General features: G+C 62.7%; 47 protein-coding genes. 29 read left to right on the top strand and 18 right to left on the bottom strand.

Translation table 11 applies throughout. The annotated features are described in order from the left end of the window. The first annotated feature begins 461 nt into the window (after positions 1-461). Positions 462-1,526 carry a histidinol-phosphate transaminase gene (hisC, locus tag G520_RS0111860; RefSeq protein WP_028535859.1) on the top strand — a complete coding sequence of 355 codons (1,065 nt, stop codon included), beginning with the start codon at positions 462-464 and terminating at the stop codon, positions 1,524-1,526. A 12-nt stretch (positions 1,527-1,538) separates the two neighbouring features. Here hisC and pssA read toward each other — a convergent pair whose 3' ends face one another. Then, complete coding sequence (gene pssA, locus G520_RS0111855) at positions 1,539-2,882, bottom strand: CDP-diacylglycerol--serine O-phosphatidyltransferase (protein WP_028535858.1); 1,344 nt, start codon at positions 2,880-2,882, stop codon at positions 1,539-1,541. A gap of 176 nt (positions 2,883-3,058) precedes the next feature. On the opposite strand from pssA, the gene G520_RS0111850 reads away from it, so the two are divergent. The 9 genes from G520_RS0111850 (at position 3,059) to G520_RS0111810 (ending at position 13,155) form a co-directional block, all read left to right on the top strand. After that, positions 3,059-3,589, top strand: coding sequence for an RNA pyrophosphohydrolase (locus tag G520_RS0111850; protein ID WP_028535857.1), 531 nt, complete (start codon positions 3,059-3,061; stop codon positions 3,587-3,589). 78 nt (positions 3,590-3,667) lie between these two features. Further along, positions 3,668-5,632, top strand: coding sequence for a DNA topoisomerase IV subunit B (gene parE / locus G520_RS0111845; RefSeq protein WP_028535856.1), 1,965 nt, complete (start codon positions 3,668-3,670; stop codon positions 5,630-5,632). Positions 5,633-5,743: 111 nt separating this feature from the next. Next, complete coding sequence (hemE, locus tag G520_RS0111840) at positions 5,744-6,805, top strand: uroporphyrinogen decarboxylase (RefSeq protein ID WP_028535855.1); 1,062 nt, start codon at positions 5,744-5,746, stop codon at positions 6,803-6,805. Between the two features lie 418 nt (positions 6,806-7,223). Beyond that, on the top strand, positions 7,224-9,404 hold the full coding sequence (locus G520_RS0111835; RefSeq protein ID WP_028535854.1) for a primosomal protein N': 2,181 nt from the start codon (positions 7,224-7,226) through the stop codon (positions 9,402-9,404). 24 nt (positions 9,405-9,428) lie between these two features. Then, positions 9,429-10,814: a D-alanyl-D-alanine carboxypeptidase/D-alanyl-D-alanine endopeptidase gene (dacB, locus tag G520_RS0111830; protein WP_028535853.1), complete on the top strand. Its 1,386-nt coding sequence runs from the start codon at positions 9,429-9,431 to the stop codon at positions 10,812-10,814. Between the two features lie 56 nt (positions 10,815-10,870). Next, on the top strand, positions 10,871-11,128 hold the full coding sequence (gene grxC / locus G520_RS0111825; protein WP_028535852.1) for a glutaredoxin 3: 258 nt from the start codon (positions 10,871-10,873) through the stop codon (positions 11,126-11,128). A 114-nt stretch (positions 11,129-11,242) separates the two neighbouring features. After that, positions 11,243-11,695, top strand: coding sequence for a protein-export chaperone SecB (gene secB / locus G520_RS0111820; RefSeq protein ID WP_028535851.1), 453 nt, complete (start codon positions 11,243-11,245; stop codon positions 11,693-11,695). Continuing rightward, positions 11,695-12,138 (top strand): SH3 domain-containing protein, encoded by a 444-nt coding sequence (locus tag G520_RS0111815; protein WP_028535850.1) that lies wholly within the window; start codon positions 11,695-11,697, stop codon positions 12,136-12,138. Before secB ends, G520_RS0111815 begins: the two co-directional genes overlap by 1 nt. Before the next feature lie 12 nt (positions 12,139-12,150). Continuing rightward, the gene (locus G520_RS0111810; protein ID WP_028535849.1) at positions 12,151-13,155 is read left to right on the top strand and encodes an NAD(P)H-dependent glycerol-3-phosphate dehydrogenase; all 1,005 of its coding nucleotides are present in this window, start codon (positions 12,151-12,153) and stop codon (positions 13,153-13,155) included. 31 nt (positions 13,156-13,186) lie between these two features. Here G520_RS0111810 and G520_RS22565 read toward each other — a convergent pair whose 3' ends face one another. From G520_RS22565 to aroQ, 6 genes are all read right to left on the bottom strand, one after another. Further along, positions 13,187-13,765 (bottom strand): redoxin family protein, encoded by a 579-nt coding sequence (locus G520_RS22565; protein ID WP_211222819.1) that lies wholly within the window; start codon positions 13,763-13,765, stop codon positions 13,187-13,189. Between the two features lie 115 nt (positions 13,766-13,880). Beyond that, entirely contained in the window at positions 13,881-15,050 is a 1,170-nt protein-coding gene (locus tag G520_RS0111800; protein ID WP_028535848.1) for a DUF3426 domain-containing protein, read from the bottom strand. Next, on the bottom strand, positions 15,047-15,943 hold the full coding sequence (prmA, locus tag G520_RS0111795; protein WP_028535847.1) for a 50S ribosomal protein L11 methyltransferase: 897 nt from the start codon (positions 15,941-15,943) through the stop codon (positions 15,047-15,049). The genes G520_RS0111800 and prmA overlap by 4 nt, the downstream gene beginning before the upstream one ends. Then, entirely contained in the window at positions 15,943-17,301 is a 1,359-nt protein-coding gene (accC, locus tag G520_RS0111790; protein ID WP_028535846.1) for an acetyl-CoA carboxylase biotin carboxylase subunit, read from the bottom strand. The genes prmA and accC overlap by 1 nt, the downstream gene beginning before the upstream one ends. Positions 17,302-17,431: 130 nt before the next feature. Beyond that, the gene (gene accB / locus G520_RS0111785; protein ID WP_028535845.1) at positions 17,432-17,899 is read right to left on the bottom strand and encodes an acetyl-CoA carboxylase biotin carboxyl carrier protein; all 468 of its coding nucleotides are present in this window, start codon (positions 17,897-17,899) and stop codon (positions 17,432-17,434) included. Between the two features lie 32 nt (positions 17,900-17,931). After that, complete coding sequence (gene aroQ / locus G520_RS0111780) at positions 17,932-18,381, bottom strand: type II 3-dehydroquinate dehydratase (protein WP_028535844.1); 450 nt, start codon at positions 18,379-18,381, stop codon at positions 17,932-17,934. Positions 18,382-18,658: 277 nt separating this feature from the next. Between aroQ and queA the strand changes: the two genes are divergently transcribed. Genes queA through G520_RS0111750 form a run of 6 tightly spaced genes read left to right on the top strand, consistent with a single transcriptional unit; the run spans position 18,659 to position 23,410 of the window. Next, complete coding sequence (gene queA, locus G520_RS0111775; RefSeq protein WP_028535843.1) at positions 18,659-19,690, top strand: tRNA preQ1(34) S-adenosylmethionine ribosyltransferase-isomerase QueA; 1,032 nt, start codon at positions 18,659-18,661, stop codon at positions 19,688-19,690. Positions 19,691-19,708: 18 nt separating this feature from the next. After that, entirely contained in the window at positions 19,709-20,074 is a 366-nt protein-coding gene (locus tag G520_RS0111770; RefSeq protein WP_028535842.1) for a gamma-butyrobetaine hydroxylase family protein, read from the top strand. Positions 20,075-20,111: 37 nt separating this feature from the next. After that, positions 20,112-20,846: a bifunctional demethylmenaquinone methyltransferase/2-methoxy-6-polyprenyl-1,4-benzoquinol methylase UbiE gene (ubiE, locus tag G520_RS0111765; protein WP_425516753.1), complete on the top strand. Its 735-nt coding sequence runs from the start codon at positions 20,112-20,114 to the stop codon at positions 20,844-20,846. A 39-nt stretch (positions 20,847-20,885) separates the two neighbouring features. After that, a complete protein-coding gene (locus G520_RS0111760; protein ID WP_028535840.1) occupies positions 20,886-21,476 on the top strand; it encodes a ubiquinone biosynthesis accessory factor UbiJ in 591 nt (196 codons plus the stop codon). Then, positions 21,476-23,005: a ubiquinone biosynthesis regulatory protein kinase UbiB gene (ubiB, locus tag G520_RS0111755; protein ID WP_028535839.1), complete on the top strand. Its 1,530-nt coding sequence runs from the start codon at positions 21,476-21,478 to the stop codon at positions 23,003-23,005. The genes G520_RS0111760 and ubiB overlap by 1 nt, the downstream gene beginning before the upstream one ends. Before the next feature lie 51 nt (positions 23,006-23,056). Then, the gene (locus G520_RS0111750; protein ID WP_028535838.1) at positions 23,057-23,410 is read left to right on the top strand and encodes a carboxymuconolactone decarboxylase family protein; all 354 of its coding nucleotides are present in this window, start codon (positions 23,057-23,059) and stop codon (positions 23,408-23,410) included. Between the two features lie 11 nt (positions 23,411-23,421). On the opposite strand, the gene G520_RS0111745 is transcribed toward G520_RS0111750, so the two are convergent. Beyond that, positions 23,422-23,787, bottom strand: a complete 366-nt coding sequence (locus G520_RS0111745) for an Mth938-like domain-containing protein (protein WP_028535837.1) — start codon at positions 23,785-23,787, stop codon at positions 23,422-23,424. Positions 23,788-23,977: 190 nt separating this feature from the next. Here G520_RS0111745 and G520_RS0111735 point away from each other — a divergent pair, with 190 nt between their 5' ends. From G520_RS0111735 to G520_RS0111695, 9 genes are all read left to right on the top strand, one after another. Then, entirely contained in the window at positions 23,978-25,207 is a 1,230-nt protein-coding gene (locus tag G520_RS0111735) for a pyridoxal phosphate-dependent aminotransferase (protein ID WP_028535836.1), read from the top strand. A gap of 69 nt (positions 25,208-25,276) precedes the next feature. Beyond that, a complete protein-coding gene (locus tag G520_RS0111730; RefSeq protein ID WP_028535835.1) occupies positions 25,277-26,587 on the top strand; it encodes a homoserine dehydrogenase in 1,311 nt (436 codons plus the stop codon). Between the two features lie 13 nt (positions 26,588-26,600). After that, positions 26,601-28,010, top strand: coding sequence for a threonine synthase (gene thrC, locus G520_RS0111725; protein WP_028535834.1), 1,410 nt, complete (start codon positions 26,601-26,603; stop codon positions 28,008-28,010). After that, complete coding sequence (gene flgA / locus G520_RS0111720; RefSeq protein WP_036666155.1) at positions 27,997-28,692, top strand: flagellar basal body P-ring formation chaperone FlgA; 696 nt, start codon at positions 27,997-27,999, stop codon at positions 28,690-28,692. Before thrC ends, flgA begins: the two co-directional genes overlap by 14 nt. A gap of 164 nt (positions 28,693-28,856) precedes the next feature. Beyond that, on the top strand, positions 28,857-29,234 hold the full coding sequence (gene flgM / locus G520_RS0111715; RefSeq protein ID WP_028535832.1) for a flagellar biosynthesis anti-sigma factor FlgM: 378 nt from the start codon (positions 28,857-28,859) through the stop codon (positions 29,232-29,234). A 7-nt stretch (positions 29,235-29,241) separates the two neighbouring features. After that, on the top strand, positions 29,242-29,706 hold the full coding sequence (locus tag G520_RS0111710; protein WP_028535831.1) for a flagella synthesis protein FlgN: 465 nt from the start codon (positions 29,242-29,244) through the stop codon (positions 29,704-29,706). Between the two features lie 69 nt (positions 29,707-29,775). Beyond that, entirely contained in the window at positions 29,776-30,696 is a 921-nt protein-coding gene (locus G520_RS0111705) for a CobD/CbiB family protein (RefSeq protein WP_028535830.1), read from the top strand. Positions 30,697-30,760: 64 nt separating this feature from the next. Further along, positions 30,761-32,230 carry a DEAD/DEAH box helicase gene (locus G520_RS0111700; protein ID WP_028535829.1) on the top strand — a complete coding sequence of 490 codons (1,470 nt, stop codon included), beginning with the start codon at positions 30,761-30,763 and terminating at the stop codon, positions 32,228-32,230. Further along, positions 32,227-33,216, top strand: a complete 990-nt coding sequence (locus G520_RS0111695; RefSeq protein WP_028535828.1) for a serine/threonine protein kinase — start codon at positions 32,227-32,229, stop codon at positions 33,214-33,216. Before G520_RS0111700 ends, G520_RS0111695 begins: the two co-directional genes overlap by 4 nt. Positions 33,217-33,326: 110 nt before the next feature. On the opposite strand, the gene G520_RS0111690 is transcribed toward G520_RS0111695, so the two are convergent. Further along, positions 33,327-35,342: a M13 family metallopeptidase gene (locus tag G520_RS0111690; RefSeq protein ID WP_028535827.1), complete on the bottom strand. Its 2,016-nt coding sequence runs from the start codon at positions 35,340-35,342 to the stop codon at positions 33,327-33,329. Positions 35,343-35,619: 277 nt separating this feature from the next. Here G520_RS0111690 and G520_RS0111685 point away from each other — a divergent pair, with 277 nt between their 5' ends. Next, positions 35,620-35,811 (top strand): hypothetical protein, encoded by a 192-nt coding sequence (locus G520_RS0111685; RefSeq protein WP_028535826.1) that lies wholly within the window; start codon positions 35,620-35,622, stop codon positions 35,809-35,811. A 102-nt stretch (positions 35,812-35,913) separates the two neighbouring features. Here G520_RS0111685 and G520_RS0111680 read toward each other — a convergent pair whose 3' ends face one another. Both G520_RS0111680 and G520_RS0111675 read right to left on the bottom strand, forming a co-directional pair. Continuing rightward, positions 35,914-37,209, bottom strand: coding sequence for an MFS transporter (locus G520_RS0111680; protein WP_051229350.1), 1,296 nt, complete (start codon positions 37,207-37,209; stop codon positions 35,914-35,916). 37 nt (positions 37,210-37,246) lie between these two features. Next, the gene (locus G520_RS0111675; RefSeq protein ID WP_028535824.1) at positions 37,247-37,753 is read right to left on the bottom strand and encodes a gluconokinase; all 507 of its coding nucleotides are present in this window, start codon (positions 37,751-37,753) and stop codon (positions 37,247-37,249) included. 177 nt (positions 37,754-37,930) lie between these two features. Between G520_RS0111675 and gntR the strand changes: the two genes are divergently transcribed. Further along, positions 37,931-38,953, top strand: coding sequence for an HTH-type transcriptional regulator GntR (gene gntR, locus G520_RS0111670; RefSeq protein ID WP_028535823.1), 1,023 nt, complete (start codon positions 37,931-37,933; stop codon positions 38,951-38,953). On the opposite strand, the gene G520_RS22560 is transcribed toward gntR, so the two are convergent. Beyond that, entirely contained in the window at positions 38,925-39,812 is an 888-nt protein-coding gene (locus G520_RS22560) for an EamA family transporter (protein ID WP_051229349.1), read from the bottom strand. The genes gntR and G520_RS22560 overlap by 29 nt on opposite strands. Positions 39,813-40,040: 228 nt before the next feature. Between G520_RS22560 and G520_RS0111660 the strand changes: the two genes are divergently transcribed. Then, the gene (locus G520_RS0111660) at positions 40,041-41,660 is read left to right on the top strand and encodes a methyl-accepting chemotaxis protein (RefSeq protein ID WP_028535822.1); all 1,620 of its coding nucleotides are present in this window, start codon (positions 40,041-40,043) and stop codon (positions 41,658-41,660) included. Here the strand turns inward: G520_RS0111660 and G520_RS0111655 are convergent. From G520_RS0111655 to G520_RS0111630, 6 genes are all read right to left on the bottom strand, one after another. Beyond that, positions 41,645-42,460, bottom strand: a complete 816-nt coding sequence (locus tag G520_RS0111655) for a metal ABC transporter permease (RefSeq protein WP_028535821.1) — start codon at positions 42,458-42,460, stop codon at positions 41,645-41,647. The genes G520_RS0111660 and G520_RS0111655 overlap by 16 nt on opposite strands. Beyond that, a complete protein-coding gene (locus G520_RS22555) occupies positions 42,453-43,238 on the bottom strand; it encodes a metal ABC transporter ATP-binding protein (RefSeq protein ID WP_051229347.1) in 786 nt (261 codons plus the stop codon). The genes G520_RS0111655 and G520_RS22555 overlap by 8 nt, the downstream gene beginning before the upstream one ends. After that, complete coding sequence (locus tag G520_RS0111645) at positions 43,235-44,107, bottom strand: metal ABC transporter solute-binding protein, Zn/Mn family (RefSeq protein ID WP_028535820.1); 873 nt, start codon at positions 44,105-44,107, stop codon at positions 43,235-43,237. The genes G520_RS22555 and G520_RS0111645 overlap by 4 nt, the downstream gene beginning before the upstream one ends. A gap of 105 nt (positions 44,108-44,212) precedes the next feature. Next, positions 44,213-44,959: a DeoR/GlpR family DNA-binding transcription regulator gene (locus G520_RS0111640; protein WP_028535819.1), complete on the bottom strand. Its 747-nt coding sequence runs from the start codon at positions 44,957-44,959 to the stop codon at positions 44,213-44,215. Positions 44,960-45,133: 174 nt separating this feature from the next. Further along, positions 45,134-46,363 (bottom strand): alanine transaminase, encoded by a 1,230-nt coding sequence (alaC, locus tag G520_RS0111635; RefSeq protein WP_028535818.1) that lies wholly within the window; start codon positions 46,361-46,363, stop codon positions 45,134-45,136. A 184-nt stretch (positions 46,364-46,547) separates the two neighbouring features. Beyond that, positions 46,548-48,278, bottom strand: a complete 1,731-nt coding sequence (locus G520_RS0111630; protein WP_051229346.1) for an NAD-dependent malic enzyme — start codon at positions 48,276-48,278, stop codon at positions 46,548-46,550. A gap of 515 nt (positions 48,279-48,793) precedes the next feature. On the opposite strand from G520_RS0111630, the gene G520_RS22550 reads away from it, so the two are divergent. Then, the coding region (locus tag G520_RS22550) for a lyase family protein (RefSeq protein ID WP_036666152.1) at positions 48,794-49,214 on the top strand (421 nt) is incomplete at its 3' end.

Raw genomic sequence — 49,214 nt, 5'->3', positions numbered from 1 at the left:
CCCTGAACCTCCACGAACGAGACGCCCCAACCGCCCACGGGGACACTAGACTCCCGCGAACCCTACTCTCCGGGAGTGCTTGCCGCTGCGCGTCTCAATACCACCAGCACAGACGCTGGAAGCAGCCGATGCGAGACCCCGGCGGGGGTTTGACCGCCGTACTGCTGACGGCAGGGGCAGGCCCTTCGGCCGGAGCCGCCGCAGCCGCCAGCGGGAATGTGCCCAGGAAAACGAGTATAAACAGACTGTTCAAGCTGCATTTCATGTCATCACCTCGCTGAGAAAAGGCTCGGAAAGAGAGCCGCCCAGCTTCGAGGCCAGGAAAATACTTACGTTCAGTAAATTTTTCTGTGAAATAAGCCGCCGCTGACGCCCGGTCGTTTCATGCCGCCGTGCCGGTTTTAGGCCTGCAACTCTCCATGCTACTATGGTTCAGCCGATCAACTTTCCGCAAGAATGCAATGAGCAAATTCTGGAGTCCCGTCGTCCATTCTCTGACCCCGTATGTGCCGGGCGAACAGCCGAAAATATCGGGTCTGATCAAGCTGAATACCAACGAAAACCCCTATGGTCCGTCTCCGCGTGCCGTCGAGGCGATGCAGCGTGCCCTGGGCGATTCGCTGCGGCTCTATCCAGATCCTGGGTCCGATGCGCTGCGTTCGACGCTTGCCGCCTATCATGGTATCGGCACGGAGCAGGTTTTCGTCGGCAACGGCTCCGACGAAGTGCTGGCGGTGGTGTTTCAGGCCCTGCTTGACCACGAGCAGGCGCTCTTGTTCCCGGATATTAGCTACAGCTTCTACCCTGTCTACTGCGGCTTGTACGGTATCGCGTACCGCCAGGTTCCGCTAAACGACAAAATGGAAATCGACGTAGACGATTATAGGGGGCCCTGCGGCGCCATCATTTTTCCGAACCCCAATGCGCCGACCGGCATTGCCTTGCCGCTCGCGGCCATCGAGCGTCTGCTGCAAGCGCAACCGGAGCGGGTGGTGGTTATCGATGAAGCCTATGTCGACTTCGGTGTGGAGAGTGCGGTCAGCCTGATCGGGCGCTATCCCAATCTGCTCGTGGTGCAGACCTTGTCCAAGTCGCGCTCGCTGGCCGGCTTGCGTGTCGGCACCGCCTATGGCTCAACCGAACTGATCGCCGGGCTGGAGCGGGTCAAAAACAGCTTCAATTCGTACCCGCTCGATCGCGTGGCACAGGCGGGGGCGATCGCTGCCTATCAGGATGAGGCCTATTTTCAGCAAACCCGGCAAGCCATCATCGCCACCCGGGAAGCCCTGAGCGCGAGCCTTGGACAACTGGGATTCGAGGTATTGCCGTCGGGCGCCAATTTCGTCTTTGTCCGGCATCCGCGCTGCGATGCGGCACGCCTGGCAGCCGGCTTGCGCGAGCGGGCAATCATCGTTCGTCATTTCCACTCGCCGCGGATCGATCAATATCTGCGGATAACGATAGGAACCGACGACGAATGCGCCGCGCTGGTGGCCGCCTTGACCGAACTGCTGCCTGCGCTCTGAGCCGCGCGCGTCTCAGAGGATGCGGTAGAGCAGACGGTCGATGCGAACCCGGCTGAGCCGGGTCAATAGCTTGCGTACGGCTTCCGGATACTGCCCGAGGCGCTCGAGTTGGCGGTAATGCTCGATCGGGCGGGTCCGGGCGAGGATGGTGTCCAGTTCTTCGCGCTTCTGTCCGGCGAGTTCCTGCCGCGGGTCGTGGATGAGCAGCGCGTTTTCCAGATCCAGGCTGAACGCGCGTGGGTTCAGGTTGTTGCCTGTAATCAGGTGCAGACGTTCGTCTATCCACAGCCCTTTCAAATGGTAGCTGTTGTCGCCGTCCCGCCACAGATGGATCTTCAGCTGCCCCTGTTCCAGCGTCTTGCGATGGCGGCGCGCAAAGCGGCGAAGATTGATCTCGTAGAGATAAGGCAGGGCCCCGATGACCTTGAACGGTTCGCTGGGCGGGATGAAAAAATCGTTGGCGGTCTTGTCGCCGACGATGATTTCGACCGTGACGCCACGATTGATCAGACGATTGACTTCGCGCGTGACCGGCTTGGGGAAGTTGAAGTACGGCGTGCAGATGATCAGGTGATGTTCGGTCTGCCTGATCAGGTCGACAATGATACGGTTGAGTGCATTATTGCGGCCGACGCCTATCAGCGGTGTGACCGCGAGCGTGGCGGGCAGTGCGGTCGCCTGTGATGTGTCGTAGCGTACGCTCATCAAGTGCTTGCGCAGCTCGCGGATTTCCCTGCGCAGCGTCCGTGTCGGCGGCGTATCGGCGAGGTCTAGCCGGTGCACGGCCGGAGAGGCCAGCAGGTGTTGCTGCAACAGATTGACCATGCTGTCGGCCAGCGTCGGGCAGTCGATGCACTGATAGCGGTCGTGGCGGTATTTCTGCAATTTGTGCAGATAGACATTATTGAGGCTGGCACCGCTGTAGAGCACGGTATCGTCGATGACGAAGCCCTTGAGGTGCAATACTCCGAACAGCTCGCGGGTCTGAACCGGTACGCCGTAGATCGGAACCTCAGTGCTCATTTCCTGCGTGATACTGCGGTACCAGGCCGCATTGCCGCTCTGCTTGCCTTCGCCGATGAGCCCGCGTTGTGCGCGGTGCCAGTCGACAAGTACACAAATGTCCAGTTCGGGCCTGAGAGCCCGGGCAGCGTGCAGCGCGCGCAGGATCTCTTCGCCGGCTTCGTCGTTTTGCAGATAAAGCGCAGTCAGATAAATGCGCTGGCGTGCGGACGCGATCAGATCGAGCAGGGTACGCCGCAGATCGGCGGCGCATAGCAGGGTCCGGACCGAACCGCTTTGCAAAGGAAAGCGCGGAAGTTGTTCCGGGGTGGGACGTAGTGATAAAAACGCCATGGCAGCTGGAATCGGCAGGATAGACCGCAGACACTAAAGCTAGGCATGTTATCACTACTGGGGGGCGCTGTGTCCCGTCGCTGAGCCGGAAGCCGCCGCCGAGACCAATGCTCGCATGGCATAGCATGCGGAAATGTGCAAAAATTCAGTCAACGAGACGAATTGTAGGTTTTTTCATGCTGGACCGGGACGGATATCGCCCCAATGTCGGAATAGTCCTGATCAACGCGCACAGCGAAGTATTCTGGGGCAAGCGTGTGCGCGAACACTCATGGCAGTTCCCACAGGGGGGCATCAAGCCTGGCGAAAGCCCCGAGGCCGCGATGTATCGCGAGCTGCTGGAAGAAGTCGGGCTTTTGCCACAACATGTGAGGATTCTTGGCCGCACACGCGACTGGCTGCGCTACGATGTCCCCAGCAATTGGGTGCGGCGCGAATGGCGTGGCAGTTACAAGGGCCAGAAACAGATCTGGTTTCTGCTGAAACTGGTCGGTCGCGATTGCGACGTCTGTCTGCGCGCGACCAACCACCCCGAGTTCGATGGCTGGCGCTGGAACGAATACTGGGCGCCGATCGATTCTGTTATCGAGTTCAAACGCGACGTCTATGAACGAGCCTTGCGGGAGCTGTCCCGCTTCGTCAAGGGTGTGGAATCGCGCGAGGATTTCCTCGGGCGGCAACCTGCCCTGCATGGCCGGGGCGACTAAGCCCCCGGGCCTTCCATTCAATGCGCCCCGCGCTTGCCGCCGTGGCGTGTTTTCACTGCGAATTCATTCATTCAAGCCATGACCCAACAGTACGACGAATCCTCGGTCCGGGTGCTCAAGGGCCTCGAGCCGGTCAAAGAGCGTCCGGGGATGTATACCCGGACCACCGATCCGACCCATATCTGTCAGGAAGTCATCGATAATGCGGCCGACGAAGCCCTGGGCGGCTACGCGCGCAAGATCGCGGTGACGGTACATCTGGACGGCTCCCTCTCGGTCGAAGACGACGGCCGCGGCATTCCTGTCGGCCTCCATCCTACCGAAGGCGTGGCGGTGGTCGAGCTGGTTTTCACCCGCTTGCACGCCGGGGGCAAGTTCAACAAGAAGGATGGCGGTGCCTATGCCTTCTCCGGCGGTCTGCACGGCGTCGGCGTGTCAGTGACCAATGCCTTGTCGACACGACTCGAAGTCGAGGTCAAGCGTGAGGGTGGGGTTTACCGCATGGCCTTCTCCGGTGGCGATGTGGTCGAAGCCCTGGCGCGGGTCGGCGACTGCGGCGCGAGAACCAGCGGCACCCGGGTGCGGGTATGGCCGGATGGCCGTTATTTCGAAAGTCCGCGCTATTCGATGCCGGAGCTGGAACGGCTGCTGCGCGCCAAGGCGGTGCTATTGCCGGGCGTTGCGGTCAGCCTTGTGCTCGAGCGGGCTGGAGGGGATGAAGTCAAGGCCTGGCATTATCCGGACGGCTTGAAGAGCTATCTGGTCGAGTTGTGCAACGGCGACGAGCCGGTCGCTCCCTTTTTTGCCGGCGAGGCCTATATCAGCGGCGAGCATGAGCAATTCGCGGTCGGCGAGGGCGCGCAGTGGGCGCTGGCCTGGTTTGAAGAGGCCGCCGGTGGCGAAAGCTATGTCAACCTGATCCCGACCTCGTCCGGCGGCACGCATGAAGCCGGTATGCGTGCCGGCGTGTACGAGGCCGTCAAGAGTTTTGTCGATCACCACAACCTGCTTCCGCGCGGTGTGAAGTTGATGGCCGAAGACGTCTGGAGCCGCGTGCGTTATGTCTTGTCGGCGCGCGTGCTCGATCCTCAGTTCCAGGGGCAGACCAAGGAAAAACTGACCAGTCGCGACGCGTTGAAATTGATTTCCGGATTGACGCGCGACCCGGTTGAATTGTGGCTCAACCAGAATGTCGAAGCCGGCAAGAAAATTGCAGAACTCGCGATACGGCAGGCGCAGAGCCGCCTGAAGTCGGTCAAGAAAGTCGAAAAGAAAAAAGGCTCCGGCGTCGCGGTGTTGCCGGGAAAGCTGACCGATTGCGAAAGCGAAGATATTCTGCGCAACGAGTTGTTTCTGGTCGAGGGCGACTCGGCCGGCGGTTCGGCCAAGCTCGCGCGCGACAAGGAATACCAGGCGATTCTGCCGCTGCGCGGCAAAGTTCTAAATAGTTGGGAGACCGACAAGGACCAGCTGTTTTCCAACGCTGAAATCCACGACATGGCGGTCGCGATCGGCGTCGATCCGCATGCTCCTGGCGAAGCGGCCGACCTGTCGGGGCTGCGCTATGGCAAGATTGCCATCCTGTCCGATGCCGACGTCGACGGTTCCCATATCCAGGTGTTGTTGCTGACGCTGTTCTATCGCCATTTCTCGGCGCTGCTGAACGGTGGGCACATTTTCGTGGCCCAGCCGCCGCTGTTTCGCGTCGACGTGCCGGGACAGGGCAAGGTGCGGCCGCCGAAGAAGTTGTACGCGCTGGACGAGGCCGAGCTCGAGGCCATCCTCGAACGCCTGCGTAGCGAAGGCGTGCGCGAGAACGCGTGGGGGATCAGCCGCTTCAAGGGGCTGGGCGAAATGAATCCGGAGCAATTGAAGGATACGACCATGCATCCGGATACCCGTCGCCTGTCGCGGGTCCAGGTCCGGCCGCAGGGCGAAGACGATACCCGGCGCCTGTTCGGCATGCTGATGGGCAAGGGCGAGGCGGCGGGGCGGCGCAGCTGGATGGAGGCCCGCGGCAACGAGGTCGAAGTCGATATCTGATGTGCGGACAGTCCGGCGGCGGCTAGCCGGACTGCTGCACCGATTGCAAGCGGCGTGCCGTCCGTGGACGCGCACGTTATAATCTGCGCTCCCCACTCTCACGGTCGCATCATGACGTCGCTAAAAAACGATACTTTTCTGCGTGCCCTGTTGCGGCAGCCCGTTGATTACACCCCGGTCTGGATGATGCGCCAGGCCGGACGGTATCTGCCGGAGTACCGGGAAACGCGCGCGCGCGCCGGGAGCTTCATGCAGCTGTGCATGAATCCGGAACTGGCCTGTGAAGTCACTCTGCAGCCCTTGCGGCGCTTCCCGCTCGATGCGGCGATTCTGTTTTCGGATATATTGACCATCCCTGATGCGATGGGGCTAGGGCTGTCTTTTGCCGAGGGCGAGGGGCCGCGCTTCGAGCGTCCGCTGCGCGACGAGCGCTCTATTCTCAAATTGGCGGCGCCCGACCCGACCGACAAGCTGCGCTATGTGCTGGATGCTGTGTCCACCATACGCCGTGCGTTGGACGGTACGGTACCACTGATCGGTTTTTCGGGCAGTCCATTCACCTTGGCCTGCTACATGGTCGAAGGCCGCGGCAGCGACGATTTTCGCCATCTGAAGGCGATGCTCTATTCCGAACCGGCCTTGCTGCATCGTATTCTCGAGGTCAATGCGACCGCAGTGACGGCCTATCTTAATGCCCAGATCGAAGCCGGCGCGCAAGCGGTGCAGATTTTCGATACCTGGGGCGGGGCGTTGACGGCAGCCGCCTTCCGCGAGTTTTCGCTGGCCTACACCGAACGCATCATCGCCGGACTCAAGCGCGAGCACGAAGGACGGCGCGTCCCCTGTATCGTGTTTACCAAAGGGGGCGGGCAATGGCTGGACGCGATCGCCGCTTGCGGCGCCGATGCCGTCGGTCTCGACTGGACCACCGAGTTGGGGGCCGCACGGCGCCGGATCGGGGACCGGGTCGCGCTGCAGGGCAATCTCGACCCCAATGTGTTGTTCGGCTCGCCGGCGGCGATTCGCTCGGAAGTCGCGCGCGTGCTCGCCGATTTCGGTCCTGGCGACGGCCATGTGTTCAATCTCGGCCACGGGATCTCACAGCATGTCGATCCCGACCATGCGGCAATTCTGGTGGATGCCGTCCATAGTCTGTCGCGGCGTTCGGCTTGACACTTCTCGCCATTACATGTGAATAACTGAGAAAGCGAACGATTTATGCTCGGGGGGTATCAGAGGCCGTCGGTGCTGGTTTTCCAGTTTGCCCCACGCGTCATCCGCACAGCCTGGAACGTCTTCCGCACAGGGGCTTGACAGCTTGGCCGGGTGTCGTTCCACGAGTTATGCACACTTGCTACCTGCTCATACCTTCCTTGTCAATAGAGATGGTCAGCTTTGGTGCCTTCATTTTAACGTCTTGAAAACAAAGACATTTAACATTTGCTTAAAATTTGTGCAATCTAGACGGAGGGCGGCCCACAGGGCTTTTCGCGTAAGGAGAGCACGGTTACTCACAAATTTATCCACAGGTTCTGTGAACAGGCTGCGCAAAGGCTTGTCGCAGCAGGGCTTTGGGACTATGGAGCGGTAAATGGCAGAACAGCGCCAAGTGCGTATCGCTGTCGATGTGCCCCTTTTTGGAACGTTCAGCTACTTGACCGATCTAACGCTCGTCGATGGCCAACGCGTTCAGGTTCCCTTCGGCCCGCGCAAACTCTGTGGCATAGTTGCGAACCTGATACCCGGGGAGGGTGTCGATCCTTCGCGATTGAAGCCTGTCCTCGCCGTGTTCGACGAATTGCCGGCACTGCCCGCCGAGTTTCTGGAACTGATCCGGTTCTGTGCGAGCTACTATCACTATCCCTTTGGGCAAACCCTGTTCACCGCGCTGCCGACCGCGATGCGGGATGCCGCGCCGGTGCGGGTACGGGACGAGCGCGACTGGCGCCTTTCCGCTGCCGGTTGTCGCGAGGCCGGGCCCGCCGCGCGTCAGAAAGCCCGCCTTGCTCTGTGGCAGGCCTTGCTCGCCGGCGCACAGTCGACATCCATGCTGCGTTCGATTACGCCCCAGGCCGGCAAGTGGTTGAGCGAATGGTCCGATCTGGGCTGGGTGGAGCGGGTGGAGGCCGGGGGCATGGAGTGCGCCGTCAGCGACCGGCCCGAACTCACGGGCGAGCAGCAGGCCGCGCTGAACGCGATTCTCGGCGCTGGCGCCGGGTTTGCCCCCTGGGTATTGCATGGTGTGACCGGAAGCGGCAAGACCGAAGTCTATCTGCGGCTGATCGAGCGCGAATTGCTGGCAGGGCGTCAGGCGCTGGTGCTTGTTCCTGAAATCAATCTGACCCCCCAGTTACTGGAGCGCTTCGCATCGCGCTTTCCTGCCACTCGCCTGGCCGTGCTGCACAGTCATTTGTCCGATGGCGAGCGTCTCAACGCCTGGCTCGATGCCTGGCTTGGCCGGGCCGGCATCGTGATCGGCACGCGCTTGTCGGTGTTCGTGCCCCTGCCCAGGGTCGGCCTGATTGTTGTCGATGAAGAGCATGACGGCTCGTTCAAACAGCAGGACGGCCTGCGCTACCATGCGCGCGATCTGGCGATCTGGCGCGCGCGTCGTGCCGGCGTCCCCATCGTGCTGGGGAGTGCGACCCCGAGTCTGGAAACGATGAGCAATGTCGATGCCGGGCGTTACCGCCGTATCGTGCTCACCCAGCGCGCGCACGCCGAGGCGAGGTTGCCGCAGGTCCGGCTGGTCGATATCCGTCGCATGAAACGGATCGAGGGCCTGGCCGAACCTGCGCTGGAGGCCCTGTCGGGCGCGGTTGCGCAACGTCAGCTCAGCCTGGTCTATATCAATCGCCGAGGATTTGCGCCGGTGGTGGCCTGCGGCGAATGCGGCTGGACCTCGGGCTGCTCGCGTTGCAGTGCCAAGCTGGTGGTGCATCTGCGCGAGCGCATCCTCCGCTGCCATCATTGCGGCTGGGAGGAGGCGGTGCCGAAGGTCTGCCCGACATGCGGCAATGTGGATATACGGCCGCTGGGCGAGGGAACGCAGCGGCTTGAGGCCGGGTTGACGCGCATGATTCCCGGCGCCCGCGTGTTGCGCATCGATCGCGACACGACGCAGCACAAACAAGCCTGGGACGAAATATACCGCAAGGTGCAGGCGGGGGAGGTCGACATCCTGGTGGGTACGCAGATGCTGGCCAAGGGGCATGATTTCGGTGCAATGAGTCTGGTCGTGGTGGTGAACGCCGATGGAGGCTTGTATTCGGCCGACTACCGCGCCTCGGAGCGACTGTTTGCCCAGTTGCTGCAAGTCGCCGGCCGGGCGGGGCGCGCCGGGACGCCGGGGCGTGTGCTGGTGCAGACCCAGTGGCCGGATCATCCTCTTTACCAGGCCTTGTTGACGCATGACTTCGACGGCTATGCCGCGCAGCTGCTGCGCGAACGCAGGGAGGCCGGATTCCCGCCGGCCTGCCATCAAGCCATGTTGCGCGCGGATGCGCGCACGCTGGAAGAGGCCGAGGCCTTCCTAAAATCGGTCCGTGCCTGCGCCGATGCGTTCGCCGGCGAGGTCAGAATCTCGGGACCGGCCCCCGCCTTGATGGTCCGCCTCGCCAATCGCGAGCGTGCACAGTTGGTGTTTGAAGTCGGGCAGCGACCGGCATTGCACCATTTTCTGAATCAGCTGCAGTCCTGCGTGGAAGAGCTTGCGCGCCGCCACGGTCACGGCCTGCGGTGGTCGCTCGATGTCGATCCGCAGGAAATGTAAGGTCCGGGGCGGGAGGAGAAATAGATGAGATGGTCGGGTTTCCTGTTCTGGCTGGCGGTCTTGCCCGCGCATGCACTCGATTTGCACGGGATCGCGCCGGACGAAATTGCCATCTGGGCGGCTCCGGTGGAGGGCGATGCGGTATGGGCCGCGCACCGGGCCGATGTCGCGGTCAATCCAGCCTCGACGATGAAGCTGTTGACCAGTTGGGTGGCATTGACCCGCTTGACTCCCGATTACACCTGGTCGACCGAGTTGCGCTCTGAAGCCGCGGTGCAAGGCGATACGCTGCAGGGTGATCTGTACTGGGTCGGCAGCGGTGAGCCGCGTTTTTACCGCGACCGGCTCGATGCCTTGCTTGCGCAGTTGCGCGAGCGGGGCATTCGCCATCTAGGCGGCCGGCTCGTGCTCGATGGCAGTGCCTTCACCTCGCTCGGCGCTGCCGACGGTTTCGATGCCGACGAAGGGCGCAGCTTTATGACGCAACCGTCGGCGCTGCTCACCAACCTCAACGCTGCGTGGCTGCATTTCTACGTCGCTGACGGAAAGATGCGCCTGGCCCTGGATCCGCCGCTGGCCGGGGTGAGACTCGAGAATGCCTTACGCGTGGGTGCAGAGGGGGCCTGCGGCGATGTCAGGCGCCATGTCAGCATCGAGGTCCGCCCCGATCTGATTCGCGCGCAGGGAGCCTTGCCGCCGGCTTGCGACGGGAGTTCGACTTATGTGACGCCACTGTCCCCCGAGGCGTTCGCCGCTGCCGCCTTCATCGGGTTGTGGCAGGCAGAAGGCGGGACGGGACCGGGGGGGTGGGGTGTGGGGCGGACCCCCGCCGCGTCGCGGGAGGTGGCACAGAGCCGCTCCGAGCCACTGGCCCGCATGCTGCCCGATATGAACAAGTACAGCAGCAATCCGATGGCACGCCTGCTGTTTCTGACACTCGGGCGTTCGGCCGGTGGCAGCGACACTCCGCGCGATGCCGATCGACTGGTGCGCAGCACGCTGGCCGCTGCGCGTATCGATGCGGGCGGACTCGCGCTCGAAAACGGCGCCGGACTGTCGCGGCGCGAGCGCGTGAGCGCCCGCCTGCTGGGCGAAGTGTTGCGCGCAGCGGCGCGCGGGCCCTATAGCGGCGATTTCCTGGCCAGCTTGCCGGTCGCCGGGGAGGAGGGCACGCTGAAGCACCGCTTCGGCGATCTGGGCGCGCGCTTGCACCTGAAGACGGGGACGCTGGACGGAGTTCGCGCGCTGGCCGGTTACTGGCTGGCGCCGGACGGGCGCCGCCTGGTTCTGGTCGCCATCGTCAATGCCCGCGATGCCGAGCGCAAGAAGGCGGCTCTGGATGCCGTGGTCGGCGATCTCGTGCAGCGTTTCGCGTCGTATAATGATAGCGATGGCGTCGCAGGACGCTGAACGCGCCGTCCGCGACAATCCGTCGCTGACGTGCAATTCGAGAGCAAGGAAAGTCGATGCAAACAGTCACTCTATACACGACGGCTACATGCCCTTACTGCGTGCGCGCCAAGGCGTTGCTGATGAGCAAGGGCGTGGCCGGGCTGACCGAAATCCGGGTCGATCTGGACGCGTCCGAGCGCGAAAAAATGATGGCGCTGACCGGGCGGCGTACGGTGCCTCAGATTTTTATCGGCGAAACGCATGTGGGCGGTTGCGACGATTTGATCGCGCTCAACAGTTCCGGAAAACTGGATGTGCTTCTGGCGCTGTGAGCGGTTGGCTTGCGCCCGATATTCATGCGATGATTCCTCCTTGGCGGCCTGGCCGCTCCGACTATAAATCCATCACGCGTCAGGGCTCGCGCCCGGCGCACTGCGAGATACGACATGAGTGAACAACAAGAGCTGCAGCCGGTTTTCTCCATCGAAAAAATCTATGTGAAAGACCTCTCGCTGGAAGTTCCCGGTGCGCCCGAGGTTTTCCTGGAGCAAGCCCAGCCGGAAATCGACATGCAGCTGTCGTCGGAATCCAAATCGGTTGATGAAGGGTATTACGATTGCACGCTGACCGTCACGGTCACCGCCAAAGTTGCCGACAAGACCCTGTTCCTGGTCGAAGTGGCCCAGGCCGGCATTTTCCAGATCCGCGACGTTCCCACGGAAGATCTCGATCCTATCCTGGGCGTGGCCTGCCCGAACATCCTGTTCCCGTATGCGCGCGAGACGGTGTCCAATCTGGTGAACCGCGCCGGCTTTCCGCCGGTGCTGCTGTCGCCGATCAATTTCGAAGCACTGTACATGCAGCAGCGTGCGCAACAGGCAGAGGCCGGGAACGCCTGATGCGTTGCGGGCGCGCTTTTTTCGTTCTGCTGCTCGCCTGCCATGCGCAGTGGGCCGCGGCGCTGGACTTCCGTTCGGTGAAGGAAACCGGGGTGGCCCTGTACGAGGAGCCGTCCCTGGCCGCCCGCAAGCTGTTCGTGGTCAGTCGCTACTATCCGGTCGAGGTGATGACGGTACAGAACGACTGGTCGCGGGTTCGCGATGCGACCGGGGGCATCGCATGGATTCCGAGTGCGGGACTGAGCAAGCGGCACATGCTGCTGGTGACGGCCGAGCGTTCGGAAGCCCATGCCGCGCCCGACGCCAAATCCGCGCGCCTGTACACCATCGCTCGCGATGGCGTGGTCGAGATGATTGCGCCGCCGCAGGCGGGCTGGGTCAAGGTGCATCATCGCGATGGCGGTGACGGCTTTGTCCGGATCGATGATTTCTGGGGTTTGTGAGCGGGGGACGCGATGAAACTGGCTGTTCTGGGGGCGGGTGCATGGGGAACGGCCCTGGCCATCGCCTTTGCCCGACACCACCATGTGACGTTGTGGGCGCGCAATGGCGCTCACGTTGCCGAACTCGGGGCTAGCCGCGTCAATCAGCGCTATCTGCCCGAGGCGCCTTTTCCCGAGACCTTGTCGCTGGAGGCCGATCTGGCCGCTGCCGTGGCGGGGGTCGACCTGATTCTGGTCGTGACGCCGATCGCCGGTTTCCGGGCGACCTTGTGTGCGCTCAAAGAGGCCGCGCCAGCGCTGCCGCCGCTGCTGTGGGCGTGCAAGGGCTTTGAATCGGGATCCAGCCTGCTGCCGCATCAGGTCATGGCGGAAGAGTTTCCGACCCATGCCGAGTGCGGTGCTCTTTCCGGCCCGAGCTTCGCCCGCGAAGTCGCGGCCGGCCTGCCGGCGGCGGTCACCATCGCCTCGGATGACGAGGTGTTTGCACGCAGGATGGCACGCGACTGGCATAGCCCCTTGCTGCGGCTGTACGCCAATAACGATCTGGTTGGGGTCGAGGTGGGCGGGGCGGTCAAAAACGTGATGGCGATCGCAACCGGGGTTGCCGACGGGCTGGGCTTCGGCATGAATGCGCGCGCGGCGCTGATTACCCGCGGGCTGGCTGAAATCACGCGCCTGGCCGTGGCGCTGGGGGCGAGTCAGCAGACGATGATGGGCCTGGCCGGCATGGGGGATCTGATCCTGACCTGTACCGGCGCCTTGTCCCGCAACCGACAGGTCGGGCTCAAGCTGGCGGAAGGCAAGCCGCTGGCGACCATCCTGCAGGAACTCGGCCATGTGGCGGAGGGCGTGCCTACTGCACGCGAAGTGCTAACCATGGCCGAGCGGCTCGAAGTGGACATGCCGATCACGGCTGCCGTCTGCGGCTTGCTGTATCACGGTGCCGAGCCGGGACGGGCGGTGGACGAACTGCTGAACCGCGCGCCCAAGTCCGAATCGGGCACTTATCTGATGTGATCTCCGGCACGCGCAGCTGCCGCGCGCCTCATCACCCCCCGCTTTCTTCCCCGGTTGCATCGCGCGCCTGCTTGGCTGCATTGCGCGCGAGTTCCAGCGCATGGAAGCGCGCTGCGATGGCATCGAAGTTGAAGTCGGCCTGGGTGTCGTGTAGACGTTCCGAATAGAGTACGCGGTTGTCGCCATCGGCGAGAATCAGGGCCGGGGCCGTGTAGCCGGCCAACGGGTACTCGGTGATCAGCACGCCGTAGCGTTTGTGGAAATCGCGGCCGCGCAGGGTCGACAACAGGATGGCGTGGGGCAGGCCATGCTCCTTGCGGGCGCGGCGAAGCGTGGATGGCGAGTCGACGGTGATGACGATCAACTGCAAATCCGGCCAGCGTTCGAGCTGGCGCAGGGTGTTTTGTAGCAGGCGCAGCCCGCCATGGCTGTCTTCATCGAGCGACAGCAGGGTCAGGATAGCCTTGGGGCGGCTGCCGAAATGCTCGAGTGCGACATCGCTGCACTTATCGTCGACCAGCATGAAGCTGGGCAGCGTTTGTCCGAGAATGGGGAAGTCGCCACTGACAGGCAGGGTCTCTTCGCCGTATACCAGTGTGAATTGATCCATGGCCGTTTCCTTGTCGATGATCTTCTAATGGTGGAACCGGCAAGGGCAAAGGTCAACCTGAGGTTTCAGGCAGATTGCAGCGAGGCGGCCGTGCCGGCCACCACGCCGGGGGGATTCACGGATAGAACCAGTAGAGGCTGTATCCCTGGGCATGCACCTGTCCAAGGTCGAAGCGCATGCCGATCTTGATCTCGCTGTTCGGATTGAAGCGTGCGAGCTTGAGATCGTCGGATTTGAGGTATTCGCGTTGGGTGAATGTCTTGCGGATCAAGACCTGATCGTCGCTGTCCTTGAGCGTGACTTCCAGTAGCGGGAAAGCCTGCGCATACGGCGCATGGTTTTTCAGCGTAGCCGACAACAGGATCAGGTTCTGGTGTTCCGGCACGAAGGATAGCTCCGACCATTCTGTGCGGATATATTCCTGGTCCGTGGGCAAGGGCACGCTGCAGCCTGCGATATGGCACAGCCGTTCCAGCACCGGACGCATCTCGGGCGCTTCCGCGGTAATGCGGACGCGGTTGAAGTAGACCAGCTGCAGGGCTAGGGTCAGCACGCCCAGCAGCGACAGCAGAACCATGATGACGGTCAGGAACGGGCTGCGGGGACGCGTTGCTCCCTCGGCCAGGCTGTCTGCCGGCATGGCCGGATCGAAGTCGGCGTGAGACACCGCTTCCTTCTCCGCTGCCGCGTCGGCTTGCGGCTCTGGACGCCCGGCGGTACGACGGGTGTCGAAAATGGCTGGTACGTCGTCGTCCTGGGGGGGGGCCTCGGCGAAGGGATCGCCGAGCGGTTCTTCCAGCGCGGCCGTCGTGTCCTGCCCCGGCTCTTCGGCCAGGGCCGACACATAGCCGGTGCGCGTCGTTTCGAACGGGCGCGGGGCCAGGGCTTCATTCAGCGCGCGCTGAAAAGCCTCGACATCCTGTGCCGAAGGCTGCCCTTCATCGGGGGGAGTGTCGTCGACCTGGGCGCCGTCGAAACCCGGTTCGGGCTCGGAAGAGGAGACGTCGGTCGGGTCGAAGTCGGGAACTTCCAGCTCGAAATCGTCCTCGATTTCCAGCGCGCTGGCAGGTGCCGCCGCCGGCGGAGCCGGGGGCACGGCGCTCGGCGGAGCAGGAATGTCGGCGGGAGTGTCAAGCCTGGGCGGCTCGGATGACTGCAGATGTTCCCTGGCGTCAAAGACGTGGGCACAGCGCCCGCAACGTACCAGGCCGTCGGCGACGGTCAGTTGGGCGTCGGTAACCTTGAAACGGGTCTGGCAGGCAGGGCACTGTGTTGTATACGTCATACCGTTGCGCGTCGAGTTCCTGTGAGTCGGGTCCATCCTTCATCGAATACCGGCGGGTCCATTTCGAACCACGAGGAATAGATGCCGGACAGTTCTTCCGCTTGTTCAGCCAGAATGCCTGATAGCACGATCTTACCACCGGTCTTGACATGCGTGGCCAGCATGGCGCCTAGCATGCGCAAGGGATTGGCCAGAATATTGGCCAACAGGACATCGAATTGCTCCGCGGGCGTGCTGTCCGGCAGACCGAAAGTGGCTTGCACACCGTTTTGCGCGGCATTGTCCAGGCTCGAGCGGACGGCCTGGGCATCGATATCGATGCCCACCGTATGCCCAGCGCCCAGCTTCAATGCGGCAATGGCGAGAATGCCCGAACCGCACCCATAGTCGAGCACGCTGGAACCGGCCTCGAGATTGCCGTCCAGCCATTGCAGGCACAGGCGGGTGGTCGGATGGCTGCCAGTGCCGAAGGCCAGCCCCGGATCGAGTTGCAGATTGATCGCATCCGGCTGCGGAGCCTCGTGCCAGGTCGGGGTGATCCACAAGCGATCCGAGATCCGGATGGGTTCGAACTGCGACTGCGTGAGGCGCACCCAATCCTGCTCCTCCACCGTCTCCAGCGTGAAGGATGGCATGGGCATCGGGATCTCGTTGGCGGCAGCGGCGATCAGCAGCGCGACGTCGGATGCGGAATCGAACAGCGCGACGATGCGGCTTTGGCGCCACAGCTTATCCACCGGCTCGCCGGGTTCGCCGAAGATGGGCTCTTCCAGCGCCGTGCCGGCCAGTGCGTCCTCGATCGCGGCAGACAGGGCGCCGGACTCCATCAGCGCGTCGGCCAGCTTTTCAGCGACCGAAGATTCCATGTCGATGGTGGCCTGCAACCATGCCATCAGTGCTCCCCTTTTTTCATCAGCGCCAGGCGCTCTTCCAGATAGTGGATACTGGTGCCGCCACGGGCGAAGGTCGCGTCCATGAACAATTCCTGGTGCAAGGGGATGTTGGTCTTGATCCCTGAAATCGCCATTTCGGACAGGGCGACACGCATGCGGGCCATGGCCTGATCGCGGGTGTCGCCGTAAGCGATGACCTTGCCGATCATCGAGTCGTAATGCGAAGGCACCGTATAGCCCTGGTAGATATGCGAATCAATGCGGATGCCCGGGCCGCCGGCGGGATGATAGCCATCGATCTTGCCCGGCGACGGGATGAAGGTGAACGGGTCTTCCGCGTTGATCCGGCACTCCATGGCATGGCCCCGAATGACGACGTCCTTTTGTTTGTAGCGCAACTTTTCGCCCGCCGCGATGCGGATCTGTTCCTGAACGATATCGATCCCGGTAATCATTTCGGTAACCGGATGTTCGACCTGAACGCGGGTATTCATCTCGATGAAGTAGAAACCGTCGTTCTCGAACAGGAATTCGAAGGTGCCCGCGCCACGGTAGCCGATGCGGCGGCAGGCGTCGGCGCAGATCTGGCCGATGTGCGCGCGTTGCTTGTCGGTAATCCCGGGAGCCGGCGCTTCTTCGATGATCTTCTGATGGCGGCGCTGCATCGAGCAGTCGCGTTCGCCGAGGAAGATGGCGTTGCCGTATTCGTCGGACAGGACCTGGATTTCGATATGGCGCGGCTGCTGGAGGAATTTTTCCATGTACACGGTCGGATTGCCGAACGCCGATGCTGCCTCGGTACGCGTCATATTGACGGCGTTGAGCAGGGCTGCCTCGCTGTGCACGACGCGCATGCCGCGTCCGCCGCCGCCGCCGGCCGCCTTGATGATGACCGGAAAACCGATCTTCTTGGCTGACCGGATAATCTCGGCAGTGTCTTCGCCGAGTGCGCCATCGGAGCCCGGTACGCACGGCACGTGCGCGGCGATCATGGCATCCTTGGCGGAAACCTTGTCGCCCATCAGGCGGATGGTTTCCGGGCGCGGGCCGATAAAGACGAAGCCGGATTGTTCTACCCGTTCGGCGAAATCGGCGTTTTCCGACAGAAAACCGTAACCGGGGTGGATGGCCTGCGCGTCGGTGACTTCGGCGGCAGAAATGATGGCCGGAATATTCAGGTAGCTTTTGCCTGAAGGGGCCGGTCCGATGCAGACCGACTCGTCGGCCAGTTTGACGTACTTGGCCTCGCGGTCGGCTTCGGAATGCACGACCACGGTCTTGATGCCCATTTCGCGGCAGGCCCGCTGGATGCGCAAGGCGATTTCACCGCGATTGGCGATCAGAATCTTTTCAAACATGATTTGGACGTCCGTAGGGTGACGCGTCAAACGACAAGGGCACAGTGAAGTGCCCTGCCATACCTGGCGTAGTGTGTGAGCGATGCCGGATCGCCGCCAGTGGCAGGATGCGACACCGCCTCATGGCAGCTTACTCTATAGTGAAGAGCGGTTCGCCGTATTCGACCGGCTGTCCGTCTTCTACCAGGATGGCCTTGACCACGCCGCTGCGATCGGATTCGATTTCGTTCATCAGCTTCATCGCTTCGATGATGCACAGCGTATCGCCGACGTTGACCTGGCTGCCGATTTCGACGAATTTCTTGCCGCCCGGCGTTGCCGAACGGTAGAAAGTGCCGACCATGGGCGACTTCACTGCGTTGAGCAGATTATTGACTGGGGCGGCCTCGGCGACCGGCGCCGCAGCGGGGGCCGCTTGCGGAGCAGCGTACTGGGCCTGCGGCAGCTGTACGGCGGTCATGGGGTGTGCATAGGCCATATTGGCATTGGCCGAGACACGCGTGATGCGAACTTTTTCTTCCCCTTCGGTCACTTCGAGTTCGGCAATGCCGGATTCCTCGACAAGATCGATCAGTTTTTTAAGTTTTCGCAGATCCATTGGCAGTCCTTCGGATGGTTGTTCCTGGATGATCAGGCGTGCGCGTCGAGGTGCCGGATGGCATGCGCAAGCGCCAGTTCATACCCGTGGGCACCCAAGCCACAAATCACGCCGAGCGCCAGATCCGAAAAATACGAATGCTGGCGAAACGGTTCGCGTGCGTGAACGTTGGACAGGTGCACTTCGATAAACGGTACTTTTACCCCGGCTAAGGCATCGCGCAAGGCGACGCTGGTATGGGTAAAAGCGGCGGGATTGATGATGATGAACCCGGTGCCGTCCTGCAGACAGGCGTGCACACGCTCGATCAGAACATGCTCGGCATTGCTCTGCAGGCTGTCGAGCTCCAGTCCGACGGCGCCGGCTTGTTGCTTTAGACGCGCATCGATGTCGACCAGGGTGTCCCGACCGTAGTGCTGTGGCTCCCTGACACCCAACAGGTTCAGGTTAGGGCCGTGCAGCACGAGGATTTTACGGGCCAAGGCGAGGGTTCCTGTTTTTCATCATGGGCGCGAGTTTGCCGCATTTCGCAGCATAATGTCCAGTAGTTGCTGTCAGTAAAGCTATTTGAAGCGGATGCTGCCGCTTGCGTGAGCGCCCGTACTCGAGTGGATACACTAGTCCCGGCGGCAGCGAGATGCAAGTCGCTTAGCATTGTTTTAAACCGCTTTCTCCGCCCCTGCGGCTGCTGCAAAGCTGTGCCGGCCGACAGGGGACAGGTATAATCTCGGCATTTGCACCCCCTCCTGTCCATTAAGCATGCAGCTATCCGATTTCGATTACGTCCTGCCCGAGTCCCTGATCGCGCAACACCCTCCGCTCGAACGAGGCGCGAGCCGCCTGTTGCACGTCGACGGCGAGCATCTGGAAGATCGCGCTTTCGCCGATTTTCTCGAGCTGATTGCACCGGGCGACGTGATGGTATTCAACGATACGCGCGTCATCAAGGCGCGCCTGTTCGGCGAAAAAGCCTCCGGCGGCAAGATAGAGGCCTTGATCGAGCGCGTTGTCGACAGCCATAGCGCGCTGGCACACGTGCGTGCGTCCAAATCGCCGAAGCCGGGCACGCGCTTGCTGTTCGCCGGCCGCTGGACGGCCGAGATGGTGGAGCGCGCGGGCGAACTGTTTTTGTTGCGCTTCGACGGTGAAGAGTCTGTGTTCGACATTCTGGAAGCGTCCGGACGCCTGCCCTTGCCTCCCTATATAGAGCGCGGTGCCGACAGCGACGACGACACGCGCTATCAGACGGTATATGCGCGCGAGCCTGGCGCGGTCGCAGCCCCGACCGCGGGCCTGCACTTTACCGAATCCATGCTTGCCGCGCTGAGCGCCAGGGGAGTCGGCTTGTGCCGGGTGACCCTGCACGTCGGCGCCGGCACTTTTCAGCCGGTCCGGGTCGACAACATCCTCGAGCACAAGATGCACAGCGAGCTGTATGAAATCCCGCAGACGACCTGCGATGCGATCGCTGCGGCCCATGCAGGCGGCCACAAGGTGGTGGCGGTCGGGACCACCAGCATGCGCGCGCTGGAATCCGCGGCTCAGGGCGGGGCGCTGGTGGCGGGGCGGGGCGAGACCGATATCTTCATCACCCCCGGATACCGCTTCCGTGTCGTCGATCGCCTGCTGACCAATTTTCACCTGCCCAAGTCGACGCTGCTGATGCTGGTGTCGGCTTTCGCCGGTTGCGACACGATCCGCCATGCCTATCAGCACGCCGTGGCTCACGAGTACCGCTTCTTCAGCTATGGTGATGCCATGCTGCTGGAGAAGGCACACCCGCCCCTTTAACCCGAGATGAGGCCTGAGATGAACGCTCCGACGCCGCCTGTTCCGACGGAAATCAAATTGCACCGCGCGTCGCGCACGCTGGAACTGGCCTACGCCGACGGCACCCGCTACGCGCTGTCGTGCGAATATCTGCGGGTATTCTCGCCCTCGGCCGAGGTTCGCGGCCACGGTCAGGGGCAGGAAACGCTGCAAACCGGCAAGCGCGGCGTAGCGATCACGGCACTGGAGCCGGTCGGCCACTACGCGCTGAAGCTGGTGTTCGACGACGGACACGACAGCGGCCTGTACGATTGGTCATACTTGTGTTCGCTGGGCGAAAACCGGGACGCCAATTGGGACGACTATTTGAGCCGGCTGGCCGCCGCCGGCGCCAGCCGCGAATGATCGCGAGCCGGTATTCTTCGACAGGACAGGCATAATTATGGAAAAAACGACGCATTTCGGCTTCAAGAATGTCGCGGAGAGCGAGAAGGCCGGCAAGGTGGCCGAGGTGTTCCATTCCGTGGCGCGCAAATACGATGTAATGAACGACCTGATGTCGGGCGGTTTGCACCGGGTATGGAAGCACTTCACCCTGACCACTTCCGGCGTCAAGGCCGGCGACCGTGTGCTCGATATTGCCGGCGGCACCGGCGATCTCGCGCGCGGGTGGTCGCGGCGGGTCGGCTCCGGTGGCGAGGTCTGGCTGACCGATATCAACAGTTCCATGCTGACGGTCGGTCGCGACCGTCTGCTCGATGAGGGGGTGGTATTGCCGGTGTCGCTGGCGGATGCCGAGCATCTGCCGTTTCCCGACAACTATTTCGATTGCGTCTCCGTTGCTTTCGGTCTGCGCAACATGACCCACAAGGATGTGGCGCTCGCCGAGATGCGACGCGTGCTGCGCCCGGGCGGCAAGCTGCTGGTGCTCGAGTTCTCCCGCATCTGGAAGCCCTTGTCGCCGCTGTATGACCTGTACTCGTTCAAGGCCCTGCCGCTGATGGGCAAGCTTATCGCCCGCGATGCCGCCAGCTACCAGTATCTGGCCGAGTCCATTCGCATGCACCCCGACCAGGAGACCTTGCGCCGGATCATGCTCGATGTCGGCTTCGACAAGGTTGATTACCACAATTTGAGCGGTGGCGTGGTCGCACTGCATAAAGCATACAAATTCTGAAGGGTGGCCGATACGAGTCGGCGCTCAGGGAGGCGTGTCATGAACTTCGGCCTTGCCGCAGTCAATCACTTGCTGGGCCAGCACCCCGTTTTGCGCGCCGAGCTGGCGGCGTTTGCCGGCCGGCGGGTGGCGTTGACGCTGGCCCCGCTCAGCGTGACCGGGGTCATCACGGATGATGGCTGGTTTGCCGATTGCGCGGGAGAGGCCGAGGCCGGCATCCGGCTCGGTGCGGCGGCGGCTGTTTCGGCGTTGCGCGGTCGCTCCCCCGATTTCGGAGCGGTCGATGTCAGCGGCGATGTCGAACTCGCGCATGGTGTGGGACGGGTGCTGTCGCAGCTGCGCTGGCACGCGGGCGAAGACGCGGCGCGTCTGGTCGGCGATATTGCCGCCAATCGTCTCGAGCGTTCCGTGCGACGCCTGGGTGGGATTCAGGGCGAAATCGGCTGGAGACTTGCGCAGAACTGGATCGAACACGTACGCGACGAGGAACCGCTCCTTGCGCATCGCGATGAGGTCGCGCGTTTCGTCGGTGCGGTCGATACCCTGCGCGACGACTGTGAGCGTCTGGAAAAACGCCTGGACGTTCTGAGCCAGAACCTGCGGGGCCGGAGCGAGGCCGGCGTGAAATGATGCGGATTTTCCGGTTGTTCCGAATTTTTTATACCTTCTACCGCTTCGGTCTCGACGATTTCTTCAGCCTGCATCCGCGCTTGCGCGTGCTGGCGGCACTGTCGCGCCTGTGCCCGATCCCGCGCGACCGCCATGCGGCGCTGCCGGTCCGGGTCCGACTGGCGCTGGAAAGCCTGGGCCCCATTTTTATCAAGTTTGGCCAGTTGCTGTCTACGCGGCGCGATTTGCTCCCGCCGGCCTATGCCGACGAGCTGGCGCGATTGCAGGACCGGGTGCCCCCTTTCGACGGCGCTTTGGCGCGCCAGGTGATCACGGCCAATCTCGGTCGCGAAGTCGATGCGCTTTTTGTGGATTTTGACGATACTCCGGTCGCCAGCGCCTCGGTGGCGCAGGTGCACAAGGCCTGGTTGCGCGAACCCGATGGCGCGCGCGGGCGGGAGGTGGCGGTCAAGGTGTTGCGCCCCGGCATTCTCTCCGTGATCGAGATGGATCTGGCTGTGATGCGCATGGGCGCGGGCTTGATCGAACGGCTGTTTGCCGACGTGCGGCGCTTGCGCCCGCGAGAGGTGGTGGCCGAGTTCGACGTCTATTTGCACGACGAGCTGGACATGATGCATGAGGCTGGCAATGCCAGCCAGTTGCGCCGCAATTTCGCCGGTTCCGAACAGTTGCTGGTGCCGGAAGTGTTCTACGACTATACCAGCCGCGATGTGCTGACTCTGGAATGGATGCACGGCATCCCGGTGTCCCAGCTCGAGCGCTTGCGCGAGCTGGGCGTCGATCTGCCGCGCCTGTCGCGCTACGGGGTGGAAATCTTTTTCACTCAAGTGTTTCGCCACGGTTTTTTTCATGCCGACATGCATCCGGGGAATATTTTCGTCGCCCCCGACGGGCGCTATATCGCCCTGGACTTCGGCATCGTCGGCAGTCTGACCGACATCGACAAGCACTATCTGGCCGTCAATTTTCTGGCTTTCTTCAATCGCGACTACCGGCGCGTCGCAACGGCCCATATCGAGTCGGGCTGGGTGCCGCGCGAGACGCGGGTCGAGGAACTGGAAGCGGCGGTGCGCACCGTTTGCGAGCCTATTTTCGAGAAGCCGCTGTCGCAGATTTCCTTCGGTCTGGTGCTGCTGCGCCTGTTCGAGATCAGCCGGCGCTTCAATGTCGAGATCCAGCCGCAGCTGGTATTGCTACAGAAGACATTGCTCAATATCGAGGGCCTCGGGCGTCAACTCGATCCCGATCTCGATTTGTGGGCGACGGCCAAGCCCTTCCTCACGCAGTGGATGAACGAGCAGGTGGGCTGGCGCGGGTTCCTGCGCGGGCTCAAGAACGAAGCGCCGCAGTGGGCGGCGACGTTGCCGGCGCTGCCGCGGCGCCTGGCTGAGGCCCTGGCACGCGATCCCGGCGATATGATGATGGAAGGCTTTGTCCGGCTGATGCGCGAGCAGCGGCGTCAGAACTTCTGGCTGGCGCTGATCGCATTGCTGCTCGGTGGCTTGTTGGTGAAATCGTTCTTGCATTGATACTACTAAAATATATAATATATTTTTAAATAGTGTTTGCGGGAGTCGACCATGAGTCAGGATTACGTCGAGCTGAGCAAGGACCTGCTGGCCAAGATGGCCGACATGCGCAGGGAAATACCTGAAACGATGAAGGCCTTCGGGGCCATGAACCGGGCCGCCAATAGCGATGGGGCCTTGTCGCACAAGAGCAAGGAGTTGATCGCGCTGGGGATCGGCATTGCCAGCCGTTGCCAGGGCTGCCTTGCTTTCCATGCCCAGGCGCTGGTCGAACTGGGATGCACGCGCGCCGAATTCATGGAGATGCTGCAAGTCGCGGTGTATATGGGCGGCGGTCCGGCGGTGATGACGGCGGCGGAAGCCCTGGCCGCCTTCGAGGCGTTCGGTGGCGAGGCCGCTGTCTGAACGCGCCGTGCTCAGGGCAGCAAGGCGGCCAGCGCGCGGCGGTCTTCCGCCACCAGAATGTTGAACGTGCGACAGACGGCCTGCGTGCTCATCGTTTCCAGGCCCACGCCCGCGGCGGCCAGCGCGGCCGACAGCCGCGGGTGGGCAAAGCGCTGCCGCTCGCCCGTACCCAGCAGAACCACTTCCGGTCGCCAATCCAGCAGGCGGGCAAAATCGTCCGTGCTCAAATCCTCGAAGGACGCCACGTCCCAACTCGCGATTTCATCGGCCGTCACGATCAGACTGCCCTCGTAGCGTTCGCGATTGATCAGGACATGACCTTCCCCGTAGCCGGTGAATTGGTTGCGGCCCTGATTGAGGTCCTGATGCATTTTCATTTCGTCTCGTCCTTGCGACTTCAATGGCAGAACCGTGCAGCCTGGCACGGATTGGGATAGGATTATAGCCCGACCTTGACCTGCCATGGAGCCCGCCCCGTTGCAATGCGGCGCGGCCAGGCGGTCGTATTCAAATCGCAGTGCGTCGCCCGCACCCAGCCCGGCGACCGCCAAGCCAAGACAGAGCGCCATGCAACCGATACGTAAATCCCAGAAACTCGACAACGTCTGCTACGACATTCGCGGTCCTGTGCTGGAGCATGCCAAACTGATGGAAGATGAAGGCCATCGCATCATCAAGCTGAATATCGGCAATCCGGCGCCGTTCGGTTTTTTTGCGCCCGACGAAATCATCGAGGACGTGATCGTCAACCTGCCGAGCGCCTCGGGCTACTCCGATTCCAAAGGGCTGTTCGCGGCGCGCAAGGCGATCATGCATTACGCGCAGGAAAAGAAGTTGCCCAATGTATCTATGGAGCATATCTACATTGGCAACGGCGTCTCCGAACTGATCGTGATGGCGATGCAAGCCCTGCTCGACGAGGGCGACGAAGTCCTGGTGCCCGCTCCCGACTACCCGCTGTGGACCGCCGCGATAAGCCTGGCCGGTGGCCGGGCCGTGCATTACGTCTGCGATGAAAGTCGCGGATGGTTTCCCGATATCGACGATATCAAGTCGCGCATCACGCCTCGCACGCGTGCGATCGTCATCATCAATCCCAACAACCCGACCGGCGCCGTCTATCCGCCGGCGCTGCTCGCAGAAATCGTCGAGGTGGCACGCGAGCATCAGCTGATCATCTATGCTGACGAGATCTACGACAAGGTACTTTACGACGACGCCGAGCATACTTCGATCGCCTCGCTTGCCCCCGACCTGTTGTGCATCACGATGAACGGCTTGTCGAAGAATTATCGTGCCGCCGGCTTTCGCGTCGGCTGGATGATCGTGTCCGGACAGAAGCGCTTCGCGGCAGACTATATCGAAGGCCTGAACATGCTGTCCTCGATGCGGCTGTGCGCGAACGTACAGGGGCAGCACGCGATCCAGACCGCCCTCGGCGGTTATCAGAGCATAGACGACCTGGTGCTGCCGACAGGGCGGCTGGGGCGTCAGCGCGAGCTTGCGTGGAAGCTGCTGACGGCGATTCCCGGCGTCAGTTGCGTCAAGCCGCAAGGGGCCTTGTATATGTTCCCGCGGCTAGACCCGGAAGTCTACCCTATCGTCGACGACCAACAGTTCATTCTCGAGCTGCTGCAGCAGGAAAAAGTGCTGCTGGTGCAGGGCACCGGCTTCAACTGGATTGCCCCGGATCATTTCCGTGTGGTATTCCTACCTAACACCGATGATTTGACCGAGGCGATCGGGCGCATTGCGCGCTTCCTGGAGAACTATCGCAAGCGCCACGCCACCGCCTGAACGGTGGACGGCCCGGCCGTCGCAAGGCCGGGCCGGGCGGGTTACGCCGGAATGCCATAAGGAGATTGAATGAAGCCGATCAATGTGGGACTGATGGGAGTTGGGACAGTCGGTGGCGGTACCGCCACCGTACTGAAACGCAATGCCGAGGAAATCAGCCGCCGCGCCGGGCGCAGCATACGGCTGTTCATTGCCGCCAATCGCGATGCGGAACGCGCGCGTGCCGTCTGCGGCGACGAAGTGATCGTGGTCGACGATGCATTCCGCATCGTGGATCACCCAGAGGTCGATATCGTGGTCGAGCTGATTGGCGGGACCGATATCGCGCGTGATCTGGTGCTCAAGGCCATCGCCAACGGCAAGCACGTGGTGACGGCCAACAAGAAGTTGCTGGCCGAGCACGGCAACGAGATTTTTGCCCGCGCCCAGGAGAAGGGGGTGATGGTCGCCTTCGAAGCCGCCGTTGCCGGCGGCATCCCCATCATCAAGGCGCTGCGCGAGGGCCTTACCGCCAATCGTATCGAGTCCATCGCCGGCATCATCAATGGCACTTCGAATTTCATCCTGAGCGAAATGCGCGAAAAAGGCGCCAATTTCGCCGACGTACTGGCCGAAGCCCAGCGCCTGGGCTATGCCGAAGCCGATCCGACTTTCGATATCGAAGGCCATGATGCGGGCCACAAGCTGACTATCATGGCGGCTATCGCTTTCGGTATTCCGATGCGCTTCGAGTCGTGCTATCTGGAGGGTATCAGCCAGCTGACCGCCAAGGACATCGCCTATGCCGAGGAACTCGGCTATCGCGTGAAGCTGCTTGGCCTGACCCGTCGCACCGACAGCGGGGTCGAGTTGCGCGTGCATCCGACCCTGATCCCCGAGTCCCGACTGCTGGCCAACGTCAATGGCGTCAAGAACGCCGTGCTGGTCAATGGCGATGCGGTCGGTCCGACCTTGTACTATGGCGCCGGCGCCGGCGCGCTGCCGACCGCGTCGGCGGTGGTGGCCGATATCGTCGATGTCACCCGCCTGTTGACTGCCGACCCGGAGCACCGCGTGCCGCACCTTGCTTTCCAGCCGGATCAGTTGCAGGACCTGCCGATTCTTCCGATCGAAGAAGTCGTCAGCTCCTACTACCTGCGCATCCAGGCCATCGATCGGGCTGGCGTGCTGGCGAATATCACTCGCATTCTTGCCGAGCACGGCATCTCCATCGAAGCCGTGATCCAGAAGGGCGCAGTTGGCGACGGCGCGGCCGAGGTGGTCATTCTCACGCACCGCGTGCGTGAAAAATACGCGAATCAGGCCATTGCCGATATCGAAGCGCTCGACAGCGTCGCAGGGCCGGTAGTGCGCCTGCGAATGGAAGAACTCAACGGCTAGGATCAAGGCAAGTATGAACTACATCAGTACCCGCGGCGGCATGGCGCCGCTGCGTTTCAGCGATGTTCTGCTGCAGGGGCTCGCTCCAGACGGCGGCCTGGCAATGCCGGAGAGCTATCCGCAGATAGACCGCGCCCGGCTCGACGCATGGCGCGATCTGTCCTATGCCGAACTGGCCTTCAATATCCTGGGTCTGTTTGCCGACGATATCCCCGCCGACGATTTGCGTGCGATCGTGGAGCGGACATATCGCGCCGAGGTTTTCGGTGCTGCCGAGATCACTCCGCTGAAGACCCTGAGCGATGGAATCAAACTGCTCGAACTGTCGAACGGGCCGACGCTGGCGTTCAAGGACATGGCGATGCAGCTGCTCGGCAATCTGTTCGAGTACGTGCTGGGTCGGCGTGGCCAGTCGCTGAATATCCTCGGTGCGACCTCGGGCGATACCGGCAGCGCTGCCGAGTACGCGATGCGCGGCAAACGCAATGTGCGAGTATTCATGTTGTCTCCCGAGGGGCGCATGAGCGCGTTCCAGCGTGCGCAGATGTTCTCTCTCGCTGACGATAATATTCACAATATCGCGATTCGCGGCATGTTCGACGACTGCCAGGATATCGTCAAGGCGGTGTCGGCCGACGCGGGTTTCAAGACGGCGTTCAGCATCGGCACGGTGAATTCGATCAACTGGGCGCGCGTGGTGGCGCAGGTGGTGTACTACTTCAAGGGGTATTTCGCCGCTACCGCAAGCAATGACGAAAAGGTCAGCTTCTGCGTGCCATCCGGCAATTTCGGCAATGTCTGCGCCGGGCATATCGCGCGCAGCATGGGCTTGCCTGTCGACCGCCTGATCGTGGCCACCAACGAGAACGATGTCCTCGACGAGTTCTTCCGCAGCGGTCGCTATCGGCCGCGCAGCGGCGCGGAGACCCGGGTCACATCGAGTCCGTCGATGGATATTTCCAAAGCGTCCAATTTCGAACGCTTCATCTTCGATCTGTGCGGGCGGGATGCCGGCGAGGTGAAAGCCTTGTGGGCCAGCGTCGCCAGTGGTCAGGGCTTTGATCTGTCCGCGCGGCGGGAGGAGATTGCGGAGCGCTACGGTTTCGTTTCCGGACGCAGTACGCACGCCGACCGCCTGGAGACCATACGGCGTGTCGATGCCGACAGTGGCGTGGTCGTCGATCCGCATACGGCCGACGGCATCAAGGTCGCGCGCGATCTGCGGCGTGACGGCGAAAACGTGGTCTGCCTGGAAACGGCGCTGCCGGCGAAATTCTCCGAAACCATTCGCGAGGCTCTGGGACGCGATGCGCCCCGGCCTGACGGTTTCGAAGGGCTGGAGCAGCGCGAGCAGCGCGTGACCGTCATGGATGCCGATGCGGAGCGGGTGAAAGCCTTCATCCGGGATCATGTCGCCGCGTAAGCGCATGTGGCTGGCCGTGCTGGGCGCGGGCTTGTCCAGTGCGAGCCTGCCCGCGCTGGCGGCGAATCAGGATCTGGCCGCCTTGCGCCGTGGCGTCGAGCTATTCGTGCGCAGCGAGTTGTCGCAGCGCCAGGCGAGCTTCGAAGTCGGTCGTTTCGACCCGCATCTGGTCGTTCCAGCCTGCCAGGGCGTCAGCATGGCCTGGTCGGCGGGGACGGTGCCTGCCAGCGGTGCAACCTATGTCGACATCAACTGCCCGGATCTCGGCTGGCGCCTGCGGCTGCCTGTCACGGTGCACGAGAAGAGAATGGCCCTGTTGTTGCTGCATTCGGTGCAAATGGGCGATGTTCTTGGCGCCGGCGACGTACGGCTGGTCGATGCACCGGCTTCGGGCTTGGGCAGCGGCAGTTTGGACCAGTTGCAGCAGGCGGTCGGCCAGGTCATGAAGACCGGGGCGCAGGCCGGGACCTGGCTGCGCGCTTATATGTTGCGCGCGGCCTTTGTGGTTAAAATGAATCAGCGTGTGCGGGTGGTTGCCAGTGGCGATGGCTTCGATGTGCGTGCCGAGGGCACCGCCACCGGGAACGGCGCCGCGGGCGACGTCATCGCCGTGCGGATGGCGTCGGGCGCGCTGGTGCGGGGCGTGGTGCAGGGCGATGGTTCGGTTTCGGTTGCGTACTGAACCGGCGGCCCCGGGCGGATTGGCTCGCGATGGGTGCGCCTGCCCGGCTTCCCGGTTCCAGGCGCCCCCGCTTTCGCCGCCGCGCTCGAAATAAATGTTCAAGTCGGGGCGTTTTGCGCCGATAATAGCCATAAGAAAATGTTGAAATGACGGAAAGGTTCGCCATGCAAATCGATAATTCGGGAAAAATCCTGGGGGCGTATTCCGCACCTCAGAACCGAGCGGTTAAGCGGGCCAGCGATTCCGACGATTCCACCTCGTCCGTCGACGGCGGCAGCGAGAGCGGTGAGAGCAGTGCGGTGAATGTCGCTCCCGGCAGCACGGTTGTCGTGATCGCCGCGTCGCGCGGCGACAATGTCGCGATCAATCCGTTGGCCAGCCGCCTTAGCGCCTTGTCGTCGCAGTCGGCAGGCGAGCCTTCGTTTGACGAGGCCAAGGTGGCTTCGATCAAGGCCGCGATTGCGTCGGGCCAGTTTCAGATCGATCCTTCCCGGATTGCTGACGGCCTGATCTCTTCCACGCAGGAGTTGCTGGCGAGCTGAGCGGCCCATGAGCGATATCGATACCCTGGAGCAGGCGTGCCGGGAGGAAACGGCCGGGTTATCCCGGCTTTTGGCTTTACTGCAGGAAGAACAAACCCTGTTGATCGCGGGTCGTCTCGACGGCCTGGAAACACTGGCGCAGCAAAAAAAAGGCGTGCTTGCGGAACTGGAACCCCTGGGTCGCCTGCGCGCCGAATGGTTGCAGCGCGCCGGGGTCGACAACCGCCCCTCGCTGTTGCTGCTTCTGGCAGATCATCCCGCCGCCGCCGCCGCCTGGCTCGAGCTTGAGAGCGTGCTCGGACAGGCCCAGGCAGTCAATCGCCTCAATGGCGGCTTTATCGATGATCGGCTTAAAAATACCGAATTGGCACTGACCACGCTGACGACCGCGGCGGCCTCGACGCTGGCCTACGGCCGCGACGGAAGCCGGCCGACGGTTCCGGTTGGCGGGCGTCATCTCGGCTCGGCCTGAACCGGAAGTGGGCTTGAGCCGTCCTTTGTGGTATCTTCGCCGCTGGGCTGAGACGAACCCCCCATACCAATGACCCTGTTATCCTTAATTTTCGCACTCGCGCTCGAGCAACTGCGCCCGCTTGGCAACCGCAACCGCGTATGGCTGGTGTTTACCCGCTATGCGAACCATCTTGAGCGCAATCTGAATGCCGGCTCCAACCGGCACGGCGTGCTGGCCTGGATGTGCGCGATGTTGCCCCCGGTGCTGCTGTCCCTGCTGGTCTACTATCTGCTGCGGGCCGTCAGTCCCGTGCTGGGTTTGTTGTGGAATGTATTTGTACTCTACATGACGATGGGGTTTCGCCATTTCTCCAGCGCCTTTTCCGAAATATCGCTGAGCCTGAGCGAAGGCCGCGACGCCGACGCACGTGCCACTTTGTCGCAATGGACAACGCAGTCGACGGTGGAACTCAGCGCCAACGAAGTGTCGCGTCTGGCCATCGAGCAAGGCGTGCTCGACAGCTATCGCCATGTTTTCGGAACCATGTTCTGGTTTGCCATCCTGCCGGGACCCTGTGGTGCCGTGATGTACCGTCTGGCGCAGATGCTGAACCAGAAATGGGGAGTCCGCGAATTGGCCGAAGATCGTTTCGGTTTGTTCGCTTCCAAGGCGTCCGCCTGGCTGGACTGGATTCCCGTTCGCCTCACCGCGGCCAGTTTCGCGGTCATGGGCGATTTTGAAGACGCCATCTATTGCTGGCGCTCGCAGGCCAGGACGTGGGGCAGCTATGCTGAAGGCATTTTGCTCGCGTCGGCCGCCGGCGCCCTCGGGGTTCGCCTTGGCGACCCGCTGAAACAGGATTACACCGTCAAATTCCGGCCCGAACTCGGGTTGGGCGACGAAGCCGACCCGAATTTCCTGCGCAGTGCCGTGGGACTGGTCTGGCGTTCTGCGCTGTTATGGCTGCTTGTGATCCTGCTCGTCAGCGTGGCGTCCTGGCTCGGCTGACCCCGACGCCGATAAACACCGACGGCCACTGTGCTGGCCGTCAGACTGCTTGCAGGAGTTAAACATGTCATTTGCCGAGCTCGGCCTGTCGCCGGAGATTCTCCGTGCCATCGACGAGCAGGGGTATACCGAACCTACCCCTATCCAGGCCAAGGCGATTCCGTTGGTACTGTCGGGCCGCGACCTTTTGGCCGCCGCGCAGACCGGTACCGGCAAGACCGCCGCCTTCATGCTCCCCATCCTCGAGCGCCTGAAAAAATACGCGAACTCCAGCGCCTCGCCGGCCATGCACCCGGTACGGGCCCTGATCCTGTCGCCCACGCGCGAGCTGGCCGATCAGATCGGCGCCAATGCCGTGGCCTATACCCGCTATCTGCCGCTGCGCTGCACCACGGTGTACGGCGGGATCAATATGGACCCGCAAACGGCGGAATTGCGCCGGGGCGTCGAAATACTGATTGCAACGCCGGGCCGCCTGCTCGATCACATCGGGCAGAAGACCGTACAGCTGAACAAGGTCGACGTGCTGGTGCTGGACGAAGGCGACCGCATGCTGGATATGGGTTTTATCCAGGACATCCGGAAGATCATGGCACTGTTGCCGCGCCAGCGGCAGACCTTGCTGTTCTCCGCCACCTTCGCCGGAGAAATCCGGCGGCTGGCCGAAGATTTCATGCGTGATCCGGAGACCGTCGAAGTGGCGCGCCAGAACCAGACCAGCGAACAAGTCGAACAGCTGGTGTTTGCCACCGATTCCGGTCGTAAGCGCCAGTTGTTGTCGCACTTGATCCGCAGTCGCGGCATGAGCCAGGTCATCGTGTTCTGCAAGACCAAGCTCAGCGCCGACCAGCTGTCGCGCGATCTGAAGCGCGACGGGCACGCGGCCGAGGCTATCCACGGCGACAAGGCGCAGGGCGCACGCCTGGAGACGCTGAACGCGTTCAAGAGCGGCATCATCAAGGTGCTGGTCGCTACCGATGTTGCGGCGCGCGGCCTGGACATCAACGAGCTGCCCTACGTCGTCAACTTCGAAATGCCGAACGCGCCGGAAGACTATGTGCACCGTATCGGCCGTACCGGTCGTGCCGGCGCGTCCGGGGTGGCTATTTCCCTGATGTCTCAGGACGAGACGCGTCAGCACGAAGCGATCGAAAGGCTGACACGGCAAAAACTCAAGCCGCAGGTCGAAGAGGGTTTCTGGCCCTCCTGGATGGAGCGCCCGGCTGGAATGGCCGAGCCGGTACCGGCTGCGCCGGTGCGCGCCTCCGCACCTGAACGCGTGCGCAATGACACGGGGCGCTCCGCTTCTGCGCGCAACGGCGACTGGCCGCGAAACACGACCCCGCGCGAGCGCGCGCCCGAGCGCGAACGCGTCGATCGCGACCGCGGTCCTGAGCGCGAACAACCCGATTCGCCGCGCAGCGAAGGCTTCAAACAGGCCAACCCCGTGCGCCGTCATGGCAAACGCCAGCGCGAAGTGCCGGCGCTGCTCTTGCCTCCGCGTTACAAGGTCGAGATCGTCGGTCGCGGATGACGAGCGAGACGCTGCCGCCGTTCGCCGGTCTGACGCCGGATGCTTTGCTCGATGCACTGGAGAGCACGGGCGTGTCGTGCGACGGCAGGTTGCAGGCGCTCAATAGCTACGAGAACAGGGTCTACCAGATCGGGCTGAACGACGGCGCCTCGGTGGTGGCCAAGTTCTATCGGCCCGAGCGCTGGAGCGACGAGCAGATTCTGGAGGAGCACGCTTTTGTGGCCGAGCTGGCCACGCGAGAGATCCCGGTTGTCGCTGCGATGGTGCTGGACGGCAAGACGCTGCATCATGCCGGCGGCTTCCGTTTCTCGCTGTTTCCGCGCCGTGGCGGACGCATGCCCGAACTCGATGCCCCCGATGTCCTGACCTGGCTCGGTCGCTTTCTCGGCCGGATTCACGCGGTCGGCGCGATCGAACCCTACCATTTGCGCCCGACCCTGACCCCCGACAGTTTCGGTCGGCAGTCGCTCGATTTCGTTCTCGGCCACGATTTCATTCCGCCCGAATTGCACGAAGTCTATCGCGGCGTCGCCGAGCAGGCCCTGCTCGGGGTCGCGCGGTGCTTCGAACGGGCGGGGGCGGTCGCGAACCTGCGCCTGCATGGCGATTGTCACACCAGCAATATCCTGTGGACAGATGCCGGACCGCATTTCGTCGATTTCGACGACAGCCGCATGGGACCGGCCGTCCAGGACCTGTGGATGCTGCTGTCGGGAGAGCGTGCGGAGCAGAGCGCGCAGCTCGCCGATCTGCTGGCCGGTTACGAAGATTTTTGCGAATTCGACACCCGCGAGCTGTATCTGATCGAAGCGTTGCGCACGCTGCGGCTCATGCACTACAGCGCGTGGCTGGCCCGGCGCTGGCATGACCCGGCTTTTCCCGTGGCCTTCCCCTGGTTTGGTTTGCAGCGTTACTGGCAAGACCGCATCCTCGAGCTGCGCGAACAGATCGCGCTGATGGACGAAGCGCCGTTGTGGCCGGTCTAGTCCGAACCCGGGCGGCTCGCGCCACCCGGGGTGTTCCTTTCCCTGCCCCATTTTCCACGCGCCAACTCTTCGCGTCGGCGTGGCCGTCACGCGGGAGGGCGCGCTTGCCTCTACCACAAGCGGATGCGCTCCTCTGACGGACGGTACAGCTTGTCGCCGGGTTTCAGATCGAAGGCGCTATAGAAGGCGTCGCTGTTGACGACCGCACCGTTGACCCGGTAGCGCGCGGGACTGTGCGGGTCGCGCACCAGCATCTGCAGCAGAGCCGCGTCGCGAACTTTGTATCGCCATAGCTGTGCGAAACCGATGAAGAAGCGCTGCTCACCGCTCAAGTTGGCGAGACGCGGCGCCGGTGTGCCCTCCAGCGAGCGCTGATAGGCTTTGTAGGCGATCTGCAGGCCGGCGTTGTCGGCGATATTTTCGCCCAGCGTCAGTTCGCCGTTGATGGTTTTGCCCGGCAGCGGTTGATAGGCGGCATACTGTGCCACCATGCGCTGCGTCAAGGCCTTGAAACGCGCCCGGTCGACGTCGTTCCACCAGTCGTGCAAATTTCCCTGGCCGTCGAACTGGCTGCCCTCGTCGTCGAAGCCGTGGCTGATCTCGTGGCCGATGACGCTGCCAATCGCGCCGTAGTTGACGGCATCGTCGGCGTCGCGGTTGAAGAACGGCGGCTGCAGTATGGCGGCGGGAAATACGATTTCATTGCGCTGGGCATTGTAGTAGGCGTTGACGGTCTGCGGCGTCATATCCCATTCTTCGCGGTCCACCGGCCCGTTCAACCGGGCGAGACGATACAGGTAGTCGAAGCGGGCTGCACGCTCGACGTTGCCGTAGAGGTCCCCGGCTTTTATCTCGAGTGCACTGTAATCGCGCCATTTGTCAGGGTAGCCGATCTTGATGCTGTAACGCGCGAGTTTGGCCTGGGCCTGCACTTTGGTCTGCTCTGTCATCCAGTCGAGTTGGGCGATGCTGTCCCGGTATGCCTCCAGCAGTCGGGACACGAGTTTTTGCATGCGTTCCTTGTCCGCTGCCGGGAAGTAGCGTGCGACATAAAGTTTGCCCACCGCCTCGCCCATGGCCGCATTGACGATCGCGACCCCGCGTTTCCAACGCGCTACCTGGGACTGCGTGCCGTTGAGCGCCGTCTGGTGAAAGGCAAAATGTGCGTCGCAGAAGGCGTGCGTCAGCAAGGGCGCGGCGCGATCCAGGCGGCGCAGGGTCAGGTAGTCTCGCCAGACATCGAGGGGGACCGTGGCGAGCAGGGTGGAGAGGTTGGCCACATAATCGGGCTGCGCTATCGTGAAGCGCGTCGCCGCATTCAATCTGGCGCCCTGCAGGTAGCGTCCCCAGTCTATGCCGGGAAAACGGCTCGCCAATTCGTCGCGTGTCAGCGGATTGTAGGTCTTGCGCGGGTCGCGGTTGGCGGCCCGGCTCCACTGGGCGGCGGCGATGCGCGTCTCCAGCGCCGCGACGGCATCGGCGCGAGGTTCCGCAGCGCTTTCGCCGGCCAGAGTCAGCAGCCGGGCGAGATAGAGGCGGTAGGCGGCGCGTATCGATTTGAAACGCGCGTCGCCATCGAGATAGTAGTCGCGGTCCGGCATGCCGAGACCGCCCTGGGCTAAATTCGGAAGGTAGTGTGTCGAGTCGCCGGGGTCCTGGTCGATGTTGACGTTCAGCGCGAGGTTTTCCCCTTCGATCTGGGCCGCGCCAAGATACGAGGCGAGATCGGCTTGCGTGGCGATCGCACGGATGCGCGCGAGCGACGGCGCCAACGGTTCAAGCCCCCGTTTCTCCAAGAGTGCCTCGTCCATGTAGCTGTGGTACAAGGCGCCGATCTTGGCATTGTCAGTGCCTGCGGCCGGATTCGCTGCCGCGCTTTCGATCAGGGCGCGGCTGCGTTCTTCGCTTCGATCGCGCAACTCGATGAACGTGCCGTAGCCGGCTTTGTCGGGCGGGATCGCGGTGGTCTTCAGCCATTGCCCGTTGACTGCGGAGAACATGTCGTCCTGCAGCCGAACGCTGTGGTCGAAATGCGAGAAGTCGATACCCGTCTGGGGCTGGGCCAGAGCCTGCTGGCCGCCCAGAAGCATGATGCTCAGTGCGCAGACTATCCGCTTGCTTCTCATCGGTACTCCTTATGCAGGGTGGAATGGAAAACGGCGGTCTTGCCGTAGCGGGAGTATGTGGCGTTGACTCACGGTGGCGGATAATGGTTCCTTGCCCGTCCGGACAGGTGCCGTGGCGCAAGTGGTCGTATTTCGCTGTCGCAAATGTTAAACAAAGTAAAAAATAGAAAAATACGGCAAAGCACGAATAAATGTTGCTACCATCAGTTGATGATAAAAGTGTAATGCATGCAGAATGCCCGACTAGAATTCAATATCGATCGCAAGGAGTGGAACAATGGCTATTTCTTCTGTCTCGAACGGGACCCCGATCTACAAGCCCGCTGGCAGCAAACCTGCACAGGGCCAGCAGCCTGCGCAAGCGACTCCCACCCCCGCTCCGCCCATTCAGATGCAAGTGCCGCCGCCGTCGCCGACCACGAACCCCGAGGGGCAACCCGTCGGTCAGGTGATCAATACCAGCGCCTGATTCTTCGCGGGGCTATTCCTGCGCCGATAGAGTCGATACAGCAACGCCCGCCGTCATGGTACGCCATGATGGCGGGCGTTGCCTTGTCCGGTGGTCGACGCCTCAGTCGCGGCGCGGGTCCGGAATCGGTTCTATGCGTCCGAGCAGCACGACAAAGGCAAAGATGCCGAGTAGCAGCACCACACCGGCGACCGCGAAGGCGGCGGTGAACGATTGTGTGGCGCCGACGATATAGCCGGTGATGATGGGGGCGGCGACGCCCATCATATTGTTGGCGAAGTTCATGATGCCGCCGACGGTGCCGGTGGCACCGGTGGGGGCGATCAGCGAAGGCAGCGACCAGCCGACAGGCGCGGCCGAGGCCAGCCCCGCCAGCGCCAGCGAAATCCAGCCTATGGCCCAATAGGGGTCGTTCGTGTAAACCGCACCGAATACCGCAAGCCCGAACAGCATGCCGGTGACCAGAACCGACTTGCGCACCTTGGTCTCATCCAGCCCGCGCTTGAGAAGGAAATCGATCAGCCAGCCGCCGACAAGCAAGTCCGCGGCGGTGGCGCAGGCCCAGGGAATGGCGGCGAAACCGGCCGATTTAAGTATGCTCATATGCATGCTCTGGACCAGATAGCCGGGCAGCCAGGTGAGAAACAGATAGAACGAGTATCCATAGGCGGCGAAGCCGATGGTCAGTCCCCATATTTTGCGGTTTTTCAGCAAATAACCCAGCGTATTCATCGAGCCGGCCTGGCTGGCCCCTTCAGGCGTCGCGCCGCCGGCCTTGATGTAATCGTATTCGATCTTGCTCAGCCGCGGGTGGACACTGGGGTCGCGATAGAATAGGCAGAATGCGATGAAGTAGGCCAGACTCAGGCCCGCGGTGATGCCGAAGCCCCAGCGCCAGCCGAAGGTGACGACGGCGAAGGCGACCAGCGGTACGCCGATGACACTGGAGAACTTGGCGGCGGCGTCGAACAAGGCTGTTGCCATTGCCCGCTCCTGACGCGGGAACCAGTAGCCGGTCGCCTTGGAGCTGGCGGGGAATCCGGGAGCTTCGGCCACGCCCAGCAAGGCACGCGCCGCGAAGATGCCGCCGAACCCACCGGCCAGCGCGGTGATGCCGGATGCCAGAGCCCACAGTAGCGCCCCCCAGCGCCCGATGCGGGTTACGCCCAGCTTGTCGAGGATCATCCCAATCGGAATCTGCAGCAGGGCATAGGTCCAGAAGAAGGCGCTGAACAGCAGTCCGAGTTGGCCATTGCTTAGATGAAATGTCGACTGCAGCTGCGGTGCGGCGACCGAGACGCTGATGCGGTCGAGATAGTTGATCAGGACGCCGACGCCCAGCAAGGCGCCGATGCCCCAGCGTAGACGCGGAATGCGTCCACCGAGTCCGGTATTCATTTTTCTCTCCTTGTACTGCGGTGTAGACCGGGTGTGATTACATCTCGCCCAGCCGTGCGGTGAGGGTGGCAAGCATGATGTCCGGCGGCGGATCGATATCGCAGGTGATGCTGCGCTCGTCTGCTTCGGGCGTTTCGAGATCGGCGAACTGGCTGTCGATCAGGGCCACAGGCATGAAATGACCCTGGCGCGCCCCCATGCGCGCGCTGATTTGCGCATGACTCCCCCGCAGGTAGACAAACACCAGTCCAGGATCGCCACGGCGCAGAATGTCCCGGTACTTCCGCTTGAGCGCGGAACAGGACAGAACGATGCCCCGGTCTTCCTCACGTGCGTGTCCGATCTCGGCGGCGAGTATTTCCAGCCAGCCCTGGCGGTCGGCATCGGTCAGTGGAATCGCCGCGCTCATCTTGTCCAGATTGGAGCGGGGATGAAAGGCATCCCCCTCGATGAAACGGCACGATAGTGCGGCGGCCAGGCGCGAGCCGATTTCGCTCTTGCCACAGCCGCAGACGCCCATAACGACGATACGGATTTTTTTCATATGTTAGCGCTACCATTCATTGGCAGAGATCTGCCCCCGTTATCTTCACACGATAGTGAAGCCTGATGGATGTTAGCGCTAACATTGCCGAGGGTAAAGGCAAAATCGCGCTTCCCCCTTTGCCATGCCGGCGCAGCGGTCGTATCAAAGCGGGCAGGGGTCATTTAGAATGGACCCATGTCAGACCGTAAATCTCGCTCCAGTGCTACCGGGCAGGTGACCCTGCAGGATGTGGCGCTGCATCTGGGCATCAGTGCCATCACCGTGTCCCGCGCCTTGAAGACGCCGCAGCGCGTGTCGGAAACGTTGCGCGCACGCATCATGTCTGCGGTGACCGAGCTCGGCTATCGGCCCAATCATGCGGCGCGGTCGCTGGCCTCGGCCCGTTCCGATAGCGTGCTGGTCCTGGTGCCGTCGCTATCCAATGAAGTTTTCGTCGATACGCTCAGCGGCATCCATGAGGTGCTGATTCCACGCGGGTATCAGGCCTTGATCGGCAATACCCATTATTCACCGCAGGAGGAGGAGAAGCAGCTGGGCGTGTTTCTCGGGCATAACCCGGACGGCATCCTTCTGACCGGGCTGGACCACACGCCGCGCGTGCGGCAGTGGCTGGCCGATTGCGGGGTGCCGGTGGTGTACATGATGGAAATCGACGATGCGCGCGACAGCCGCTGCGTCGGTTTGTCGCAGTTCGATGCCGGCCAGGTCATTACCCGCTATCTGGTCGGCAAGGGCTACCGCCGCATCGCCTATGTCGCTGCACAAGTCGACCCGCGTACGCTCAAGCGCGCGGAAGGGTATCGCGCCGCTTTGCGCGAGGCCGGATGCTATGAGGCGGGTCGTGAAATATGGGTGCCGACGCCGTCGTCCATCGGACTGGGTGCAAGCCTGCTTGACCGTCTGCTCAAGGAACAACCCGATTGCGATGCGGTGTTTTGTTGCAATGACGATCTGGCGCAGGGCATGCTGTTCCAGTGCCAGCGGCGCAAGGTAGCCGTACCGGGGCAACTGGCGATCTGCGGTTTCAACGACTTGGCCGCTTCGGCCTGGACCAACCCCCCCATCACCACTATTGCCACGCCGCGTTACGCCATCGGACGCGAAGCCGCGCAGATGCTGCTATCCGCCATCGACGGCGATATGCCGCCGGCGAAACTGGACCTCGGCTTCAGCCTGGTTGAGCGTTTGAGCGCCTGAGGCCGTGGCCGGCGCGCCGCAGGGTCAATCCGGCGGCCGCTCCTAGCACCAGAGCGCCGCCGACGACGATCTGCCAGCTCAGCGACTCGCCGAGAAAACGGATTCCCAGCGTCACCGTCACCAGAGGCTCGACGGTCGAGAGCATGGCCGACCGCGTCGGCCCGAGACGGGCGAGGCCCGCAAAGAAAGTCGTCATGGCGATCGATGTTCCCAGCAGCGATACGGCGCCGACCGCACCCCAGGCTTGCAAGGTCGCAGGGAAGTGCGGGTGCTGCCACAGTGCGAGCGCGACCGTGACGAGGGTTCCGCCTGCGACGACGACCAGGGCCGCGCCAAGCGGATCGCTGCCGCGGCCGAAGCGATTGCCGAGCAGGATGTAGATCGAATAGATCAAGGCGTCGAGCAGCGCCAGTCCCACGCCCGGCAGGCTGCCTTCGAGTCCGTTGGCCAGCAACAGGACCAGGCCGAGGGAACTGAGTCCGAGAGCAGTCCATTGCGCCCGTTCCAAGCGCTCGATGCGCAGGAGTGCCGCCAGCACGCCAACCAGCAGCGGATAGGTATACAGCAGCAGGGCGACCAGTCCCGAGCTGGCGAAATGCAGGGCGCTGAAATAACACCACGCCATCGCGGCGAACAGCACCCCCATTCCGGCATAGGCGAGCAGTGCCGTGCCACGCGGAATGCGGTGCCGACCGAGGCGGGCGATCAGCGCGAGCAGCGGCAGCGACAAGGCGAAGCGCAGGGCGAGCAGGGTGGCGGTGTCGACGCCGGCGGCATAGGCCGTACGAGCGAACAAGGCCATGCTGCCGAAGCTGCAGGCGGATAACAGAATCAGCGCGATTCCGCTCAACGACATCATGGCACGCACTTTCAGATCAAAAAAACAGTGTAAGTGGATTTCCCCCTCCCGTCATTTCCACGTCACCCGAGTTGGCCATCATTGGTGCAGCCGAAATCAATATCGGCTGGACTGAATTTTGCCTGCGAATGCAGGAAACGGCGTTGCCTGTACGGCAGCGGCATTGGGGTGCCCGTACGGATGCATCGATATCCGCGGGTGGCTATTTCGGCAGCATTGGGGATGAGGATGATGACAATTTCAAGACGCTTGGCGCTGACGCTGATAATTGCGATGGCGGCTTTGATCGGTGTAGGGGGGTCTGGCTTGTGGCAATTGAATGCGGCGCAGTCGCGTTTCGATTACGTGCAGGGTGATGCCGTTCCGAGTCTGGCCGCGCTGAAGCAAGCGACAGATGCATACGCTGATGCCAGAGTGCTGATATTCAGGCATATCCTGTTTACTGACGATGCGAAACGCAAGCAACTGGAAGCGCAGTCCGAGGCGACATTTCAGCGTTTCGACGCGGCTTTGGCCCGTTATGAAAGTCGCGGTTTGCGCGGAGCCGAGGAGGAGCGGGCACTGGCCGCCGACCGCGCGGCGATGGCCGCGTACCGGAGCTTGACCGCGCGCTTGCTGGATCTATCGAGGCGCGGCGATTTCGATGGGGCGCGTGCCATCGTCAGCGGCGAGATGGTCACGGTCAGCGGCGCGGTCAAGCAGGCGCTGGCAGAGCACGAGGCGCTGACGACGCGGCATATCGATTCGATGCGCGAGGAAAACCGGGCTGCCTTCATTCTCGCTCTGTGGGCGATGGGGGGCTGCACTCTGGGCGGGCTGGTTTTCAGCGGCGGATTGGCCACGCACTTGTTCTACCTGATCCGGAGCAGTCTCCACGAACTGCAGCGGACGCTGCGCGAGGTCAGCCAGTCGCTGGATTTCACCACGCGTGCCCCGGTGCGTCGTCAGGACGAGATCGGGGAGACATCCGCCGCATTCAATCAATTGCTCGATATTCTGCAGCGTAGCCTGCGCGCGGTACTGGATGGCGCAGATCAGGTGGCGCTGGCTTCATCCGGTCTGGCGCGAGCCGCGCATCAGGTCTCCACCGCTGCCGAGACCCAGAGTGAAGCCTCGGCGGCGATGGCGGCCACGGTCGAACAGATGACGGTCAGCGTCAATCATGTGGCCGAGCGCGCCGGCGAAACGCAGACGCTGGTCCAGGAGGCTGGGCGGCTCGCGGCCACCGGTTCGGTTACCTTGAGCGAGACGCTGGGCGACATCCGCGAGATATCGGCTGCGGTAACCGCTGCGTCCGGACGGATCGATGCTTTGGACGAGGATAGCGAGCGTGTGACGCGCGTGGTCCAGGTCATTCGCGATGTGGCGGATCAGACCAATCTGCTTGCGCTCAATGCGGCGATCGAGGCGGCGCGAGCGGGCGAAGCCGGGCGCGGCTTCGCCGTGGTGGCCGACGAAGTGCGCAAACTTGCCGAGCGTACGGCCAGTTCGACACAGGAAATCGAGAGCACGCTGGGCACGATGCGTCTGCGCACGCGCGAAGCACGCGAGCAAATGACGGCGGCCACCGCGTGCGTGAGTGTCGGTGTTGGCCGCGCGGATCACGCCGACGGCGCGATCCGGATGATAGGCGAATCGTCCCTGCAGACGGTGTCGCGCGTAAGCGAGATTTCGATGGCGATTTCGGAGCAAGGCAGCGCCAGCAATGCCATCGCTCTGCAAGTGGAGAAAATCGCCCGGATGTCCGAGCAGTCGCGCGCGGCGGCCAATGACACCGCCAGTAATGCGCAGCAGCTTGATCTGCTGGCGCGCGGGCAGATCGCCACCCTGCGTCAGTTTGCCTTGTAAGGCGAGCGCCGCGTCTGGCGGTGTCTCCATGCGGCGGCGGCCAGATAGCCGCCGCAGCTCAGCGCCGTGATCCAGAAGCTGACGGGCCAGTCGCTGCGATAGGCGAGAACGATGCCGCCTACGGTTTCGGCCAGCGCCAGCGCGACGGCAAGCGCCACGCCCCGGCCGAGTTTGCGGGTCAGTTGCTGGGCTGCGGCACCCGGACCGACCATGAGGGCAAAGACCAGCAGCACGCCCACGACCTGGGTGCACAGGGCGGTCGCCAGCGCGACAATGGCGAGAAACAGCATCGATACCAGGCGCAGCGGCAGACCGCGCGCTTCGGCCAGCTCGGGCTGCAGGCTGGCGAAGATCAGCGGGCGCGAGATCATTGCGAGCGCACACAGGCATAGGAGGCTGCTTGCCGCCAGCAGGTAGAGCGTCGTGCCGTCGACCCCGAGAATATTGCCGAAGAGCAGGGCGGTCGCCTGGGTCGCGTAGGCCGTGAAAAAATGCAGAAACAGCATGCCGAATCCCATCGCCAGCGCGAGCACGGCTCCGACGGCGACATCGCTGCCCTTCAGCCTGTCCCCGAGCCAGCCCATGGCGAGCCCGGCCGCGACGGTGACGGCAAACATGCCGGCCAGTGGCGGAGCGCCGAGCAGGGCGGCCCCGGTCGCCCCGGCGAATCCGACGTGGGACAGGGCGTGGCCGGCGAAGGTCTGTTTGCGCAGCACCAGAAAATAACCGCTTGCGCCAGCCAGCAGCGCCACCATCACGCCTGCCAGCAGCGCATGGCGCATGAATTCGTACTCAAGCATGAGCTTGGCCTCCCGCGCCGGGCAGAACGAAAATCCGCTTCTGGACGCGCACGACATCTACATGGGCTCCGTAGAGCCGGGACAGGACGGGCGAGCTGATGACCTCGTCGACCGAACCCAGCTGCGCGTGTCCCGCTGCCAGATACAGGACCTGGTCCATGCTGCCGAGCAGGGGGTTGAGGTCATGCGAGCTGAACAGAACCGTGATGCCGAGTCGCTGCCGTATCGAATCGACCTGTTTGACCACCTGGCGCTGATGCAGGACGTCCAGGCCGGCCAGCGGTTCGTCGAGCAGCAGTAGCTGCGGCTTGCCGAGCAGGGCCTGGGCCAGCAGCAGGCGTTGCCGCTGCCCACCCGACAACTCGCCTAGCGGGCGGGAGGCGAGTTCGACTGCGTCGACGCATTCCAGGGCCGTCTCGATCTCCCGTCTGGCCCGACGTCCTAGCCACGGCCAGCCCCAGCGTTGCCCGTCGCAGCCGCTGGCAACGAAATCGCGTCCGCTCAAATGCGTGCCGATGTTCAGGCTGTGCCGTTGCGGTATATAGGCGACCGCCCCGCGCCCGCGGCGCGCAGGGCGTCCGAGAACCCGGATCTGGCCCCGTAGCGGCGCGACGAGACCCAAAACGGCACGCAGCAGGCTGGTTTTGCCGGCGCCGTTCGGTCCGAGCAGGGCAACGAAGCGTCCGCTTTCAATCTGCAGATTCACGCCGGACAGAATGCGGCGTCCTGCGTAGCCGAGTTCCAGATCGTGAAAGGCGATGGCCGGCGCTGCGCTCATCGCGGCAGCGCGCGGTCGAGCGCGTTCAGTTGCGATAGCATCCAGCCCTGATAGTGCTGACCTGCCGGTGCGGTTTCGGTGACACCGACCACCGGAATATGCGCGGCCAGTGCACGAGTGCGCACTCGGGAGGCGGCCGGATTCGATGCCTGGCTGTTATAGAACAGTACGGCGATGCGGTGTTGCGCCAGATCCTGCTCGAATGCGGCGATGTCGCTGGCGCTGGGTTCGGTGTCATTCATGACCGCTATCTGAAAACGCGGGTTGCGCATGGGGAGCCCGAGGGCTGTCGCCATATAGCCGAACACCGGTTCGGTCGCTGCGACCGGGCGGCCGTGCGCGCGCAGACGCAGCTTTGCGATTTTTGCGTTCAGCGGCGCCAGCGAGGCGAGGAAGTCATCCAGCCTGCGCCGGTAGTCGGCCTTGTTGGCCGGGTCGATGCGGGCGAGTTCTGTTTCGAGCGCACGCGCAACAGCCGGCATGGTGGCAGGGTCGTACCAGAGGTGGGGATTGTCGCCGGTCTTTTTGTGTAACAGCGCGCCGACATTGATGCTGTGGCGTGTTGTGGACGGCGACGCCGCCAGCATTTTTTCCATCCATGGGTCATAGTCTATCCCGTTGTACACAACCAAGTCGGCATGGCTCATTGCGCGCGCGGTCTGCGGGCTGGCTTCGAACAGATGCGGATCCTGGTCGGGATTGTTCAGAATGCTGACAACCTTGACATGCGGGCCGCCGACTTGGGCGACGACATCGCCGTAGAAATTCTCCGCGGCAACGATATTGACCGCGGGGGCGGCGAGGGCCGTGGCTGACAAGGCGAAGCCGGCGACGATGGCGCAACTGCGAAGGCGGAAGAGGGCTGACATTGGAGTGACCTTTTGTTATAACGTAACGAATTGGTGTTATGGTATAACATTCGTAATTGCCTGTCACGTCCCGCCGCAAAACGGAGACGCGACTGGCTGGCGGGCTTACTCGCTTACGCAATCGACCCGCACGCCTTGCTCTTCGAGCAGGGCACGCTGGCTGGCAGGCAGGCTGGCGTCAGTGATGACCCGGCTGACGGCCGACAAAGGGGTCAGCGGATTGGGGTGGATCTGTCCGAATTTGGAGGAGTCGGTAATGATGATATTCTCGACCCCCTTGGCCAGCACCGCATTGACGACGTCGGCACGCATCATGTCACGGCCGGTGAAACCGGTCTCGGGGTGGAAGCCGTCGATGCCGATGAAGGCCTTGCTGAAATGAACCTGCTGGATGCACAGCCGGGTCAGCGGGCCCACTACCGTTTCGCTGTGTTTCTGCAGTTGTCCGCCCAGCAGTATGACCTCGCATGGGGCTTCTTTCAGCAGATGAGCGATGTAGTGGCTGACCGTGATGAGGGTGATGCGCTTGCGCTCGCCCAGATAGCGCGCGAGCAGTGCATTGGTGCTGCCGCTTTCTATGAATATCGTATCGCCGTCGCTGACGAGTGCAGCCGCATACTGCGCGAGCTTCTGTTTGAGACGGAAATTGACCAACATGCGGCTATCGACATCGTCGCTGTCGAGCGCGACGGCGAAACCATGACCGCGTTTGAGGTAGCTGCGCTTTTCCAGGAGTGCCAGATCCTGGCGCACCGTGACTTCGGAGACGCCGGTCATGGAGGCCAACTCGCTCACGCTGGCGCGGCCTTGTTCGTTGATGCGCTGCAGAATGGACTGTTGTCGTTGATTCATCGCCTGCTCATGACAAGGCGGCCCGCAGGCCGCCGTTTATGTATTTTGAAGGTGCCGCGGGAATCCGCCCCCGCCACTCGATGATAGCACCCTGCGCGCCCGGCGATAAGGCGAAACCGGGGGGAGTGGCATTTGCGGGCGATCCCCCGCCCCCTCGGGCGGCGGGGGGCTGGCTCAGGGCTGGATGTCGGCGGGGGTTTCCGGCGCGATGCCATCGGCCTTGAACATGGCCTTGATTCCGCGCACGGCCTGGCGGATGCGGGCTTCGTTCTCGATCAGGGCGAAGCGCACATGATCGTCGCCATGATCGCCGAAGCCGATGCCGGGCGAGACCGAAACTTTGGCGCGGGCCAGCAGTTGGGTGGCGAATTCGAGTGAACCGAGCGTACGATAGGCATCGGGAATGCGCGCCCAGATATACATCGATGCCTTGGGGGTTTCGACCTGCCAGCCTGCATCATGCAGCCCCTTGACCAGTACATCGCGCCGTCGCTGGTACTGGGCGGCGATCTCGCGCACGCACTGCTGATCGCCTTCGAGTGCGGCGATGGCGGCTACCTGCAAGGGCGTGAAGGTGCCGTAGTCGTGATAGCTCTTCATCCGGGTCAGCGCAGCGACCAGGTCGGGGTTGCCGACCATGAAGCCCACGCGCCACCCCGCCATATTGTAGCTTTTTGACAGGGTGAAAAATTCAACAGCAATATCCTTTGCTCCCGGGACTTGCATAATGGATGGTGCTTTCCAGCCATCGAACACGATGTCGGCGTAGGCGAGATCGTGCACGACCAGAATGTCGTGCTTGCGCGCGAGCGCCACCACGCGCTCGAAGAACTCGAGTTCGACGCACTGGGCGGTCGGATTGGACGGAAAGCCGAGGACCATCATCTTGGGCTTGGGATAGCTGCCGCGAATCGCGGATTCCAGTTCGGCGAAAAAATCGACATCGGGTGTCAGCGGCACCGACCGGACATGCGCGCCGGCAATCACGGCGCCATATATGTGAATCGGATAGCTGGGGTCGGGGACGAGTACCGTGTCGCCGCGATCGAGGGTTGCCAGCATCAGGTGCGCGAGGCCTTCTTTCGAGCCTATGGTGACGATGGCTTCGCTGTCGGGGTTGATGTCGACCTGGTAGCGCTCCTTGTACCAGTGGGAGATCGCGCGGCGCAGGCGCGGAATGCCTTTGGACGAGGAGTAGCCATGCGTGTCGTGCCGTTGCGCGACATCGACCAGCTTGGCCACGATATGGTCGGGCGTTGCCCCGTCGGGGTTGCCCATGCTCATATCGATGATGTCTTCGCCGCGGCGGCGGGCGGCGAGTTTCAGTTCGGCGGTGATATTGAACACATAGGGCGGGAGGCGATCGATGCGCGCAAAGCGGCGCTTGCCCACGGGTGTAGACATACAGAATCCTTGACGTTAGCGCCCGGAACCGTCCGAGCGACGTTGGGTCGCGCAGCAGGCGACCCGGGGACATCGTACCGTATCGATCCGCGCGCGGTAAAGGGGGCCGGAATAATGAAAAACGGGCCCGGCTTGTGCCGGACCCGTTGCGCGGGACTCGGGCGGCCGAGGCCGCCGTCGGTGATCAGCGTCCCAGGTGCATCGTCGGGTAGCGCGGTTCCCACACTTTTTCATCGATCCTGGCGGCGATCTCGCACGGGGTAAGATCCTGGATCAGGCCATCGGCCAGAGCCTGCAGACCGACCGACAGTGCGACGGCGCGCGCGGCGCGGCGCAGATCGCTGACCGGCGGCAGCAGATTGGCCTGCGGGTCGAGGCGGGCCGGCGACAGTTGTGCGAGCGCCTTGGCTGCGGCCATGAACAGGGCATCGGTCACGCGGGGGATCTTCAACGCGATGGCGGCCAGACCCACACCCGGGAAGATGTAGGAGTTATTGGTCTGGTCGACCTTGAACGGACGGCCGTTGCGGTCGATCGGCGGGAACGGGCTGCCGGTACCGATGACCACGCGCCCTTCGGTCCACTCGACCAGGTCCTGCGGCCGCGCTTCGCTGTTGGCAGTCGGGTTGGACAGCGGGAAGATCACCGGGTGCTCGGTGTGGCGCGCCATTTCGCGCACGATCTTCTCGCTGAAAGCGCCAGCCTGACCGGATACGCCGATCAGAACCGTCGGATGCGCATTTTTCATCACGTCGAACAGCGAGATCTGGCCGGCCTGTTCAAGCTTCCAGCCGTCGACCGAGCTCGTCTTTTGCACGAAACGGCGCTGGAACGGCTCGAGCTTGTCGAGGTCGGTCGTCCCTTCGATCATCAGGCCGTTGCGACCGACGACGTAGAAGCGGCTGGCCGCTTCGTCCGGGGTCAGCCCGGCTTCGACCATGGAGCTCTGGATCAGCGAAGCGATGCCGCAGCCGGCGGAACCTGCGCCGAGCACCACGACGCGTTGCTCTTTCAAAGGCAGGCCGGTGACGTTGATCGCTGCCAGCAGGGTGCCGGTGGCGACGGCGGCGGTGCCCTGCACGTCATCGTTGAACGAGCACAGCTCGTCGCGATAGCGCTCCAGCAGGCGGCTGGCGTTGTTCTTGGCGAAGTCTTCCCACTGCAGCAGCACGTGCGGCCAGCGTTCTTTCACCGCGTTGACGAACTCGTCGATGAAGGCATCGTATTCTTCGCCGCGGACACGGGCGTGGCGCCAGCCGACATAGAGCGGATCGGCCAGGCGTTCCTGATTGTCGGTACCGACGTCGAGCGTGATCGGCAGCGTGGTGGCCGGGTGCAAACCGCCGCAGCCGCTGTACAGCGCCAGCTTGCCGATCGGGATGCCCATGCCGCCCGCGCCCTGGTCGCCGAGGCCGAGAATGCGTTCGCCGTCGGTCACCACGATGGCTTCGACGTTGTCGAAGCGCGGATTGGACAGAATCTGGCGGATCTGGTCCTTGTGCGGAATGCTGAGGAACAGGCCGCGCGGCTTGCGGTAGAGATGGCTGAAACGCTGACAGCCGGCGCCGACGGTCGGGGTATAGATAACCGGCAGCATTTCTTCAAGGTTGTGCGTCAACAGCGCGAAGAACAGGGTTTCGTTGCTGTCTTGCAACTCGCGCAGCATCACGTAGCGATCGAGGTCGGTCGGCAGCGCGCGCAGCGCTTCCAGCCGGCGCGATACCTGTTCTTCGATCGTCATGACATTGGGGGGCAGCAGGCCGTGCAGGCGGAACTCGTCGCGTTCGGATTCGGTAAAGGCGGTCCCCTTGTTCAGCAAGGGATCGGCCAGCAGGTCCATTTCGGACAGGGCCGTTTCGATCGTGCATACGGTTGCGTGCTTGGGAATAGGAGCCGCGTTGAATTTCGTACCCATTTTTCTCTCCATCCATTCATAACGAGTAAGTGCAAATAAAGGAACGCCTTCTGGCGTCTTTCTATCCATGTGTACCGGCGCTTTCCGCCCGGCATCCCCCCTCTAATAGCAGGAGTCATGCCTGCTGCCATTTTGTTTGCTTCTGTCGCAATGCATTGATTTTAAAGGGTGCAAATCATGGGCGGCGCCGGTCCCGTTCGGATTGTCGTAAACCCATGCCGGCAAGCAGTCGACTTTTCGAATGGCTGTCATCCTCTGCAATGCTGCCAGGCCGGCCCGGCCAGGCCCGGGCGACGGGATGCGTTCGTCTGTCCGAACCGGCGGAAGCGGCCCGGGTCCGGCAAACCGAATCCGCATTCAGTCTTGATTTTGTTTAATTCAATAAAATCAATTGCTTGTGTTTTGTTTCGGCGGCCGGACACCCTGGCACGGCATCTGCTGATAGAGGGGGGGCTGGCGCACCGACGCTCAAGCGGTGCGCCCAACGACACGACCGACACTTCAGGAGCTTGACCATGAGTACTTATCGCATCGAACACGATCTGCTGGGAGATAAAGACGTACCGGACGAAGCCTACTATGGTGTGCATACCCTGCGCGCGCTCGAGAACTTCCCCATCACCGGCAACAGCATCGCCATCTACCCCGACCTGATCAATGCGCTGGCCGCGATCAAACAGGCGGCCGCACTGGCCAATAATCAACTCGGACTCCTCGATGCCCGCAAGGCCGGGGCCATCGTCAAAGCGTGCGAGGAAGTGCGGACAGGAATGTGGCACGAACACTTCGTGGTGGATGTCATCCAGGGCGGGGCCGGCACATCGACCAATATGAATGCCAACGAAGTCATCGCCAACCGGGCACTGGAAATCCTCGGCCACCGCCGCGGCGAGTATGCGCATCTGCACCCGAACGAAGACGTGAATATGTGTCAAT

The sequence above is a fragment of the Paludibacterium yongneupense DSM 18731 genome, assembly GCF_000422925.1.
Taxonomy (GTDB): domain Bacteria; phylum Pseudomonadota; class Gammaproteobacteria; order Burkholderiales; family Chromobacteriaceae; genus Paludibacterium; species Paludibacterium yongneupense.
The sequence above is the reverse complement of the archived record's forward strand: the minus strand, read 5'-3'. Positions and strand labels throughout refer to the sequence as shown.

Excerpts from the sequence above, each read along its gene's own strand:
- prmA (WP_028535847.1), bottom strand. The coding sequence starts at position 15,943 with ATGGCATGGTTGCAGGCCACCATCGACATGGAATCTTCGGTCGCTGAA.
- flgA (WP_036666155.1), top strand. The coding sequence starts at position 27,997 with ATGTCGCCGCGTAAGCGCATGTGGCTGGCCGTGCTGGGCGCGGGCTTG.
- G520_RS22555 (WP_051229347.1), bottom strand. The coding sequence starts at position 43,238 with ATGAGCGCAGCGCCGGCCATCGCCTTTCACGATCTGGAACTCGGCTAC.
- G520_RS0111700 (WP_028535829.1), top strand. The coding sequence starts at position 30,761 with ATGTCATTTGCCGAGCTCGGCCTGTCGCCGGAGATTCTCCGTGCCATC.
- G520_RS0111685 (WP_028535826.1), top strand. The coding sequence starts at position 35,620 with ATGGCTATTTCTTCTGTCTCGAACGGGACCCCGATCTACAAGCCCGCT.
- hemE (WP_028535855.1), top strand. The coding sequence starts at position 5,744 with ATGACGTCGCTAAAAAACGATACTTTTCTGCGTGCCCTGTTGCGGCAG.
- G520_RS0111655 (WP_028535821.1), bottom strand. The coding sequence starts at position 42,460 with ATGCTTGAGTACGAATTCATGCGCCATGCGCTGCTGGCAGGCGTGATG.
- flgM (WP_028535832.1), top strand. The coding sequence starts at position 28,857 with ATGCAAATCGATAATTCGGGAAAAATCCTGGGGGCGTATTCCGCACCT.
- grxC (WP_028535852.1), top strand. The coding sequence starts at position 10,871 with ATGCAAACAGTCACTCTATACACGACGGCTACATGCCCTTACTGCGTG.
- G520_RS0111630 (WP_051229346.1), bottom strand. The coding sequence starts at position 48,278 with ATGGGTACGAAATTCAACGCGGCTCCTATTCCCAAGCACGCAACCGTA.
- secB (WP_028535851.1), top strand. The coding sequence starts at position 11,243 with ATGAGTGAACAACAAGAGCTGCAGCCGGTTTTCTCCATCGAAAAAATC.
- accC (WP_028535846.1), bottom strand. The coding sequence starts at position 17,301 with ATGTTTGAAAAGATTCTGATCGCCAATCGCGGTGAAATCGCCTTGCGC.
- G520_RS0111760 (WP_028535840.1), top strand. The coding sequence starts at position 20,886 with ATGAACTTCGGCCTTGCCGCAGTCAATCACTTGCTGGGCCAGCACCCC.
- G520_RS0111675 (WP_028535824.1), bottom strand. The coding sequence starts at position 37,753 with ATGAAAAAAATCCGTATCGTCGTTATGGGCGTCTGCGGCTGTGGCAAG.
- G520_RS0111660 (WP_028535822.1), top strand. The coding sequence starts at position 40,041 with ATGATGACAATTTCAAGACGCTTGGCGCTGACGCTGATAATTGCGATG.
- G520_RS0111645 (WP_028535820.1), bottom strand. The coding sequence starts at position 44,107 with ATGTCAGCCCTCTTCCGCCTTCGCAGTTGCGCCATCGTCGCCGGCTTC.
- pssA (WP_028535858.1), bottom strand. The coding sequence starts at position 2,882 with ATGGCGTTTTTATCACTACGTCCCACCCCGGAACAACTTCCGCGCTTT.
- G520_RS22560 (WP_051229349.1), bottom strand. The coding sequence starts at position 39,812 with ATGATGTCGTTGAGCGGAATCGCGCTGATTCTGTTATCCGCCTGCAGC.
- G520_RS0111730 (WP_028535835.1), top strand. The coding sequence starts at position 25,277 with ATGAAGCCGATCAATGTGGGACTGATGGGAGTTGGGACAGTCGGTGGC.
- thrC (WP_028535834.1), top strand. The coding sequence starts at position 26,601 with ATGAACTACATCAGTACCCGCGGCGGCATGGCGCCGCTGCGTTTCAGC.
- G520_RS0111800 (WP_028535848.1), bottom strand. The coding sequence starts at position 15,050 with ATGACGTATACAACACAGTGCCCTGCCTGCCAGACCCGTTTCAAGGTT.
- G520_RS0111750 (WP_028535838.1), top strand. The coding sequence starts at position 23,057 with ATGAGTCAGGATTACGTCGAGCTGAGCAAGGACCTGCTGGCCAAGATG.
- G520_RS0111745 (WP_028535837.1), bottom strand. The coding sequence starts at position 23,787 with ATGAAAATGCATCAGGACCTCAATCAGGGCCGCAACCAATTCACCGGC.
- G520_RS0111705 (WP_028535830.1), top strand. The coding sequence starts at position 29,776 with ATGACCCTGTTATCCTTAATTTTCGCACTCGCGCTCGAGCAACTGCGC.
- G520_RS0111690 (WP_028535827.1), bottom strand. The coding sequence starts at position 35,342 with ATGAGAAGCAAGCGGATAGTCTGCGCACTGAGCATCATGCTTCTGGGC.
- hisC (WP_028535859.1), top strand. The coding sequence starts at position 462 with ATGAGCAAATTCTGGAGTCCCGTCGTCCATTCTCTGACCCCGTATGTG.
- G520_RS0111810 (WP_028535849.1), top strand. The coding sequence starts at position 12,151 with ATGAAACTGGCTGTTCTGGGGGCGGGTGCATGGGGAACGGCCCTGGCC.
- G520_RS0111770 (WP_028535842.1), top strand. The coding sequence starts at position 19,709 with ATGAACGCTCCGACGCCGCCTGTTCCGACGGAAATCAAATTGCACCGC.
- G520_RS0111695 (WP_028535828.1), top strand. The coding sequence starts at position 32,227 with ATGACGAGCGAGACGCTGCCGCCGTTCGCCGGTCTGACGCCGGATGCT.
- G520_RS0111680 (WP_051229350.1), bottom strand. The coding sequence starts at position 37,209 with ATGAATACCGGACTCGGTGGACGCATTCCGCGTCTACGCTGGGGCATC.
- gntR (WP_028535823.1), top strand. The coding sequence starts at position 37,931 with ATGTCAGACCGTAAATCTCGCTCCAGTGCTACCGGGCAGGTGACCCTG.
- G520_RS0111835 (WP_028535854.1), top strand. The coding sequence starts at position 7,224 with ATGGCAGAACAGCGCCAAGTGCGTATCGCTGTCGATGTGCCCCTTTTT.
- accB (WP_028535845.1), bottom strand. The coding sequence starts at position 17,899 with ATGGATCTGCGAAAACTTAAAAAACTGATCGATCTTGTCGAGGAATCC.
- G520_RS0111640 (WP_028535819.1), bottom strand. The coding sequence starts at position 44,959 with ATGAATCAACGACAACAGTCCATTCTGCAGCGCATCAACGAACAAGGC.
- G520_RS0111815 (WP_028535850.1), top strand. The coding sequence starts at position 11,695 with ATGCGTTGCGGGCGCGCTTTTTTCGTTCTGCTGCTCGCCTGCCATGCG.
- ubiB (WP_028535839.1), top strand. The coding sequence starts at position 21,476 with ATGCGGATTTTCCGGTTGTTCCGAATTTTTTATACCTTCTACCGCTTC.
- G520_RS0111735 (WP_028535836.1), top strand. The coding sequence starts at position 23,978 with ATGCAACCGATACGTAAATCCCAGAAACTCGACAACGTCTGCTACGAC.
- queA (WP_028535843.1), top strand. The coding sequence starts at position 18,659 with ATGCAGCTATCCGATTTCGATTACGTCCTGCCCGAGTCCCTGATCGCG.
- parE (WP_028535856.1), top strand. The coding sequence starts at position 3,668 with ATGACCCAACAGTACGACGAATCCTCGGTCCGGGTGCTCAAGGGCCTC.
- ubiE (WP_425516753.1), top strand. The coding sequence starts at position 20,112 with ATGGAAAAAACGACGCATTTCGGCTTCAAGAATGTCGCGGAGAGCGAG.
- G520_RS0111850 (WP_028535857.1), top strand. The coding sequence starts at position 3,059 with ATGCTGGACCGGGACGGATATCGCCCCAATGTCGGAATAGTCCTGATC.
- dacB (WP_028535853.1), top strand. The coding sequence starts at position 9,429 with ATGAGATGGTCGGGTTTCCTGTTCTGGCTGGCGGTCTTGCCCGCGCAT.
- G520_RS22565 (WP_211222819.1), bottom strand. The coding sequence starts at position 13,765 with ATGGATCAATTCACACTGGTATACGGCGAAGAGACCCTGCCTGTCAGT.
- G520_RS0111710 (WP_028535831.1), top strand. The coding sequence starts at position 29,242 with ATGAGCGATATCGATACCCTGGAGCAGGCGTGCCGGGAGGAAACGGCC.
- alaC (WP_028535818.1), bottom strand. The coding sequence starts at position 46,363 with ATGTCTACACCCGTGGGCAAGCGCCGCTTTGCGCGCATCGATCGCCTC.